Here is a 56619-nt window from a genome sequence, read left to right as displayed (position 1 = left end):
GGGATTTCAATCTGCTGCCGCTGGGCCAATTCCTGCGCCTGGATGCGCAAAAACGCGGCCAGTATTCGCCGGACAGTGAGTTGCACCTGTTGTGGGACAAATACCCGATGATCCCGAGCAACAGTGAATCCAGCGGCATCGACCGCAAGAAATGGCTGACGCACTTTCCCAATGACCCAAGCCTTGAGGGGCCGGATCGGACGCTCGACTACCTGTTCTACAGCGCGCGGATCAAGCGGGTCGAGGCCAAGGTCAGGCAGGAAGACACCTTGCGCATCTCCAACCATTTGCCGGTCATCGCCCGCTTCCTGCTGCCTGCCGCGCAATAAAATGTGGGAGGGGGCAAGCCCCCTCCCACAGGTAATGCCGTTCAGTTAAGCGTATATCGTGCTCTGTAGGAGCGAGCTTGCTCGCGAAAAGCGTCAACGATAACGCGTGCTTCCTGAATGAACGCGGCGCCTGTGAGTTTTTCGCGAGCAAGCTCGCTCCTACAAAATGCCTTAACTGAACGGCATTACCCCCCACAGGGGATTTCCATTGTGGCTACTTTCGGGGTTTGATCCTGGCGGTCGCTTCGGCCACCAGGGGGTCGTCCGGCCAGTAATGCTTGGGGTAACGCCCCTTCAAATCCTTCTTCACCTCCGCGTAGGTACTGCGCCAGAAGTTGGCCAGGTCCTGCGTGACCTGCACCGGCCGCCGCGCCGGCGACAGCAGGTGCAGCTTGACCACTTGGCGCCCACCGGCAATGCGTGGTGTATCCGCCAGCCCGAACAGCTCCTGCAAGCGCACCGCCAGGATCGGCGGCTGTTCGCTGTAGTCAAGGCGCACCGACGAGCCCGACGGCACTTTCACATGCTGCGGCGCGAGTTCATCCAGGCGCTGGGGCAGTGGCCAGGGCAGCAGGTTGTGCAGGTAGCTGGAAATATCCAGGTTGGCGAAATGGCTCAGGCGCGAGACTTTGCCCAGGTAGGGCATCAGCCAGTGCTCCAGGCTGGCGAGCAGGGCCTTGTCGCTGATATCGGGCCATTCGCTGGTGTGGCCGGCGTCCAGTTGGCGCAGCAGCATCACACGGGCCTGCCATTGGCGCAGTTCCGGGGTCCAGGGCAGCAGCTCCATCCCTTTGCGGCGTACCAGATTGACCAGCGCCTGGCTGCGGGCGGACTCGTCGAGGCCGGTCAGGGGTTCTCGGCTGAGCACCAGCTCACCGACCTTGCGCTGGCGTTCGGCGCGCAGCACGCCTTCGCGTTCATCCCAATCCAGCTGGTCGACATTGCGCACTTGCTCGGCCAGCACTGTGTCCAACAGCGCCGGATCAAAATCCGCCGCCAGGTAGATGCGCTCTTCGCGCTGGCCCTGGCGGCTACCCAGGTCAGCAATCACCAGCCAGGGTTGTTTCATCAGGCTGTCGGCCTCGGCGAACAGCGCCGCGCGGCCGTTGGCCAAACGGTATTCGGCGCCCCCGGGGCGACGCTGTTGAGCGACGCGGTCCGGATAGGCCAGCGCCAGCAGGGCGCCGAGCCAGCGCGGGTGGTCGGGGTCGGCCACCGGTTGGCTGGCCTTGCCTCGTAAATAACCGCGATACTGGCGCGCCAATTGCCTGGCCCGTTGCACCCCGCCCTGGGTACCACGGGCGCGCTCTTCGCCGGACATCAGCGCCAGGCGACTGTGCAAGTCCGCACCACCACCGCGCAAGATATCGCGTTCGCCCAACAGCGCCGCCACGTCGCAGGCCATCGCCGCCAGCCCGAGGTCCTGCCCGCGCAACAACAGATGGGCGATACGCGGGTGGGCGGGCAACTCGGCCATCTTCTGGCCATGGGCGGTGAGGGTTTCTTCGTTCAATGCGCCGAGGCGTTGCAGCAGCTCCTGGGCCTGGGCATACGCGGCGGCGGGCGGCACATCCAGCCACACCAACTGGCTGGGCGTCACGCCCCAACGGGCCAGTTGCAAGGCCAGCCCGGCCAGGTCGGCGGCGAGTATTTCCGCGCTGCCATACGCGGCCAGACCGTCATGCTGGTCTTCGGACCACAACCGATAACACACGCCTGGCTCCAACCGCCCTGCCCGACCGGCGCGCTGGGTGGCGCTGGCGCGGGAGATGCGCTGGGTGTCGAGGCGGGTCATGCCGCTGCCCGGGTCGAAACGCGGCACCCGCGCCAACCCGGCGTCGATGACAACGCGCACGCCGTTGATGGTCAGGCTGGTCTCGGCGATGTTGGTGGCCAGCACCACTTTGCGCTTGCCGGCCGGCGCCGGGTCGATGGCGGCGCGCTGGGCGTTGAGGTCCAACTCGCCATGCAGGGGGCATAACAACACATCAGGGCGATCCCCCAGGGCGTCGGCCAGTTGCTGGTTGACCCGGCGAATCTCCGCCTGCCCCGGCAAAAACACCAGGACGCTGCCGGTCTCGTCATGCAGGGCTTCGAGAATAGTCTGCACCACCCGTGGCTCGATAAATTCCCCGGACTGGTAGGGCCGGCCCCAGCGCATCTGCACCGGGAACATGCGCCCTTCGCTGCGCAGGATCGGTGCGTCATCCAGCAGGCTGGCGAGGCGCTCGCCTTCGAGGGTGGCGGACATCAGCAGGATTTTCAGCGGCTGCTCATCACGAAACAGCTCGCGGCCATTGAGGCTCAGGGCCAGCGCCAGGTCGGCGTCGAGGCTGCGCTCGTGAAATTCGTCGAAGATCAACAGGCCCACGCCGTCCAGCGCCGGGTCGTCCTGCAGGCGACGGGTGAGGATGCCTTCGGTGACCACTTCGATACGCGTGTTGGGGCCGACTTTGCTGTCGAGGCGGATGCGGTAGCCAACGGTCTCACCGACCTTTTCACCCAGCTCGCTGGCCAGCCGCTCGGCGGCGGCCCGCGCAGCCAGGCGCCGGGGTTCGAGCATCAGGATGGTTTGCCCGGCGAGCCAGGGCTCGTTTAATAATGCCAGGGGCACGCGGGTGGTTTTACCAGCGCCGGGGGGCGCTTCCAGCACGGCTTCGTGGCGAATCGCCAAGGCGTCACGCAGGGCGGGTAAAACATCATCAATCGGCAACGAATTCATACTGGCTCCAAAGCAGAGCGGCGAGTATAACGGCGAACGGCCGGAGGCTGACGCGGGTCTCAAAAACACCTATGCAATCGAGTGTGGGAGCATCGGCGTCTGGCACATCTGGCTTATAGTCACCCTTAATATATTCAGGAGACTTTTTCATGCGTATCGCTTCCCGTGTCATCGGCGGTGTCTTGGCCGTCACCCTGCTGAGCCAACTCACCGCCTGCGGTTCGATTTTCTACCCCGACCGGCGCGGTCAGATCAACGGCAAGATCGACCCGGCCATCGCCGTGCTCGATGCGGTCGGCTTGCTGTTCTACGTGATCCCCGGCCTGATCGCGTTCGGCGTCGACTTCGCCACGGGCGCGATCTATTTCGAACCGGGCAAGACCGCCCAGGTTGCGCCGGAAAAACTGCACGAAGCCATCGGCGCCGACGGCAAGGTCGATAACGCCAAGCTGCAAAGCATCATCCAGACGGAAACCGGCCGCACCTTGCCGCTGGACGACCCGCGCCTGATCCAGTTCAAGGGCAGCGTGCACCAATTGGCGTCCCTGGGCCTGCAGCCCGCCGCATAAGGACAGCCCATGACCAGCAGTCCCGAACACGCCAGGCTTCTGCGCCTGGCCACCCGCGCCTCGGTGGGCGTGGCCTGTGTGCTGATTGTCACCAAGGCCATCGCCTGGTGGTTCAGTGGCTCGGTGGCCATGCTCGCCGGGTTGACCGATTCGCTGCTCGATGGCGTGACCTCGCTGCTCAATCTGCTGGCGGTGCACTACGCCCTGCGCCCCGCCGATGATGACCACCGTTACGGTCATGGCAAGGCGGAGTCGCTGTCGGGGATGGCCCAGGCACTGTTTATCGGTGGCAGCGCGGTGTTGATCGCCTTGCAGGCCTATCAACGCCTGCAGCATCCGGAACCGGTGGGCGCGCCCTGGCTGAGCATCGGCGTGATCGTGTTCTCACTGGTGCTGACCGTGGCGTTGTTGATGCTGCAACATCGGGTGATCCGCGAAACCGGCTCCAACGCGGTACGCGCCGACTCGCTGCATTATCGCTCCGACCTGATGCTCAACGGCAGCATCCTGGTGGCCTTGGTGCTCGCCGGTTTTGGCTTTAATCAGGTGGACGCCTGGTTCGGCCTGGGCATTGCCGCCTACATCCTGTGGAGTGCGATCCAGATTGCCCGGGAAAGCTTTGCCGTGTTGATGGATGAAGAGTTACCGCCGGACGTCAGCCAGCACATGCTTGAACTGGCCCGTAGCGTACCCGGGGTACTGGGCGCCCACGACTTGCGCACACGTATTTCGGGCAGCCACTGGTTTGTGCAGTTGCACCTGGAGTTGCCGGGGGAATTGACCTTGTCGGTGGCCCACAGCATCAGCGACCAGGCCGCCGACGCCATTCACCAGGCTTACCCACGCGCCGAAGTGCTGGTGCACGCCGACCCGCGGGAAGTGGTCACCGGCAATAAAACCTAGTACTGCACCTGATAGCCGCGACTGCTCAGGCAGTTGCCCTGGGCCTGGCGGTAGGTTTGCACCACCGCCGGGTCGGGGGCGTAGGTAGCCGCCTGCGGATCGAAACCGCTTTGCTGCGCCGCCCAGCGATAACAGTCGTAACCGTCCTGCTGCACCTGGGCCGGTGACTGGCCGTTGGCAGGGTAGGCAACCACATCATAGCCGTTGCCTTGCGGTGCCGGCGGGGGCGACGGCACTTGCGCCGGCGGTTGCACCACCACGTATTGTTGGGTGCTCTGTTCGTAGGCGTAGTAGGCGCCGGCAGCAAGGAACAGCAGCGAGCCCCCTACCCACACTTCACGCGCGTAATCCGGCAAGTAATGCACGCGGATACCATAGGGCGGCGCCACTACGACGTAGCGCGGCCCCTGCGGGCGGTACCAGTAGCCACCGGAAAAGAAGTAGTCCTGGCCGCGATACGGCACGCGGTAGTTGCGGTCGGGGAAGCGGTCGACAACGTAACCGGGGCGATATTGCGGGCCCGGGCCCCAGCCATTGCCATGACCGTCGGGGCGACCTGGCCAGCGATGGTCATCCGGACGCGGGCCGGGCCGCGAGCCAGGGCCGCCCGCCTCCCAATGCCGGTTGTCATCATTGCGCCGGGGAATGTCGCGGTAGTAACCCTGGCGCGGTTCCTGGGTCTGGCGCACGGTATCGGGCCGGCCCTGGATCGGCAGGTTATTGGACGGCTGCGGCTGCGGTCGCCCCGGTTCATTGACCGGCGGGCGCCCTTGCCATTGGCCGCCGCCATTGTGGCCGCCGCGATCAACCGGCGGGGCCTGCGGGCGCGGCGGGTTATTGTCCGGGCGACCTGCGCCTTCCGGCCCCCGCTCGTGATGGCCACCGCCCTGTGGGCGCGGCCCCTGGTCCGGTGAGTTATCGCGCTCGTCGGCGATTACCTGCGTGCCGACGCTGACCACCAGCAAACCAACACCTGCCATACGCCAGATGCGCTTCATGCTTTTCCTCACTGCGGGTTAGGGCTTGTTCATGAGACTGGGAAAGCCTCGCCCGGTTCTGAGACAGGTTATCAGTCACCAGCACTATTTTCTTGAACGCAAAAGAAAAGGGGTGACCCGTCGGCCACCCCTTGAGAATTTCGTCCTGGCTCAACGCTTTTGACGTTGGCTCACCTCACGCCGTCTGGTGGACAGTGTGCAGCCTGGAGGCCGGCTCAACCCTGCTGGGGTGGCGGCCGCAGCGGGCCTGATTGGGCGCGCTGCAGTGGACTGTTGTCCAGGCGGTGATTCTGTTGATAAAGATACAGGCCTGCGCCCGACGGATGATTGCGAAGATTGCGTCAATAAACAGTGCTTGCGCAATTTTTAACCCTTCATGGATAATTAACCGCAATAGTTACGACAAAGGCCAACCCAATGAGCAAGCTTGACCGATACGACCTGAGTATTCTGGCGGAATTGCAGCGCGACGCGAGGATCTCCAACCAGGAGCTGGCTGAGCGTATCGGCCTGTCGCCTTCGCCCTGCTCGCGCCGGGTCAAGCAATTGGAAGACGACGGCTACATCGCCCGCCAGGTGGCGTTGCTCGACCGCAAGATGCTCGGCCTGAGCCTGACGGCCTATGTGCTGATCGGCATGGACCGGCATACGCCGGAACGTTTCGAGAACTTCGAAGCGGCCATCCGTACCTTGCCCCAGGTACTGGAATGCAGCCTGGTGACCGGGATGGACGCCGACTATCAGTTGAAGGTGGTGGTGCCGGACATGGACCATTATCAAAAGCTGCTGCTGGGGCACCTGACCCGGATTGAAGGCGTGACCAGCGTGCGCTCCAGCTTTGTGCTGAACCAGGTGCTCAACAGCACCGAACTGCCATTGACCCACTTGCGCACCTGAGAACAACGAAGTTCGAGGGGCTTGCTTGTTGTAGGAGCGAGCTTGCTCGCGAAAAACTCACAGGCACCGCGCTCATTCAGAAAGCACGCGGTATCGTTGACGTTTTTCGCGAGCAAGCTCGCTCCCACATTTGGATTGTGTTTCGACCCAGGTCAATGTTGCGCCTGTGACGCTGCCGTATACTTCCCGCCTGCCTTAGTAGGAAGCCCCATGAACAACATCGACCCCGCCCTGTTCGAAGAATGGATGATGACCGGCCTGGTCACTGTCCTGATTATTTTCATGGGCTTTATCGTCTGGGACCTGGCGAAGAAATCCAAGGCCGGGCGCTTTGGCTCGTTCATTCTGTTTTTTGTGCTGGGCCTGGGCGTGGCCGCGTTCATCATCAAGAGCGTGGTGATCGGGCTGATCGAGTCCGGCGCCTTATAAACGTGCCGGCACGGCCTTCCATTGGCCCTGATCGAGGCCGTCGATAGACCAGTCACCAATCCGCACGCGCACCAGGCGCAACGTCGGCAAGCCCACCGCCGCGGTCATGCGCCGCACCTGGCGATTGCGCCCTTCACGTATGACCAATTCCAACCAATGAGTCGGCACACTTTTGCGAAAACGCACGGGCGGGTTGCGCGGCCATAACGCGGGCTCTTCCAACTGCCGTGCCTCGGCGGGCAAGGTCATGCCGTCGTTGAGCTCCACGCCGTCGCGCAGGCGTTGCAGTTGTGCTTCGGTCGGTTCGCCTTCGACTTGCACCCAGTAGGTTTTTGCCAGTTTGTGTTTGGGATCGGCAATGCGCGCTTGCAACTGGCCATCATTGGTCAGCAACAACAGGCCTTCGCTGTCACGGTCCAGGCGGCCGGCCGGGTAGATGCCGGGGATATCGATAAAGTCCTTGAGGGTCGCGCGCCCGCCCTCGTCACTGAACTGGGTCAGCACATCGAAAGGCTTGTTGAACAGGATCAGCTTTGGCTCGGCCGGCGGCGCCTTGGCGACACGGCGCGGGCCTGCATGCGGGGGTTTCACGCCGGGGCGGCGCGCATCGGGACGGGTGGGACGGGACATGGCAAGGGAACATCTAACGGTCAGGACCCACAATGCTAGTGGCCTGACCGCTAAATGACCATCCCCACCGCTTAGCGGAACGGCGGCTCGTCGAAGCTGCGCAGTTTGCGCGAGTGCAGCGAGTTGAGTTCGGTACGCAGCAGGTCGACGGCTTCGATGCCGATCTTCAAGTGCTGGCTGACGGCGCGCTCGTAGAACGCGTTGGCCGAACCCGGCAACTTGATCTCGCTGTGCAGCGGCTTGTCCGACACACACAACAACGTGCCGTACGGCACCCGCAAACGGTAGCCCTGGGCGGCGATGGTGCCGCTTTCCATGTCCACCGCCACGGCGCGGGACAGGTTGATCAGCGGTCGCTCCTGGGCCCAGCGCAGTTCCCAGTTGCGGTCGTCGTAGGTCAATACGGTGCCGGTGCGCAGGCGTTTTTTCAGCTCTTCGCCTTTTTCGCCGGTGACGTTCGCCGCCGCTTGCTGAAGCGCCAGTTGCACCTCGGCCAGGGCCGGGATCGGAATGTTCGGCGGAACCACGCGGTCGAGAATCCCGTCGCGACGCATATAGGCGTGGGCCAGGACGTAGTCGCCGATGGTCTGGGATTGGCGCAGGCCGCCGCAGTGCCCGATCATCAGCCAGCAATGCGGGCGCAGCACGGCCAGGTGGTCGGTGATGTTCTTGGCGTTGGACGGGCCCACGCCGATATTCACCAGGGTCACGCCATGGCCATCAGTGGCCTGCAGGTGATAGGCCGGCATCTGGTAGCGGTGCCAGACCACGCCCGCAGCAATCGCCGACGCTTCGCCATGGTCCATGCTCTTGTCGATCACCACGTTGCCCGGCAGCACCATGCGGATGAAGCGTGGGTCGCTGCGCAGTTGCTCCAGGCCATGCAGGATGAACTGGTCAACGTAGCGATGGTAGTTGGTCAACAGAATCCACGGTTGCACATGGCGCCAGTCGCTGCCGGTGTAGTGCACCAGGCGGCGCAGGGAGAAGTCCACACGCGCCGCGTCGAACAGGGCCAGGGGCAGCGGGTCGGTGTTTTCCCAGTCATAGAGACCGTCGGCGATGCCATCGGTGGCGGCGGACAAGTCGGTGCTGGGGAACACGCGGGCCAGGGTCGCGGCGGTCACGCCGGAACCGGCCAGTTCGTCGCCCTGCTCCACCACGTACGGGTACGGAATGTTCTGCTGGCTGACGCCCACTTCCACCGTCACGGTGAAGTCGTGCATCAGCGGCACCAGTTGCTCCAGCAGGTACTTACGGAACGCCGCCGGATGGGTGACGGTAACGCTGTAGGTACCCGGCAATTGCACCTTGGCATAGGCCCGGGTGGTCTGTGGGACTTCGCCATGGCAGTGGTAGGTCAGGCGCAGTTCCGGGTAGCGAAACTGCGCGCGCTGTTCGGCGTCGGGTTCGACGCGATCCTTGAGGTATTGCTTGAGGGCTTGATTGAGCGCGCCAGTCGCACGCTCATGCAGGGCCGCCAGCCGATCCACGGCCTCTTCAGCGGTTTGAACGACAACAAAAGCTTCGGTCACGGTAAGCATCCTGTGTTCTGGACTTGCAGGCCTTTATCTTGCCTGTATCCAGGCTCCACTGAAACAGTCGGATTGGAATGCTCTTTAAAATGTGGGAGGGGGCTTGCCCCCGATAGCTGAGTATCAGCCACCAGATGTAGTGGCTGATACACCCCTATCGGGGGCAAGCCCCCTCCCACACTTGACCGCGTTTATTCAAGGAGATGGCGGGGTTGAACGGGCGACCAGCGCTTCCACATCCACCCCACGCGGCAAGGCGCCGTAAACCCGGCCCGACGACTCACCCAACCGACTGACCACAAACCCATCGCTGACCGCCGCATTACCGGCCTCCAGCAGCAGCTTGGCCTGCAACGCCAGGGCGATGTCCTCGGTGAGCTGACGGGCGCGGTATTGGATATCCTGGGTGTCCATAAACGCTGACTTCAACCGCTCTATGTGTCGCGCCAATTGCCGGTCGCCATGTCCGTCGCCCAGCTCGACGAACAACGCCTCCAGCACACCGGGTTCCTTGGACAATGCCCGCAGCACGTCCAGGCATTGCACGTTGCCGGAACCTTCCCACGTCGAATTCACCGGTGCCTCACGGTACAGACGCGGCAGGATGCTGTCCTCGACATAGCCGGCGCCGCCCATGCATTCAGCGGCCTCATTGATCATGGCCGGCGCCCGTTTGCAGATCCAATACTTGCCCACCGCCGTCACCAGCCGGGCGAATTTGGCCTCCTGTTCATTGCCCAGGTGATCCAGCGCCCGCCCCATGCGCAGGCTCAAGGCCAGGGCCGCTTCGCTTTCCAGGGCCAGGTCGGCGAGCACGTTCTGCATCAGTGGTTGTTCGCTCAGCACGCGGCCACCGACCGAACGATGGGCGCAGTGATGGCTGGCCTGGGTCAATGCCTGGCGCATCAGCGCGCTGGAGCCGACCATGCAATCGAAGCGGGTCATGGCGACCATCTCGATAATGGTCGGCACGCCGCGTCCCTCTTCACCGATCATCCAGGCCAGGGCGCCACGGAACTCCACTTCACTGGAGGCGTTGGAGCAGTTGCCGAGTTTGTTTTTCAAACGCTGGATGTAGAACTCGTTGCGTGTGTCATCCGGGCGATGCCGGGGCAGCAGGAAACAGGTCAGGCCCTTGTCGGTCTGGGCCAGGGTGAGGAAGGCGTCACACATCGGCGCCGAGCAGAACCATTTGTGGCCGACCAGTTCATAGGCCTGCCCCGGACCGCCCGCGCCCACCGGATAGGCGCGGGTGGTGTTGGCGCGCACATCGGTGCCGCCCTGTTTTTCGGTCATGGCCATGCCGATTGTGGCACCGCCTTTATGGGCAATGCCGATGTTGCGCGGGTCGTAGTGGGTCGAGAGTATCTTCGGCAGCCACAGCTCAGCCAGGTCTGGCTGCAACTGCAGGGCCGGGACGCAGGCGAAGGTCATGGTCAGCGGGCAGCCGCTGCCGGCTTCGGCCTGGGTGTGCAAGTAGGTCATGGCGGCGCGGGCCACGTGGGCGCCGGATTGCGGATCGGTCCACGGCAGCGACGGCAGCCCATGTTCGACGGCGGTGCGCATCAGTTCGTGGTAGGCGGGGTGAAACTCCACCAGGTCAATCCGGTGACCATAACGGTCATGGCTGCTGAACACCGGCTTGTTCTGATTGGCCAGGAAGCCGGCCTCCATCAACGGCCCGCCGGCCAACGCACCATAGGCATCGATACGCGACTCGGCCCAGCCGGCGCCAAAGCGACGCGCCCACTCCTGCAGGGGCAGGTCGATGCGATACAGGTTGGTGCCGTCCAGGGACGGTGGCTGGTTGGTGACGTCGTGGGTTTCGGCAAACCGGTGCGGATTCATGACGGGCCTCCTGGAAAAAGGCCACGTGATATCGAGGCCTGATTTTCAGTTAAGCACCGTCACTCAGGTTAAAAAAGTGGCATACGCGCCGAATGCACGGCGCTTTCACCCTCTTGCGGACACAGTACGAGACGCTCCAGCGCGGCCTGCAAGGCCTCGAACCGTACCGGCTTGGCCAGGTGCTCGCTCATGCCGATGCCATGGCAGCGCTCGCGATCTGTGACATTAAGTGCAGTGCTCATGCCGATCACCGGTAATTCACCGCAGCCCGGCAAGGCACGAATCTGACAGCACAACGAGAACCCGCCTTCAGGCACATCCAGCACCACCGCATCAAACCTGCTCTCCTGCAGCGCCGTCAGTGCTGCCGGCCCCCCATCCACGGCTTTGACCCGATACCCCAGTTTGAGCAGCATGCCGCGCACCGCCAGTTGCACCACGCTGTTGTCGTCCACCAGCAGCACCGTGCAATCCTGCGGCGCGCGTTGTGCAGGCAGCGATTGCGCGGCCGGCTTGGGCTCCGGCGGCATTGGCTTGACGTCCACTTCCAGTTGGAAGCGACTGCCCTTGCGTGGCTCCGAATGATGGGTGAGGCGCCCGCCCACCAGCTCGATCAACTGCCGGCAAATCGCCAGGCCAATGCCCAGCCCGCCATATTCGCGGGTCATCGACCCATCGAGCTGGAAGAAGCGCTGGTACAGCGTGGCTTCGTCAAGGAAGGCGAAGCCGATCCCGGTGTCGGTCACGATAAAGCTCAGGTGCAAGCTGCCATCGGCTTGGGGCAGGCCTACCACGCGCAGGCGCACCGCACCGTGGTGGGTGAATTTGAAGGCGTTGTCCAGCAGGCAGTCCAGGCACTGGATCAGTTTGTCGGCGTCGCCGATCACGCGGTCCGGCACGGCATCGGCGACGTCAATGGAAAACTCCAGGCCCTTGGCCTGGGCGCTGGGGGTGAACTGTTGGCGCAAGGTTTCCAGCGCGCCGCGCAGGCCGAACACCTGGGGCCGGGCAACCAGGCGGCCGGCCTGCAACTCGGTCAGGGTGAGAATGCCGTTGACCATGCGCATCATGTCCCGCGCCGAACCGGCGGCGGCTTGCTGGTACTGCGCCAGGTCGTCGCCCAGGGGTTCGGTCTGCATCAGTTCAAGGGAGCCGATAACGCCGTTCATCGGCGTGCGTAACTCATGGGTCAAGGTGGCGAGGAATTCATCCTTGAGCCGATTGCTGCGGGCCAGTTGCTGGTTGAGCACTTCGAGCTTCTGGCTGGCGTCGAACAGGATCTGCGCCTGCTGCTCGCGCATGCCGTTGATGCGGTCGGCCAGGGCCAGGGACAGCAGCGCCACTTCGATGGCCGAGCCGATCTGGCTGGCATACATCGTGAGGAAGACGTTGGGCAAGTAGCCCAGCACCATCAGCGTATTGATCACCCCGCCGAGTAAAAACGCCGACCAGGCAATGATGAAATAACGCGCCATGCGCTGGCCGCAATACCAGGCCTTGATCGCGGTCACGAAGATGGTCACGGTAAACACCAATGCCAGGCCGGTGGCCAGGCGCAGGGCGACCGCGTAGCTGGTCAGCAGCGCCAGCGCCATGACCACCCCACCACAGGCCGCCAGCGCCAGCAGGATGCGGTCGAGCCAGCGGCTGTGCTGCGCGGTGTGCAGGAAACTGCGCGCGAACAGGCTGCCGAACAAGGCGGCCGCGCCGATCAGAAACGGCACCGCCGCATTCGCCCACCACGGATTGTTCGGCCAGAAGTATTCCACCGCCACGCCATTGACCGACAGTTGGTACAGGCCAAACGAAGCGATGTAGAGGATGTAATAGAGGTAGCTGGTGTCGCGCACGCTCAAATAAATGAACAGGTTGTAAATCAGCATGCCCAGCAACACGCCGTAGATAGCACCCAGCACATACAAGCGCAGCGGCTGCTCTTCCAGATAGGCGGTGCCGGACCAGAGGGTCAACGGCGCCTGGATCGAGCCCTGGCTTTGCAGGCGCAGGTAGACCGTCTGCCGCTGGTCAGGCACGAAGTTGAGCTTGAACAGGTAGTTGCTCTGGCGCACCTCGCGGCTGGAAAACGGTAACGCGCTGCCGGTGCGGGTGGTGAGACGATAATTGCCGGTGCCATCGTTCTGGTACAGATCCAGGCGATTGAGCGGCGGGTAAGCCAGTTCCAGAAACCAGGTACGCGGGGAGCGCGGGTCAACGGCGGTGTAATGCAGGTTGACCTTCAGCCAGAACACCGAGTGCGAATAACCGGCATTGAGGGTGGGTTTGTCATGGGTCCTGAATTGGGCGGCGTAGGCAGGCGAGCTGACGTCAGCAATGGTGAGGGCGCCGGTTGGGTCTTCGAGCACTTGCATGACCCGGCCCAATGGCAGGCTTCGTGTGCTCTGATTGAACTCGACGGCGCCCGCCAACAGCGGCAACCCGCACAATAATAAAATCAGCAAATAGCGCATAGAGCCCCAGCGTGGCCTGGCCGGTTAAGGCAAAAAGCTCCTCCATTCCTTTTGAGAAGACGTACACCGGCAATACAGAAAGTTGTTTGAATGAACTCTAGCATAGCCGGTAAAGGCCATTAGACACCATTGGAAGTATTTTCGGACGGCCCTGGGACGTGGCTTTCAGCGCATTTGATGACAATTGTCAGCCGCCCGAAACGTCTTGGCGCAGGGCAACATTCAGCTATCGCCGGACGGCCACGCAAAAAGCGTTTGGTGGTAAGCTCGCGCACCATGAATATCTACAGCTCTCGCCCCGTTGTTCTCTGTCTCTCCGGCCATGATCCCAGTGGTGGCGCCGGCTTGCAGGCCGATATCGAAGCCCTGCTCGCCCAGGGCTGCCACGCTGCTACGGCCGTCACCGCGCTGACCGTGCAGAACACCGTCAATGTCAGTGACTTTCGTGTGCTCGACCGCGAGTGGGTGCTGGCCCAGGCCAATGCCGTGCTCGGCGACTCCGAAGTCGCTGCGGTCAAGCTGGGCATGCTGGGATCTACCGCCATGGTCGACACCGTGATCGAACTGCTGCAGGCGCACCCGCACCTGCCGGTGGTATGCGACCCGGTGCTGCGTGCCGGCGGCGGCGGCAGCCTGGGCAAGGATGAAGTGGGCTATGCGATGCGCGAGCGACTGTTGCCCCTGGCGCTGATCGCCACGCCCAACCTGCCTGAAGCGCGCATTCTCGCCGAACTGCCCGACGGCAGCGCCGACGCATGCGCCGAGAAGCTGTTGCCCTACGTCAAGCACCTGCTGATCACCGGCGGCCACGGCGATGAGCAGCAAGTGCACAATCGCCTGTACAGCCGCGACGGCAGCCGCCATACCTTTACGTGCCAGCGCTTGCCCGGCAGCTATCACGGCTCGGGGTGCACGCTGGCCAGCACCCTTGCCGGGCGAATCGCCCAGGGCGAAGGGTTGGTGAGCGCCGTGCAGTCGGCGCTCGACTACACCTGGCGCACCCTGCGTGACGCCGAACGACTCGGCCAGGGCCAGTTCGTGCCTCGCCGTCTGCCGCTGGATTTCTGCTCTTAATACCGAGAGGCCTGCCCGATGAAACTACGTGGCCTTTACGCCATCACCGACAGCCAACTGTTGGCCGGCAAATTTCTCGCCTACGTCGAAGCGGCGCTGGACGGTGGCGTGACGTTGTTGCAGTACCGCGACAAAAGCAGCGACGAAGCGCGCCGCCTGCGAGAGGCCGAAAAGCTGCGGGAACTGTGCTCGCGCTACACGACCCAATTGATCATCAACGATGACGCCGAACTGGCCGCGCGCCTGGGCGTGGGCGTGCACCTGGGGCAGACCGACGGCCCGCTGACCCCGGCCCGGGCGCTGCTCGGCTCCAGGGCGATCATCGGCGCCACCTGCCATAGCCAGATCGAACTGGCCGAACAGGCCGCGAAGGAAGGCGCCAGTTACGTCGCCTTCGGGCGCTTCTTCAATTCCACGACCAAACCCGGCGCCCCGGCCGCCACCGTTGACATGCTGGCCGAGGCGCGCACACGCCTGCACCTACCGATCTGCGTGATCGGCGGCGTCACCCTGGAAAACGCCGAACCGCTGGTGGCCCACGGGGCCGACCTGCTCGCCGTGGTGCACGGCCTGTTCGGCGCCGACAGCACCCAGGAAGTCACGCGCCGCGCCCGTGCTTTCAACGCCCTTCTTAAGATTTGATTTCAGAGAGACTTCCATCATGTCCCGTTCCGAAACCCTGTTTGCCAATGCCCAGAAACACATCCCCGGCGGTGTGAACTCCCCCGTGCGTGCGTTCAAGAGCGTGGGCGGCACGCCATTGTTCTTCAAGCATGCCGAAGGCGCCTATGTCACCGACGAAGATGACAAGCGCTATGTCGACTACGTCGGCTCCTGGGGCCCGATGATCCTCGGTCACAGCCATCCGGAGGTGCTGGACGCCGTTCGCCAGCAACTGCAGCACGGTTTGTCCTACGGTGCTCCGACCGCGATGGAAACCGAGATGGCCGACCTGGTCTGCTCGATCGTGCCGTCGATGGAAATGGTGCGCATGGTCAGCTCCGGCACCGAAGCCACCATGAGCGCGATCCGCCTGGCCCGTGGTTTCACCGGCCGCGACAGCATCATCAAGTTCGAAGGTTGCTACCACGGCCACTCCGACAGCCTGTTGGTAAAAGCCGGTTCCGGCGCCCTGACCCAGGGCGTACCGAGTTCGGCCGGCGTGCCGGCGGCGTTCGCCAAACACACCCTGACCCTGCCATTCAACGACATTGACGCCGTCGCGCAGATGCTCGCTGACGTCGGTCAGGAGGTGGCCTGCATCATCGTCGAGCCGGTCGCCGGCAACATGAATTGCGTCCCGCCGGCCCCGGGTTTCCTTGAAGGTCTGCGCGAGCAGTGCGACAAACACGGCGTGGTGCTGATTTTCGATGAAGTGATGACCGGTTTCCGCGTGGCCCTCGGTGGCGCCCAGGCGCACTACGGCGTCACGCCGGACCTGAGCACCTTCGGCAAGATCATCGGCGGCGGCATGCCGGTGGGCTGCTTCGGCGGCAAGCGCGAGATCATGCAGCACATCGCCCCGCTGGGCCCGGTGTACCAGGCCGGCACGCTGTCCGGTAACCCGCTGGCGATGGCGGCCGGCCTGACCACCCTGCGCCTGATCAGCCGTCCGGGCTTCCATGCCGAGCTGACCGACTACACCACCCGCCTGCTGGACGGCCTGCAAGTGCGTGCCGACGCCGCCGGTATCCCGTTCGTCACCACCCAGGCCGGCGGCATGTTTGGCCTGTACTTTAGCGGTGCCGACGACATCGTCACCTTCGATGACGTGATGGGCAGCGATGCCGACCTGTTCAAGCGCTTCTTCCACCTGATGCTCGAAGGCGGCGTGTACCTGGCGCCGAGTGCCTTTGAGGCCGGCTTCACGTCGATCGCCCATGGCGAAGCCGAGCTGAAGCTGACCCTGGACGCTGCCGAGCGCGCCTTCGCGGCCCTGAAATAAGTGACGGCAACCCTCTGACGCTGCCCGTGGCGGCGTCAGATTTGCTACTTTGCCTACAGAGATTTCCCGGTTTTTTCGAGAATTGCCCTGCAATCCGGCAGATAACTTGCCCAAGCAGCAGAAAAACGAGTAAAGACTTTGTAAGCAGAGGCCTGCTTATTTCATAATGCGCGCTTATTGGACTCCCCGAGGGTCCGCGCGCCCCGTCAGAGGTAAGTCGATTCCCATGAAACGCACCGGCCGCACCCTGGTTCTGGGCTGCCTGTTGCTCCTTCAGCCGCTGCTGGCGCATGCACAAGCAGGCGGCAACTCGTTGTTAATTCCAGCGATGGGTCGTTGCACCCTTAATACCCAGCCCGACACCCAGGCCGAAGCCCTGAGCGCGTGCCAGAAACAGGCTGACGAAGGGGATGCGCAAGCGCAATACGAGTTGGGCGAATACTTCCACGACAGTAAGAACCCGGCCGTCGATCTCAACAAAGCGTTGAGCTACTTCGAAAAAGCTTCGCTGCAAGGCCATGCACAGGCGCAATTCCAGCTCGGCAACATGTTCTTCCGTGGCGAAGGTGTGCCGGCCAATAACGTCCAGGCCTACATCGTGCTGAAAATGGCGGCCGTCAACGGCGCCGAAGACGCTTTGGACACCGCCGACGAAGTCGCCGAGCACATGCAGCGCGATGAACTGGAAGTGGCCACCCAGGTGCTGGGGCAGATTTTCCGCAATTACCTGCAGGAACTGCAGAGTGCCGATGGGCGCTCACCCTTCTCCCCCCTGCCCTGATCACGGCGATAACAGATAGCCCTGCCGATACGCCGCAGGCCCCGCCACATGGGCGATGGTCATACCGGCGCTCGCCATTCGGCGCACTGAGTGCACATATAACAGCCCTTCACGTGCACACGCCACCGGGGTTACGCGATCAGTGACTGGATCGATGATGTGCGCCAGCGTCTGTCCTGCTTTCAGGTAGTCGCCGACCTGAGCGGCAAATACAATCAAGCCTCCCACCGGACTCACCACCGGCTCAACCCCGGCCAAGGGTGTGGGCGGGTTCAACAACGGCGGCGGCAGTGGCGCCTGGCCATCGATGGCGCCGCGCAGCGTCAGGTAGTTGATCAATGCCTGGCAATCCTGGCGAGCCAGCCCATCCTCCACATCGGCCACACCGCGCAGCTCCACGGTCGCGGCAAATCCCGGCGCGGCCAATCGCCCCGGGAAACACGCCTGCATCTGCGCCCAGAACAGGGTGTAGCAATCGTCGAACGAGTGCCCGCCCGCGTCTTCGCTCATAAAGCAGGCTTGCGCGCCGAGGTACCGCGCCAGCGGCTCCACCTGCGGCCAGGCGTGCGGCGCCAGGTACAGATGCTGGACCGCCTCGAAATCACAGTGCAGGTCCAGCACCACATCGGCATCACACGCCAATGTTTGCAGGATCAAGCGCATTGACTGCAGTTGCGTCGCCGGCACCTGGTCGACAAGGGTTTGCCGCAGGGTCGAACGGATCAGTTGCAGATTATGCGCAGGGTCTGCGGTCAGCGCGTCCTGCACCTGATCCGCGACCTGCCGGCTGACATCGATAAAGAAGCGATTGAAGTTCTCTCGACTGTCGTTATCGAAGCGTCCCTGCGGCACGTCCATCAACACCTGTTCCAGCCCCAGCGGATTGGCCACCGGCACCAGCACCACCTCCCAGCGCAGCATCCCGGCCGCATCCAGATGCGCCAGCCGCTGTTTCAGATGCCAGCACACCAGCATCCCCGGCAGTTCATCGGCATGCAGGGACGCCTGGATATACACCTTGCCCGGCGCATCGGCCGGGCCGTAATGAAAACTATGGATCTGCCGTGCCGTGCCGGGTACAGCGCTCAACAACCTGTGATTTTGAGTGTGCATGACGCCCCCTATCGGCCCGCATCGAGAAAACTTAGCCAACGCCGTTCAGCCAGGCGAAACAGGCCGACCAGGGCAAACGTAATGCTCAGATAAAGGACGGCGGCCAGGCCGAAGGATTGGAAGGTAAGAAAGGTGGCGGCATTGGCATCCCGCGCGACTTTGAGGATGTCCGGCACCGTGGCCGTGAACGCCAGGGTGGTGGAATGCAGCATGAAAATCACTTCATTGCTGTAGTACGGCAATGATCGGCGCAGGGCCGAAGGCATGATCAGGTGCACGTACAGTTTCCACCCGTCAAAACCCAGGGACCGCGCGGCCTCGATTTCCCCGCGAGGCATTGCGCGAATGGCGCCCGCCAGAATCTCTGTGGTGTAGGCGGCGGTATTCAGCGCGAATGCGAGCAGGGTGCAGTTGAGGGCTTCGCGGAAAAACGCATCGAGCAACGGCTGTTCGCGCACGGCGGCCAGGCTGTAGATGCCGGTGTAGAAGATCAGCAACTGGATATACAGCGGCGTGCCACGAAACAGGTAGGTATAGCCTTGCACCGGCCAGCGCAGCCAGCGCCGGGCAGATGTCCTGGCGATGGACAACGGCAACGCCAGCAGCAGGCCCAGGCCTAACGACGCGCTGGTCAGCCACAAGGTCATGGCCAGGCCGGTGATCTGGTAACCGTCGTAATAAATCAACGGTCGCCAGTACTCCTGGATGAGTTCCATCATCGTGACGGCTCCTGCACGCCACCGGTGTAACGACGCTCCAGCCAACCCAGTATCAGGTTTGAAGCACTGCTGAGCAGCAGGTACACCAGCGCCGCCAGCAGCAGGAAGGCCAGCAGTTGCTGGCTGCTTTTGCCCGCCACCTGGGCGACTTTTACCAGGTCCGCCAAGCCGATGATCGACACCAGCGCTGTGGCCTTGAGCAGGACCATCCAGTTATTGCCCAACCCCGGCAAGGCGAACCGCATCATTTGCGGGAAGATCACATGCACGAAGCTCTGGCGGAAGGTCAGCCCAAGGGCCTTAGCCGCCTGGAACTGGCCGCGCGGTACAGCCAGCAAGGCGCCGCGAAAGGTTTCGGTGAAATAGGCGCCGTAGATAAACCCCAGTGTCAGCACGCCCGCGCTGAAAGGGTCAATGTCGATGTACGCCCAGCCCAACCCGGCGGTCAGACGACTCAAGCCGGTTTGCAGCCCGTAGAAAATCAACAGCATCAGCAACAGGTCCGGCACACCGCGTATCAACGTGGTGTAGAGCTGCGCGCACAAACGCCACGTGCGCACCCCGGACAGCTTGGCGCCGGCACCGAGCAGGCCGAGGACAAGCCCCAGCAGCAACGACAACAGCGCCAGTTGCAGGGTGATCCACACGCCATGCAGTAACATCGGCGCAAAGGCGCCCAGGGTCGCGACGAATTGGGAGAAGGTCGGTAGCATGTTTTGCCCTCATTGGCCTGGAGGGCGGTTATTGGCCGCTGAACATATTCACGCCGGGAAAATACTGTTCTTGCAGGCGGACGTAGGTGCCATCGGCGTGGAGGTCCGCCAGCGCCTTATCCAGCAGCGCCTTGAGTTCATGGTTGCCCTTGGCGATGCCAATGCCGCTTCTGGACGGCATCAGCTCGCTTTCAATGATCGGTCCCAGCACGAACCCGGCGCCCTGGGGCGAACGCAAGAACCCGCTTTGCGCTTGCTGCGCATCTTGCAGCGAAGCCTGCAAACGGCCTGTCCGCAGGTCGGCATACACCTGTTCCTGATCGGCGTAAGCCACCACCTTGATGCCTTGGCCGGCGAGCACCTTAAGGGCATACACTTCCTGGGTACTGCCCTGCAGATAGCCGACGGCCGTACCTGTGGAAAGCTCGGTACCCGCACGAAACACCATGGCGGTAGGGCTGGAAAAGACTTCCGAGGAAAAATCGATAACCTTTTGCCGCGCCGCAGTGATGGTCATTGAAGCCAGGATTGCGTCGATCTTGCCGGCGTTCAGGCTGGGGATCATTGCGTCGAAGTCGCTTTCAACCCATTGGCAGCGCACATTCAACTGCGCGCAGATAGCATGACCGATATCAATTTCAAAGCCGGTCAACGTTCCCGTACTGTCTTTATAAGCAAAGGGCGCGTAGTTGGGATCGGCAGCAAAACGAATCACTTCATAGTCTTTGGCCAGAAGCGATGTATTGAATAAAAACGTGGTGATTAACAGCAGGAGTATTTTTTTCATTATTGTATTCCTTGTTATAGATGAAACAGCTGAACTTACTGCACCTCAATAAATGGAATTTCTCGCTTAACCACTAACGACCCAGCCGGCGCGTCGAACTCGCGGGCGCTTCGATGCCCTGAATACACCGCTGCTGCAATCGTGCCGGGCGCCACGCAATCACCGACCAGCGCCAGCGTGCCGATACCCGCCGCCTGCAACCGTTCGGGGGTGTTATTCAATGCCTGATACAACGCCTGTTCAGGCGCTCGGGAGGTCACCAGCAGCAGGGATGCGGCGCCGATGAACCGTGTGCGCTCGGTGTAGACACACCCTGCCATCACCCCCTCCGGCATCGCCCGGACCAGCGTATGGGAGGGGATGATCGTGACATTCAACTCCATCAGACGACGCTGGATGCGATGCTGCTCGAGGGTGTTGTGCGTCCAGGCCGCCACATCCGCCGCCGGGGTGACGAAGATCACCTCCACGCCTCGCGCCACCAGGTGCTCGGCCAGCACGCTGCCCATGTAGTAGTGGTCATCATCGAACAGCAGCACCGGCGAAGCCGGCAGCACACCCGCCATCACCTCGTCCGGCGTCAGCACTGGCAGGCACTCAAGGCCCGGTAATGCCTGGCGCAGGGCGCGCCCCAGGCCGTCCCGCCGCCAATGTGAGCCGGTGGCGATAAATACGTGCTCGGCGGCGAAATCCAGCACATCCTCGGCCTGCAGCTGACTTTCCCGATAAATCTCCACCGAGGGCAGGCGGCTCAAGGCGTCCAGTCGATAATCGACGACCCGCGCCCAACTCGCCAAACCAGGCAGCCGGGCCTCCAGCGCTACCCGTCCGCCCAGGCTGCGCAGGCTGTCGACCAGCGCCACGTCCATCCCGCGCGTGCCGAGTATCCGCGCGCACTCAAGCCCTGCGGGCCCGGCGCCGACCACCAGCGCCCTGCCGGGCCGGTGCGCACGCTCGACCGACTCGGGATGCCAGCCACGCCGCCACTCCTCGCCCATGGTCGGGTTCTGCGTGCAGCGCAACGGCGTACTGGTGTGGTCGCCGCTGACGCACACATTGCAGCCGATACATTCGCGAATTTCCTCGGCGCGCCCTGTTTCAATCTTCTTCGGCAGGAACGGATCGGCAATCGAAGGGCGCGCGGCGCCGATCAGGTCGAGCACGCCACGGCGTACCAGGGACACCATGGTGTCCGGCGAAGTAAAGCGCCCGACGCCGACCACCGGCTTGCGGGTCAGCGCCTTGAGCCCCACCAGGAAAGCCTCCTGATAGCCTTCGCCGGCAAAGCGCGCCGTCACGCTGTCGTTCGACCAGTCGGCGACATTGATGTCCCACAGGTCCGGCAGGTCCGCCAACATCGAGAACACCTCGGCGCCTTCGCCCTCGCGACTGAGGCCGCCGGCCATCTGCTCATCCACCGCCAGGCGGACCGCCACGGCACAGCGGTCGCCCACTGCATCGCGGGTGTCCTCGATCAGTTCGCGCAGCAGTCGCACGCGATTTTCCAGCACTCCGCCGTACTCATCCGTGCGCCGGTTGTTACGCGGCGTGAGGAAATGGAACGGGACGCTCAGGTCGTGCCCGGCATACACATAAATGATGTCAAAGCCGGCCTCCCGCGCGCGCAGGGCCGCCGCCCGATGCAAGGCGCGCAACTGCTGGATATCGGCACGACTCATGGCCCGGGCCTGCACCGGGTCATAACTGCGCACTGGCGTATTGGACGGCGCCCAGGGAATTTCGCGGCTGTAGCGGTTAGGCGCGGAGTAACCGTTGAACGCCAGCTCGACGCCGGCCAACGAACCGTGCTGGTGCACTGCCTCACACATTTTCGCCAGGGCCGGGATGTCGCGTTCATCCCATAACCGCGCCTCGATATAAGGCGAGAACTCGCTCAGCGGGCTGATTTCACACTCTTCAGTGCACACCACCCCCCAGCCGCCCTCGGCCTTAATCCCGCGCATGCGAGCCATGGCCGACGGGTGCACATGGCCCATGCCATTGCAGTGGGGAACTTGGTAAAAGCGATTACGGGTGCGAACCGGGCCTATTTGTACCGGCTCAAACAGAATGTCATAGCGAGGATCGCGCACAGGGCTACTCCCGAACAGTAAGGTTCGTTAATGACGGCGTGATAAAACTCGGGGCTATTGAATGGCGTGATTCAAGGGAATTGAAACGGGGAAACTTCGAGGTTTATTTAAAGGTTTTCTTATTATTAATAGATTCATGGCGCCCTCTCCGAATAAACAAAATTTGCTATCTTTCAAACAAAATGTCTATCCACAAGAGGGCAATTTCGGAAACGCCCTACAAATTAATTGAGGGTCACTTCTCCGGCATCGGCATCGGGAACGGCATGACATTGCTCACGCCCCGCGCCTCGCTGATCTTCGGCGTACCCAGGCGCTCGACTTCATCGATGCGCACGATCGAATGCATCGGCACAAAGCTGCGCACCACGCCTTCGAACTGGGCCTTGAGCTTTTCTTCGCCCGGGTCGACGACCAATTGGGTACGCTCGCCAAAGACGAACTCTTCCACCTCCAGGAAGCCCCACAGATCACTTTGATAGATCTGCTTGGCGTACATTTCGAACACCTGGCCCTGGTTGAGGAAAATCACCTTGTAGATTGGAGCTTCACGTTTGGTCATGGCGGGCGAGCAACACATCGCGGATATAAAAGAGGGCGCGAACTATAGCATGGCACCCGATGCACAGCGCTAGGAACCAATGGGCATGCCCCCTATAATGCGCGGTTCTTTACCACCAGTTGACGATCCCCATGGCCAAGAAGCTTTACATCGAAACCCACGGTTGCCAGATGAACGAGTACGACAGCTCGCGCATGGTCGATCTGCTGGGCGAACACCAGGCCCTGGAAGTCACCGCCCGCGCCGAAGATGCCGACGTGATCCTGCTCAATACCTGCTCGATCCGCGAGCGGGCCCAGGACCGTGTGTACTCGCAGCTGGGCCGCTGGCGCGAATTGAAGCTGGCCAACCCGGACATGGTGATCGCCGTCGGCGGTTGCGTGGCCAGCCAGGAAGGCGCCGCGATCCGCGACCGCGCGCCCTATGTCGACGTGGTCTTCGGCCCGCAAACCCTGCACCGCCTGCCGGAAATGATCGACGCCGCGCGCATCACCAAGTTGCCGCAAGTGGACGTGTCGTTCCCTGAAATCGAAAAATTCGACCATTTGCCCGAGCCGCGCATCGACGGGCCAAGTGCCTATGTGTCGGTGATGGAAGGCTGCAGCAAGTACTGCACCTTCTGTGTAGTGCCCTACACCCGTGGCGAAGAAGTCAGCCGGCCGTTTGACGATGTGCTGTCGGAAATCATCCACTTGGCCGAAAACGGCGTGCGTGAAGTCACCCTGCTGGGCCAGAACGTCAACGGTTACCGTGGCCAGACCGACGATGGGCGCCTGGCTGACCTGGCGGAGTTGATCCGCGTAGTCGCCGCCGTCGATGGCATCGAGCGCATCCGCTACACCACGTCGCACCCGCTGGAGTTTTCCGACAGCCTGATCCAGGCCCACGCCGACGTGCCGGAGCTGGTCAAACACCTGCACCTGCCGGTGCAGTCGGGCTCGGACCGCATCCTGTCGGCCATGAAACGCAACCACACGGCCCTGGAGTACAAATCCAAGCTGCGTAAATTGCGCGCCGCAGTGCCGGGCATCTGCATCAGCTCGGACTTTATCGTCGGTTTCCCCGGCGAAACCGAGAAAGACTTCGAGCAGACCATGAAGCTGATCGAGGACGTCGGTTTCGACTTCTCCTACTCGTTCGTCTACAGCCAGCGCCCGGGCACCCCAGCGGCCGACCTGCCGGACGAAACCCCGGAAGCGTTGAAAAAAGAACGCTTGAATGCGCTGCAACATCGCCTGAATCAGCAGGGTTTCGAGATCAGCCGACAAATGGTCGGTTCGATCCAGCGCATCCTGGTGACCGACTACTCGAAGAAGGACCCGGGCGAATTGCAGGGCCGTACCGAGAACAACCGCATCGTCAACTTCCGCTGCGACAACCCGACCCTGATCGGCCAGTTTGCCGACGTACACATCGATGCGGCGCAACCGCACTCGCTACGCGGTTCGTTGATCAACTGACGCCCCCGGCTGCCAAGGCAAGGGCAGAACTAATGTGGGAGGGGGCTTGCCCCCGATTGAGGTGTCTGAGTAGCAAATGTGTCGGCTGACACTCCGCCATCGGGGGCACGCCCCCTCCCACATTGGATCCATGCAACATTCCGATGACGTAAGTGCTTTCGTACCCGCGCCACTGGCGTTATTCTCTGTTTCACCTCAACAGCCAAAGGGCGGCTAAAAGCGACCTTGAACGCACCTACAGTAGAACCCCATCGTTTTCTCCTCGAGCCGTTTGAGGCTCGCCGTTTCGCCAACCTGTGCGGACAGTTCGACGAGCACCTGCGCCTGATCGAACAACGCCTGAGCATCGAGATCCGCAACCGCGGCAATCAGTTCGAGCTTATTGGTGAACCCCAACACACCACGTCTGCGGAAAACCTGCTGCGGCGCCTCTACCGCGAAACCAAGGGCAGTGAGCTGTCGCCGGAAACGGTGCACCTGTACCTGCAGGAATCCGCCGTGGAAGACCTGGCCAACAATCCTGTGGCCGAAGCCAGCGTGGCCCTGCGTACCAAAAAAGGCATGATTCGCCCGCGCGGCTTGAATCAGCAGAAGTACGTCAAGGAAATCCTCGGCAACGACATCAACTTCGGCATCGGCCCGGCCGGTACCGGCAAGACCTACCTGGCCGTGGCCTGTGCGGTGGATGCCCTGGAGCGCGAACAGGTTCGCCGCATCCTGCTGGTGCGCCCGGCGGTCGAGGCGGGTGAAAAACTCGGCTTCCTGCCCGGCGACCTGGCCCAGAAGATCGACCCGTACCTGCGCCCGCTCTACGACGCGCTGTACGAGATGCTCGGTTTTGAATACGTCGCCAAGCTGATCGAGCGCCAGGTGATCGAAATCGCCCCGCTGGCCTACATGCGCGGTCGCACCTTGAACAACAGCTTCATCATTCTCGACGAAAGCCAGAACACCACGGTCGAGCAAATGAAGATGTTCCTCACCCGTATCGGTTTCGGCTCCACGGCCGTGATTACCGGTGACGTCACCCAGGTCGACCTGCCCAAGGGCACCAAGTCCGGGCTGGCGCAGGTAATCGAGGTGCTCAAGGACGTACCGGGTATCAGCTTCACGCACTTCATGCCCAAGGACGTGGTCCGTCACCCGCTGGTGCAGCGCATCGTAGAAGCCTATGAGCGTTTCGACCACAAGGACGACGCACCGGCCCAGGACACGCGCCGCGATGCTTGAGCTTGACCTGCAGCGGGCCACCGAAGCGCCCGCCCCCGGCGAAGCACAGTTTCGTCAATGGTGCGCCCTGGCCCTGCGCCAGCGCACTGCCGACTCGGAACTGACCATTCGTCTGGTGGATGAGCCCGAAGGCCGCGAGCTGAACCACACCTGGCGCCAGAAAGACTACGCGACCAACGTGTTGTCCTTCCCCGCCGACGTACCCGACGAATTACTGGATATCCCGCTGCTGGGCGATCTGGTGATCTGCGTGGAAGTGGTGGAACGCGAAGCGCGCGAACAAGGCAAGGAACTTGAGGCCCACTGGGCCCATCTAGTCATCCACGGCTGCTTGCATCTCTTGGGTTACGACCATATAGACGATGACGAAGCCGAGGAAATGGAAGCACTGGAACGAACGTTGCTTGCTGAATTGGGGCATCGCGACCCCTACGCAGACGACGAAAACTGATCAACACTCAACTGTCATATCAAAGGATTTAGAGTAATCGCTATGAGCGAAGACCGATCGAGCAACGGGCAAAAGTCATGGCTGGGTAAACTGACCCAGGCTTTTGCCCACGAGCCGAAAAACCGCCAGGAGCTGCTGGAGCTGCTGCGCGAGGCCCACCAGAACAAGTTGCTGGACAGCGAAGCGCTGGCCATCGTCGAAGGCGCCATCCAGGTGGCTGACCTGCAAGTACGCGACATCATGGTGCCGCGCTCGCAGATGATCAGCATCAAGGCGACCCAGACCCCACGGGAATTCCTCCCGGCCGTGATCGACTCGGCGCACTCGCGCTACCCGGTGATAGGCGAAAGCCATGACGACGTCATGGGCGTCCTGCTGGCCAAGGACCTGTTGCCGCTGATCCTCAAGGAGAACGGCGACAACTTCAACATCAAGGACCTGCTGCGCCCGGCCACCTTCGTGCCTGAATCCAAGCGCCTGAACGTGCTGCTGCGTGAATTTCGCGCCAACCACAATCACATGGCCATTGTGATCGACGAATACGGCGGCGTGGCTGGCCTGGTGACCATCGAAGACGTACTGGAGCAGATCGTCGGCGACATCGAAGACGAGCACGACGTCGAAGAAGACAGCTACATCAAGCCACTGCCCAGCGGTGACTTCCTGATCAAGGCCTTGACGCCCATCGAGAACTTCAACGAGTTCTTCGACAGCGAGTTTTCCGACGATGAATTCGACACCGTCGGCGGCCTGGTGATGAGTGCATTCGGGCACCTGCCCAAGCGTAACGAAACCACCGAGATCGGCGCGTATCGGTTCCGCATCCTCAACGCGGACAGCCGTCGTATCCACCTGATCCGTTTGACCCCTATCGCCCGTTGAGGGTTAAGGACTGAAATGCGCCGTCTGATCGCACCCGGCTGGCCCGGTAACCTGCTGGCCGTGGTGGCCGGCGCCATCACTACCCTGGCGCTGGCGCCGTTCGATATCTGGCCGCTGGCGCTGGTGGCGGCCGGTCTGTTCTATATCGGCCTGCGTGAACTCACACCCCGCCAGGCCCTGGGCCGCGGCTGGTGTTTCGGTTTCGGCCTGTTTGGCGCCGGCACCAGCTGGATCTACTACAGCATCCACCACTTCGGCGGCGCTTCGGTGCTGCTGGCGGGGTTCCTGATGCTGCTGTTCACCGCCGCCATCGCCTGGTTCTTCGCCCTGCCTGCCTGGCTGTGGGCGCGCTGGCTGCGCCGCAATGAAGCGCCATTGGCCGATGCGCTGACGTTCGCGGCATTGTGGGTCGGCCAGGAAGCTTTTCGCGGCTGGTTCCTCACCGGTTTCCCGTGGCTGTATTCGGGCTACAGTCAACTCGACGGCCCGCTGACCGGCCTCGCGCCCTTAGGCGGCATGTGGCTGATTTCGTTCGCGCTGGCGTTGACCGCCGCCCTGCTGTGCAACCTGCCGCGCCTGCTGGCGAGCCGGCGCAACAGCTTTATCGCGGTCGGCCTGGTGCTGCTCGTCGCACCGTGGGCCATCGGCCTGGCGCTCAAGCATCATGCCTGGACCTCGCCCTCCGGCCCGCCCCTGAGCGTGGCCGCCATCCAGGGCAACGTCGAGCAAAGCATGAAGTGGGACCCCGAGCAGCTCAACGCGCAACTGGCGCTGTACCGCGACATGAGTTTGAGTTCCAAACGCGTCGACCTGCTGGTGTGGCCGGAAACGGCCGTACCGGTACTCAAGGAGTCGGTCGAAGGCTACCTGGGCATGATGGGCAAGTTCGCCGCCGAGCGTAATACCGCACTGATCACCGGGGTACCGATTCGCGAGGAAGTGCGCCACGAGAAGCGCTACTTCAATGGCATCACCGTGGTCGGCGAAGGTGAAGGCACCTACCTCAAGCAGAAGCTGGTGCCGTTCGGTGAGTACGTGCCGCTGCAGGATATGCTGCGCGGGCTGATCGCCTTCTTCGATTTGCCGATGTCGGACTTCGCCCGCGGCCCTTCCGACCAGCCCATGCTCCAGGCCAAGGGTTATCAGATTGCGCCGTTCATCTGTTATGAAGTGGTGTACCCGGAGTTCGCCGCCGGCCTGTCGGCCCAGAGCGACCTGCTGCTGACGATCAGCAACGACACCTGGTTCGGCCGCTCGATCGGCCCGCTGCAGCATCTGCAGATGGCGCAGATGCGTGCGCTTGAAGCCGGACGCTGGATGATTCGCGCCACCAACAACGGCGTGACCGGCCTGATCAACCCCTTTGGGCAGATCACCGCGCAGATCCCGCAGTTCGAGCGCGGCATTCTCTATGGCGACGTGGTGCCGATGCACAACCTGACGCCTTACCTGCAATGGCGCTCGTGGCCTCTGATCATCGTGTGCCTGCTGCTGTTCGGCTGGGCACTGTTGGCTGCTCGGATGGCTAAAACCGTCTGACAGGCAACATCTAACCAATGTGGGAGGGGGCTTGTCCCCGATGGCAGAGTGTCAGTCAGTACATTTGATACTGACACACTGCAATCGGGGGCAAGCCCCCTCCCACATTTGTCCTGCGGTGTTACCTGTAGAACAACCTATACCCCACCTGCCCCACCGCCTCATTGATCAACTGCCCGCTCTGCCACACCGACTTGACCTCCGGCATCCACCCGCCGAGCGGCCGACCGTGATCCACGCCCAGAAACCCCACTGGCCCGGGCACCACAGTGAAGCCGGCCTTCTCAAAACTCCACACCGAACGCGGCATGTGCCAGGCCTGGGTCACCACCACCACGCGCTTGATGCCTTGGGGTAACAGTATCTCGGCGCTCATCTGCGCATTTTCCCAAGTGGTGCGGCTGCGCTCTTCCTTCCAGCGTACCGTGACGCCGAAGTCATCCTGCATCGACACCGCCATCAGCTCTGCCTCGCTGGGCGGCGTGCCGTAGTGCAGGCCGCCGCTGGTCAGCACCGGTAACCCGGACGCCTTGGCCAGACGCGCCGCGTAACGTTCACGCTCCAAACCGATGCCGGTGGGCTGGTCGGAGCGCCACGCAATGTCGCCGCGCTCACGACCGGAGCCCAGCACCACAATCGCGTCGGCACGCTGGGCCAGGTTTGCCCAGTCCTCGCGGGCCAGAGGCGGTGCTGTCTCCAGAGCGCGTGCGCCCCACTGCACCATCACCGGCAGGCTGATCAACCACATCCCGCCCAATCCCAAGGCAAAACAACACCCGGCCAGGCGCGGACGACTGCGGCGAAACCACCAGGCAAGTGCCAGCAACAGCAGGAAAATACCGGGCGGCAACAACAATTGTTTAATGAAATAACGAAAAGGCATCGGGCATCTCCAAAGATGCCCGAAGCCTAGATGCATCGGGGTTCAGCAACAATCCTTACGAGCATATTTTGTAAACATCAACGGATAACGCGGGGTCACTTGCACCGTATCGACCGGACATTTTCCGGGCTGCGACCGGCCGCCAGATCCTTCAGCCACACTACCTTGGCCGAACGAGGCGACTCGGGGACCGGCGGGGATGCCGGCCCATGAGCGGCGCGCTGGTGGTGCAATTCCAGATAGCGCTTGATCAGTTCAAGCTCTGCCTGGCTCAAGCCTCGCAACTCCAGTTCCAGAGGCCGTTCATCACACAATCGGCCTGCGGTTCTTGCGGCATCCAATGCCCGACCCAAACGGTCGATCAGTCCTTCGTATAACTGCGGTTTCGTCAAAGTTCGCTGCGATTCAGCCATCCCCTCACCTCATTGAAGAAATACTTGCTCCCCAATAAACAGCGTAGCCCCCGTGGCTGCACCTGCCCGGTGCCGCGACAGACGGCCTGGCCTGCGCAATCAGGGTTTCCCTCGATAGAGTGGGGTCATGTATGCTACGGCGCTTCCTGTAACTCCACTTCCCGCAGGGTTTGGGCACGGACGCGCCGCTTTCCGGTGTCGATCAACCTGAACGTTGCACCGAAGAGGATTAGGCCACCCCTATCCAGTTCAAAAGTAGCCATGCACGAACAATATCAGCCCCGTGAAATAGAAAATGCCGCACAAACCTTCTGGGACGAGCAAAAGTCCTTTGAAGTCAGCGAACAGCCAGGCAAGGAGACGTTCTATTGCCTATCGATGTTCCCTTACCCCAGCGGCAAGCTACACATGGGGCACGTGCGTAACTACACCATCGGCGACGTGATTTCCCGCTACCAGCGCATGCTCGGCAAGAACGTTCTGCAACCCATGGGTTGGGACGCTTTCGGCATGCCGGCGGAAAACGCCGCGATGAAAAACAACGTGGCGCCCGCCAAGTGGACCTACGAAAACATCGCCTACATGAAGACCCAGCTGCGCAGCCTGGGCCTGGCGGTGGACTGGTCCCGTGAAGTGACCACCTGCAAGCCGGATTACTACCGCTGGGAACAATGGCTGTTCACGCGCCTGTTCGAAAAAGGCGTGATCTACAAAAAAAGCGGCACCGTGAACTGGGATCCGATTGACCAGACGGTACTGGCCAACGAACAGGTGATCGACGGCCGCGGCTGGCGTTCCGGCGCGCTGATCGAAAAACGCGAAATCCCGATGTACTACTTCAAGATCACCGCCTACGCGGACGAACTCTTGTCGAGCCTCGACGATTTGCCGGGCTGGCCTGAACAGGTCAAGACCATGCAGCGCAACTGGATCGGCAAATCCAAGGGCATGGAAGTGCAGTTCCCGTACAACGTCGACTCGATCGGCGAAGCGGGCGCACTCAAAGTCTTCACCACCCGTCCGGACACCCTGATGGGCGCGACCTATGTCGCCGTGGCCGCCGAACACCCGTTGGCCACCCAGGCCGCACAGAACAACCCTGAGCTGCAGGCGTTCATCGCCGAATGCAAGGGCGGCAGCGTGGCCGAAGCCGACGTCGCCACCCAGGAGAAAAAAGGCCTGCCGACCGGGCTGTTCGTCGAGCACCCGTTGACGGGCGAGAAATTGCCGGTCTGGGTCGCCAACTATGTGCTGATGCATTACGGCGATGGCGCTGTGATGGCAGTCCCGGCTCACGACGAGCGCGATTTCGAATTCGCCACCAAGTACGACCTGCCGATCAAGTCGGTGGTGCGCACCAGCGCGGGCGACACCAGCCCGGCCCCGTGGCAGGACGCCTATGGCGAGCACGGCGAGCTGATCAACTCCGGCGAGTTCGACGGCCTGGACTTCCAGGGCGCTTTCGACGCCATCGAAGTTGCCCTGATCAAGAAAAATCTCGGCGCCTCGCGCACCCAGTTCCGCCTGCGCGACTGGGGCATCAGCCGTCAACGCTACTGGGGCTGCCCGATCCCGATCATCCACTGCGAAAGCTGTGGCGACGTGCCGGTACCAGAAGAGCAACTGCCGGTGGTCCTGCCCGAAGACGTCGTACCGGACGGCGCCGGTTCGCCACTGGCGCGCATGCCCGAGTTCTACGAATGCAGCTGCCCCAAATGCGGCCAGCCTGCCAAGCGTGAAACCGACACCATGGACACCTTCGTGGAGTCCTCGTGGTACTACGCCCGCTACGCCTCGCCGCACTATGAAGGTGGCCTGGTAGAAAAATCCGCAGCCGACCACTGGTTGCCGGTGGACCAGTACATCGGCGGTATCGAACACGCCATCCTGCACCTGCTGTACGCGCGCTTCTTCCACAAGCTGATGCGCGACGAAGGCCTGGTCAGCTCCGACGAGCCGTTCAAGAACCTGCTGACCCAAGGCATGGTCATCGCCGAGACCTACTACCGCCGCGAAGCCAATGGCGCCTACACCTGGTTCAACCCGGCGGACGTCGAGCTCGAGCGTGACAGCAAGGCCAAGGTCATCAGCGCCAAGCTCAAATCCGACGGCCTGCCGGTGGAAATCGGCGGCACCGAGAAGATGGCCAAGTCGAAGAACAACGGCGTCGATCCGCAATCGATGATCGATCAGTTCGGCGCCGACACCTGCCGCCTGTTCATGATGTTCGCCTCGCCGCCCGACATGAGCGCCGAATGGTCCGACTCCGGCGTCGAAGGCTCGCACCGCTTCCTCAAGCGCGTCTGGCGCCTGGCCCATGCCCACGTCAGCCAGGGCTTGCCGGGCAAGCTGGACGTCGCGTCCTTGAATGATGAACAGAAAGCCATTCGTCGCAGCACCCACCTGGCTATCCGCCAGGCCAGCCAGGACGTAGGGCAGAACCACAAGTTCAACACCGCCATCGCCCAAGTGATGACGCTGATGAACGTGCTGGAAAAAGCCCCGCAGGCCACGGAACAGGATCGCGCATTGATCCAGGAAGGCCTGGAAACGGTTACCCTGCTGCTGGCGCCGATCACGCCGCACATCAGCCACGAACTGTGGAGCCGCCTGGGCCACAGCGGTGCCGTCATCGACGCCCGCTGGCCGGTGCAGGATGACAGCGCGCTGGTACAGGACACGCTGCAACTGGTGATCCAGGTCAATGGCAAACTGCGCGGCCAGATCGACATGCCGGCCAGCGCCAGCCGTGAAGAAGTCGAAGCGGCTGCACGCTGCAACGAGAACGTGCTGCGCTTTACCGAAGGCCTGACGATCCGCAAAGTGATCGTAGTGCCTGGAAAACTGGTCAATATCGTCGCCAGCTAAATCGGATCGGGCGCAGGGCTCAAGCCCTGCGCCGAACTAAACCTTCAGGGCCTCGATACGGCCCGCCTGGTTTCAAGGGGAGCAACAACATGATCAAACGCAATCTGCTGGTAATGGGCCTGGCCGTTCTTTTGAGCGCTTGCGGCTTCCAGCTGCGCGGCACCGGCACCAATGAATTGTCGCTCAAGGAACTCGACGTCAGCGCACGTAACGCCTACGGCGAAACCGTGACGCAACTGCGCCAGAGCCTGGAAAACAGCGGCGTGCACGTCTATAGCGGCGCCACCTACAAGCTGAACCTGGTCGATGAGCGCGAAACCCAGCGCAACATCAGCTACGCCAGTGCCGGCCGCGCCTCCGACATCGAGTTGGCCACCACCGTCAGCTTCGAAGTACAGGGCCGCGATAACTTGCCGCTGATGGGCGACAAGATCCAGGTCCAGAAAGTCGTGAGCCACGACGGCAACAACCTGGTGGGTTCGGACTCCGAGATCCTTCAGGCGCGCAAGGAAATGCGTCGTGACCTGGTTCAGCGCATGATGACTCGCCTGCAACTGCTCAACCCGGAAAAACTCGCCGAGTTGCAGCAAATCGCCGACAACAAGGCCAAGGCTGACGCCGATGCCCTGAAGGCGGCGCAAGAGTACGAAGACAACACGCCGAAACAGTCGCCTGTTGAAGTCCCTGTCGAGTAAGCCAAACGGGGCGCTCCTGGCGCCCCGTTCGCCCTGCCTATGAAACTTGCCCCCGCCCAACTCGCCAAACACCTGCAAGGTGGCCTCGCGCCTGTCTATATCGTCAGCGGCGATGATCCACTGCTGTGCCAGGAAGCGGCCGACGCCATTCGCTCGGCGGCGCGCCAGCAAGGTTTCGATGAGCGCCAGGTATTCAGTGCCGACGCCAGTTTCGACTGGGGAACATTGCTGCAAGCCGGCGCGAGCATGTCGTTGTTTGCCGAAAAACGTCTTTTGGAACTGCGCCTGCCTTCGGGCAAGCCGGGCGATAAAGGCGCGGCAGCGTTGATCGAGTATTGCTCGAGACCTGCTGAAGACACGGTGTTGCTGATCAGCCTGCCCAAGCTGGATGGCAGTGCGCAGAAAACCAAATGGGGCAAGGCCCTGGTGGAAGGCCCGCAGACCCAGTTCATTCAGATCTGGCCGGTGGACAGCAGCCAGCTGCCGCAGTGGATTCGCCAACGCCTGTCACAGTCGGGGCTGTCGGCCACGCAAGAGGCCGTCGAGCTGATCGCCGCCAGGGTCGAAGGCAACCTGCTTGCCGCCGCCCAGGAAATCGAAAAGCTCAAGCTGATGGCCGAAGAGGGGCAGATCACTGTCGAAACCGTGCAGGGCGCGGTGGCTGACAGTGCGCGCTTTGATGTATTCGGGCTGGTGGACGCGATCCTCAACGGCGAACCCGCTCACGCCCTGCGCATGCTCGAAGGGCTGCGTGGCGAGGGCGTGGAGCCGCCGGTGATTCTCTGGGCCCTGGCCCGGGAGCTGCGGGTACTGGCCAACATTGCCTTGCAGTACAGCCAGGGCATTCCGCTGGACAAATGCTTCAGCCAGGCCAGGCCGCCGGTGTGGGACAAGCGCAAGCCCCTGATGAGCAAGGCCCTGCAACGGCACTCGGCGCAACGCTGGGCGCAACTGCTGCTCGAAGCACAGCGCATCGACGCACAGATCAAGGGCCAGGCGGCCGGTTCGCCGTGGATGAGCCTGAGCCGTTTGTCGCTGTTGATGGCCGGCCAGCGCCTCACCCTGCCAGCCGAATAACCCTGCTTCCAAAAACACCCTGAATCCAATGTAGGAGCGAGCTTGCTCGCGAAAAACGTCAACGATAACGCGTATTTCCTGAATGAACGCGGCGCCTGTGAGTTTTTCGCGAGCAAGCTCGCTCCTACAGGGGTTGTCGCCGGGCTTTACAGCCGGGCCACTTCGGCAGATGATTTGCTCCGCTCCATTCCACACCCAAGCGAGAGAATCCATCATGAGCAAAAAGCCATCCAAGCATGGCCCGAACAAGGCCAAATCCATCATCGCCCAGCCACTGTTCCGCAGCCGTCAGGAACGCGCCGGCAAGGGCAAAGGCAGCTACCGCCGCGAAGCCTTCCAGTCTAACAGCTGGGAGGCTTCTTACTTTCTGGCTGCCTGAAGGCAAGCGCCCCTCTGGCATGATAAGGTCTGCACTTGATTTGTAACCCCCTGGACCTGTGCATGCCCTCTAGTCTTTCCCGTCGCTGGCACCTTCGCCAGTTGATTGCTGCCTCCAGCCTCATTCTGCTTGTCGCCTGCGCGGAAAAACCCACCGCCGCGGACGCTCAACCCCTGCCCCCGCTCAAGACCGCACCGGCCATCGCGCCTGCCGTCGTGGCGCCGTTGGCAGTGGATAACCTGGACATCCAACCGACCCAGACCTTCGCCGAATGGCAGGCCGGGTTCCGTGCACAGGCCCTGCAAGCCGGGATCAGCGCCGAAGTCTTCGATAACGCCTTCGCCGGCGTCAGCCCGGACATGGCCGTGATTCGCGCCGACCGCAGCCAGCCGGAGTTTTCCCGTCCGGTGTGGGAATACATCGATGGCGCGCTGTCGCCGCTGCGCGTGCGCAACGGCCAGGCGTTGCTGGTCAAGTACGCCGATATCCTGCAGCGCATCGAGGAGCGTTACGGCGTTGATCGCCAGGCACTGGTCTCGGTGTGGGGCATGGAAAGCAACTTCGGCCAGTTCCAGGGCAATAACTCGGTGATCCGCTCCCTCGCGACCCTGGCCTATGAAGGCCGCCGCCCGGCGTTTGCCCAGGCACAACTGCTGGCGGCGCTGCAGATCATCCAGCACGGCGATATCCCGGCCGACCAGATGAAAGGCTCCTGGGCCGGCGCGATGGGCCAGACCCAATTCATCCCCACCACCTACAACACCCACGCGGTGGATTTTGACGGTGACGGTCGCCGCGATATCTGGAACAGCCCGGGTGACGCCCTCGCCTCCACTGCCCATTACCTGCAAAGCTCCGGTTGGCAGAAAGGCCAGCCGTGGGGCGTTGAGGTGCAGCAATTGCCATCGGGCTTCGACTATTCCCTGGCCGATGGTGGCATTCGCAAGACCGTCGCCGAATGGCTGAAACTGGGTATCCAACTGCCGCCCGGCGCGAGCCTGCCGGCCAACGTCGAGCAACTGTCCGCCGCCCTGCTGCTGCCGGCCGGCTACCGTGGCCCGGCGTTCCTGGTGCTGGATAACTTCCGTGCGATCCTGAAATACAACAATTCGTCGTCCTATGCACTGGCTGTTGGCCTGCTGTCCGAGCGTTTTGGTGGCGGTGGGGTGATTCGCGGGAGCTGGCCAAAGGATGAGCTGCCCCTGAGCCGCTCGCAGCGTATCGACCTGCAGACGGCGCTCAGCGCCAAAGGTTATGACGCGGGCAACGCCGACGGGATCATCGGCGCCAACACGCGCAAGGCGATTCGGGCGGCGCAGCAAGCACTGGGCTGGCCGGCGGATGGGTATCCGACGGTGAAGTTGCTGGAGGCGCTGCTGGGCCAATAGATTGGCTTATGGCGACTGGTGCCATCGGGGGCAAGCCCCCTCCCACATTTTGAAATGCATTCCAGGTGTGGGAGGGGGCTTGCCCCCGATAGGGTCTGGCAGGCGACCCCTATTTACAGACTACGTCCTGCTCCAGCACCACCCGCTGCTGCCCCGCATCCAACCGCACCAACGCGCCCATCGGCAGCGTCAGGTTCGGATCGCAATGCCCACTGCGCCAGCCAGCCAGCACCGGAATGCACAGCGGTTCGAAGGTCTGTTTCAACAGCCGCTCCAGCGCCCCGTTATCCACACCCGACACATCCCCCACCAACACCCCCGCAACCTGGTCGAGTTTGCCCGCCAGGCGCAGGTGCGTCAGCAAGCGGTCGATGCGATAGAGCGGCTCGTTGACGTCCTCGATAAACAGGATGATGCCTTCAGCGTCAATTTCATAAGCGGTGCCCATCACCGCCGCGATCATCGACAAGTTACCGCCCAGCAAGCGCCCGCAGGCGATGCCTGGCTCGATCGTGGTCAAGGGGTAGGCCACCGGATGCGTGAGCACACTGCCGGCACCCAACTGGCCACGCAACAGGCTGAACAGCGATGACTCGGTAGGTGGTTGCTTGCCGCCGAGCAGGTCGGCATTGAGCATCGGCCCGTGGAAAGTGACGAAGCCGGCGTAGCGGTTGATCGCCAGGTGCAAGGCGGTGATGTCGCTGTAGCCGACGAAGGGCTTGGGGTTGGCGCGCAGCAGGTCGAAGTCCAGCGCGTCGAGCAGACGTGGCGTACCGTAGCCGCCGCGCAGGCAGAAGATGGCATCGATTTCGGGGTCGGCGAAGGCGGCGTGAAGGTCGCGCAGGCGCACTTGATCGCTGCCGGCCAGGTAGCCGTCGCGTTCATACACACCGGGGAAAATCCGCAGTTCATAGCCACGGGTGCGCATCCATTGCCCGGCTTTTTCGACGTCCAGCGCGGCTGGGCCGGCGGGGGCGATCAGGCCGATGGTGCCTTCGAGGCGCAATGCAGGTACGGCGGTAGTCATGCACAATTCTCCCTGATATGACGCATAACGAAATGTGGGAGGGGGCTTGCCCCCGATGGCGGCGTGACAGCCAATACTCAAGGGACTGACACACCGCAATCGGGGGCAAGCCCCCTCCCACATTGGATCTGCGGTGGCGGGCAGATCTCTATTAGCAACTCTTTATTACGAAACTCTTTATCAGGATACCAGGCTCGCCTTGACCAGCTTGGCCTGTTCATCGGCGTGGTACGAAGACCGTACCAGCGGGCCCGATGCGACGTTCTTGAAGCCCATCTTGTAACCTTCCTCGGCGAACCAGGCGAAGGTGTCCGGGTGCACGAAGCGCTGCACCGGCAAGTGGCTGCGGGACGGTTGCAGGTATTGGCCCAGGGTCAGCATGTCGATGTCATGCTCACGCATGCGCTTCATGACTTCGATGACTTCTTCGTCGGTTTCGCCCAGGCCCAGCATAAGGCCGGACTTGGTCGGGATGTGCGGCATCATTTGCTTGAATTTCTGCAGCAGGGTCAGCGACCACTGGTAATCCGACCCCGGACGCGCGGCCTTGTACAGGCGCGGCACGGTTTCCAGGTTGTGGTTGAACACATCCGGCGGCTCGGCGGCGGTGATTTCCAGCGCCACGTCCATGCGCCCACGGTAGTCGGGCACCAGGGTTTCGAGCATTACGTTGGGGGACAGTTTGCGGATTTCACGAATGCAGTCGGCAAAGTGCTGGGCACCGCCGTCACGCAAGTCGTCACGGTCGACCGAGGTGATCACTACGTATTTGAGTTTCAGGTCGGCGATGGCAATGGCCAGGCTTTGCGGCTCGTTGACGTCCAGCGGCTTCGGCCGGCCGTGGCCCACGTCGCAGAACGGGCAACGACGGGTGCAGATGTCGCCCATGATCATGAAGGTGGCGGTGCCGCCGGAGAAGCACTCACCCAGGTTCGGGCAGGACGCTTCTTCGCACACGCTGTGCAGCTTGTGTTTGCGCAGCAGCGCCTTGATACGGTCGACTTCCGGCGAGACCGGGATACGCACGCGAATCCAGTCAGGCTTTTTCGGCAGTTCGGTGGTCGGAATGATCTTCACCGGGATGCGTGCAACCTTCTCGGCGCCGCGCAGCTTGACGCCGGCTTCCACCTTGGCACGTGGGGCCGGGGCTGGACGCTCGGTGATGTCCAGCGTCGGGATCATGGTTTGCACAACATCAGTAGTCATATCAATCGATTCCGCCCGTCAGGGTCGTCTGCTCAGCATAGTCGAGGTGTTTGACGAGCTGCGCGCGCAGCCGGGCACTTACCTCGGCAAATTCTATGGGTGTTGCATGGTCGCTCAACTGGGTCATCGCAAGACCCGCATAACCGCACGGGTTGATCCGCTGGAACGGGGCCAGGTCCATGTCCACATTCAGGGCCAGGCCATGAAAGGAACAACCGTGCCGAATGCGCAGCCCGAGGGAAGCGATTTTCGCGCCCTCCACATACACACCCGGTGCATCGGGCTTGGCCGCGGCGGTCACGCCGTAACTGGCCAGCAGCTCGATCAGGCAAGCCTCCATGCGGCTGACCAGATCACGCACGCCAAAGCCCAGCTTGCGCACATCCAGCAACAGATACGCGACCAGTTGGCCAGGCCCATGGTAAGTCACTTGCCCCCCTCGGTCGACCTGCACCACCGCAATATCACCCGGCAGCAGCAGATGCTCGGCCTTGCCGGCCTGGCCCTGGGTGAATACCGGCGGGTGCTCGACCAGCCAGACTTCATCCGGTGCCGAGGTGCCGCGCTCGTTGGTGAAGCGCTGCATGGCATGCCAGACGGGCTCGTAGTCCATCCGGCCGAGCTCGCGAAAGCCCAGGACGTGCGACATCACAGCACCATGTGCACGAAGCCGGTGGCCCGCAGTTCGCTGTTGATGTTGTAGAGCTGGTCCTGATCCGTCGCAACGATGTGCAACTGGATCGTCGTGTATTTACCCGTGGAGCTGGAACGCTCGTCCACGCGGTTGTCGTTGATGGTCGCGTGTTTGCGCACAATCTCGAGAATCGTGTCTTTGCGACCTACGCCGGTATCGCTGATCACCTTGATGGGGTAATCCGTCACCGGGAATTCGATCTTTGGCGCCTTTACTTCTTTATCGGTCATGGCAGAACGGCCTCGTAAGCGGTAAGCCGTGGCGACGGCAAAGCCCCGCGTCGGATCAACGCGGGGCTTTGCAGGTGCACACAATCAGTTGAACAAGCCGTAGAAGAATAGACGGATGCTATCCCACACGCGGCGGAAGATACCACCTTCGTCGACGGCGTCCAGTGCGATCAGGTCGGCGCTGTGCACCACCTTGTCTTCGAGCTTGACTTCAACCTTGCCGATCACATCACCCTTGGCGATTGGCGCAACCAGTTGCGGGTTCAGGGTCATGCTGGCGGCGAGCTTTTTCAGCTGGCCTTTAGGCATGGTCAGGGTCAGGTCATCGGCCAGGCCGGCCTTGACCTGGGAGGTCGCGCCCTTCCAGACCGGCGCGGTCGCAAGCTCGGTGCCCTTCTGGTAGAAGGTCTGGGTTTCGAAGAAGCGGAAGCCGTAGGTCAGCAGCTTTTGCGTCTCGGCCGCACGGGCCTGCTCGCTGTTGGTGCCGAAGACCACGGCGATCAGGCGCTGGCCATCACGTACGGCGGACGACACCATGCAGTAGCCGGCTTCGTCGGTGTGGCCGGTTTTCAGGCCGTCGACGGTCTTGTCGCGCCACAGCAACAGGTTGCGGTTAGGCTGCTTGATGTTGTTCCAGAAGAATTCCTTCTGGGAGTAGATGGCGTAGTGCACCGGGTCGACACGGATGATCGCGCGGGCCAGGATCGCCATGTCGTGAGCCGACGAATAATGCTCCGGGTTCGGCAGGCCGGTCGGGTTCATGAAGTGGCTGTTGGTCATGCCCAGGTCGCCGGCCGTCTTGTTCATCATGTCGGCGAACGCATCTTCGCTGCCGGCGATGTGTTCGGCCAGGGCCACGCTGGCGTCGTTACCGGACTGGATGATGATGCCGTGCAGCAGGTCGCTGACCGTGACTTGCGAGCCGACTTTGATGAACATCCGCGAACCACCGGTACGCCAGGCGTTTTCGCTGACGGTTACCGGATCGTTCTCGCCGATCTGGCCGCGACGGATTTCCAGGGTCGCGATGTAGGCGGTCATCAGTTTGGTCAGGCTGGCAGGCGGCAGGCGCACGTCACCACCGCTTTCGACCAGCACGTTGCCACTGGCGGCATCCATGAGGACCCAGGCCTTGGCGGCCAGTTGCGGGGAAGCCGGCACCATCTCAACCGCCCAGGCGGCCGGGGTGATGATCAGCGAGATAAGCAGGCACGTACGTTTGGCTAAGGTGGTGATGTTCATCCGTCTCTCGAAATTGCTTATGGAAACTTGCCCTCGCGGGCAAAACTATTCAGACAGCCCGCTTCCAGACTGTCACGTGTTCGGTTGCCCGCTCACCCCTTGCCCCTGGGTTTTATTGTTCAACGAGCCAACAACCAGGGCCCGGGCACGCGCACGCACCTGGACCGTCAATCCTGTATTGCCTTATTCCGCAGTCACTACGCTGGGCTGCCCCAGGTTAGCCAGGCGTACGCTGTTCTGCACTTGCGCAACCTCGCTCGGCGAGCCGATCGGCCCCATACGCACTCGGTGCAGGGTCTGCTGGTTACGCACGATGGAGCTGATGAACACTGGCGCGCTGACCATGCCGCTGAGCTTGGACCTTAACAGTTCTGCCGCATCCGGGTTGGCGAAAGCGCCCACCTGCAGGTACTGCCCGCCCACCTTGGAGGCGCCGGGCGCCGCATGGGGCACGACCACCGTATCCGGAGCATGCTGCGCCGGCGGCGGTGTCCATTGTTCGATCTTGCCGGTCGACGCCGTCACTTGCGGTTGTGGGGTTTGCGGCTCGTTGAGCATCAACGGCGCCGGCTTGCCACGCTGGGCCCAGTACTGCGCCGGGTCGATGCCTTCGACTTTCACCCGCGCGGTACCGATTTCGGCGTAACCGAGTTTCTTCGCAGCAGCATAGGAGAGGTCGATGATCCGGTCCGAATAGAACGGCCCACGGTCGTTGACCCGCAGAATCACGGTGCGGTTGTTGTCCAGGTTGGTCACGCGCACGTAGCTGGGCAGCGGCAGGGTCTTGTGCGCCGCACTCATGCCGTACAGGTCATACACTTCGCCGTTGGCGGTGTTCTGGCCGTGGAACTTGGTGCCGTACCAGGACGCCGTGCCCGACTGCACGTAGGTCTTGGATTCCTGCAGCGGGAAGTAATTCTTGCCCAGCACGGTATAGGGGTTGGCCTTGTAGGGGCCGGAGTGCAGGGTTGGCGTGGCATCCGGGATCTTGGACACATCCACGTCCCACCACGGCGCGCCGTCCTTGTGCGCACGGTTGATGTCCAGGCCCGGCTGGGCGCGAACCACCGCACCGCCGGCCTTCTTGGCCGGCGCTCGATTCGGTGTCGTGGAGCAACTGGCGATCAGCAGGGACAACGCGGCGAACGCCACCAGCTTGAGCGGTTTTTTGAACGGCGATACCCGCATTACTTGTTGCCCCGTGCTTGAACCAGCTCGTCTGACAGCTGATGCACGGCCATGGCGTACATCACACTGCGGTTATAACGCGTGATTGCGTAGAAATTCTTCAGGCCCATCCAGTATTCCGGGCCATTTTCACCTTCAAGGCGGAACGCCGTCACCGGCATATCATCGCGTGGCGCATTCTGACTCGACCAGCCCAGCGCTCGCAACTCCCCGACGGTCTTCACCGGGTCGATTCCCTGGGTCAGGCCTTCATCGGCACGCTCGCCCGTCACATCGGCGCGCACAACCACCGGTTCTCCGCCGACCCAGCCGTGGCGCTTGAAGTAGCTGGCCACGCTGCCGATGGCATCGTCGGGGTTGCTCCAGATATTGATATGCCCGTCGCCGTCGAAATCCACCGCGTAGGCGCGAAAGCTGCTCGGCATGAACTGCGGCAAGCCCATCGCCCCGGCGTACGAGCCCTTGAGGGTCATCGGGTCGACCTGTTCTTCGCGGGCCAGCAACAGGAATTCGCGCAGCTCCTTGCGGAAGAACTCGGCACGCGGCGGGTAATCGAAGCCCAGGGTCGACAACGCGTCGATCACCCGGTAACTGCCGGTGTTGCGCCCGTAAAAGGTTTCAATGCCGATGATCGCGACGATGACCTGGGCCGGCACGCCATATTCCTGCTCGGCGCGCGCCAGTACCGCCTCGTGCTGGCGCCAGAAGTCCACGCCCCGGGCCACACGGGCGTCGGTGAGGAACATCGGACGATATTCCTTCCACTGCTTGACCCGCTCGGCGGGGCGCGAGATGGCGTCGAGGATCGCCTGCTTTTTGCGCGCTTCGCGGAACACGCCCATCAGCTGTTCACCGGCGAAACCGTAGTCGCGGGTCATCTCACCGACGAATTCGGCGACCTGGGGTGAGCCATCGTAGTCACCGGCCTGCACCTCCTGCGTTGCGCCCAGCAGCCCGATCAGGCCCATCCAGGACGCATGCCGAGTGGCCCAGCCGCGCATTACTTGCATTGACATCTTCACCTTATTCAAACCTGAGCGATCCATTTGCGATGCGTATGAATCGACATCAAAACCCCAAACGCTGACAGCAATGTCACCAGCGAAGTTCCGCCGTAGCTAATGAATGGCAACGGCACCCCAACCACCGGCAACAGGCCACTGACCATACCGATGTTGACGAAAACGTAAACAAAAAACGTCATGGTCAGACTGCCGGCCAGCAACTTGCCGAACAGCGTCTGCGCCTGCGCGGTAATCACCAGCCCGCGCCCGATCAACAGCAAATAGATCAGCAGTAGCGCGCAGATGCCTACCAGGCCGAACTCTTCGCCCATCACCGCGATAATGAAGTCGGTGTGGCTTTCGGGCAAAAAGTCCAGGTGCGATTGGGTCCCCAGCAGCCAGCCCTTGCCGAACACGCCGCCGGAACCGATGGCGGCCTTTGACTGGATGATGTTCCAGCCGGTACCCAGCGGGTCGCTTTCGGGGTCGAGGAACGTCAGGATCCGCTGCTTCTGGTAGTCGTGCATAAAGAAGAACCACATGGCCACCGCCACCGGCACGGCAGCGGCCAGCACGCTGAGAATCCAGCGCCAGCGCAGGCCGCCCATGAACAGTACGAACGCGCCCCCCGCCAGGATCAGCAACGAGGTGCCGAGGTCCGGCTGGCGCACGATCAGAATGAACGGCACGCCGATCAGGATCAGGCTGATCCCCACATGCTTGAGCTGGGGCGGCAAGGTGCGCTTGGACAGGTACCAGGCGATGGTGGCCGGCATCAGGATCTTCATGAATTCCGACGGCTGGAAGCGAATCACCCCCGGGATGTTGATCCAGCGGGTCGCGCCCATGGCGTTGTGCCCCATCACGTCCACCACCACCAGCAGCAACACCCCGGCGACATAGCCCAGCGGCACCCAGCGCGCCATGAACCGCGGCTCGAGCTGGGCGATCACCACCATCGACAACAGGCCCAGGCCGAACGACGACGCTTGCTTGATCAGCAGGTCCCAGTTCTTGCCGCTGGCCGAATACAGCACAAACAGGCTGCCGGCCGCCAGTATCAGCAGCAGCACCAGCAACGGGCCGTCAATGTGCATGCGTTGCAGCAACGTCGCACGGCGACGCATCACATCCTCACTGGAGAGGATGCGGTCAAAATTACTCTTCACGGGCCGTAACCTCGGGGCTGGAAGGGGGGCCGCCATATTCGGGCTTGAGCTTGCCGTCGGGGGCCAGCAGCCAGGCGTCCATGATCTGGCGCACCACAGGCGCAGCCACACCGGAACCGGACTCGCCGTTCTCCACCATCACCGCCACCACGATTTTCGGGTCATCGGCAGGGGCAAAGCCGACAAACAAGGCGTGGTCGCGGTGGCGCTCCTGCACCTTGGAGCGGTCATATTTTTCACCCTGCTTGATCGCGACTACCTGGGCGGTACCGCTCTTGCCGGCGATGCGGTATTGCGCGCCGAGCGCCGCCTTGCGTGCGGTGCCGCGAGCGCCGTGCATCACCTGCTGCATGCCATGATTGACCTTGGCCCAGTCGGAAGGGTCGCGCAGCACGATGTCGGGGATCGGGTTCTCATCCACCGGTTTCTCGCCCTCGATGGTCCTGGCCAGGTGCGGCCGGTTCCACACGCCCTTGTTCGCCACCAGCGCAGTTGCCTGGGCCAGTTGCAGCGGGGTGGCCTGCATGTAGCCCTGGCCGATGCCGAGGATCAGGGTTTCGCCGGGGAACCACGCCTGGCGACGCGTCGCCCGCTTCCATTCGCGCGAGGGCATCAGGCCGGGAGACTCTTCGAACATGTCCAGGGAGACCTTCTGGCCGAGGCCGAACTTGCCCATGTAGGCCGCCAGGCGATCAATCCCCAGCTTGTGGGCCAGGTCATAAAAATAGGTGTCGTTGGAACGCATGATGGCGGTGTCCAGGTCGACATAGCCGTCACCGGAGCGGTTCCAGTTACGGTATTTGTGATCGTAGTTGGGCAGCATGTAATAGCCGGGGTCATAGACCCGGCTCGAGGCGGTGACCACCCCCGAATCCAGACCGGCAATCGCCACCGCCGGCTTGATGGTCGACCCCGGCGGATACAGGCCGCGCAGCACCCGGTTGAACAGCGGCCGGTCGATGGAGTCGCGCAATTCGGCGTAGGCCTTGAAGCTGATGCCGGTCACGAACAGGTTGGGGTCGAAACTCGGCTGGCTGACCATGGCCAGGACTTCGCCGGTCTTCGGGTCCAGCGCCACCACCGCACCGCGACGACCGCCCAGCGCCATTTCGGCGGCTTCCTGCAACTTGATGTCCAGGCTCAGCACGATGTCCTTGCCCGGCAAGGGGTCGGTGCGCTTGAGTACGCGCAGCACGCGGCCACGGGCGTTGGTCTCGACTTCTTCGTAACCCACCTGACCGTGCAGTTCGGGCTCGTAGAAACGCTCGATGCCGGTTTTGCCGATGTGATGGGTGCCGCTGTAATTGACCGGATCGAGGCTTTTGAGCTCTTTCTCGTTGATGCGCCCCATATAGCCGACCGAGTGGGCAAAGTGCGGCCCCTGCGGGTAATGCCGCACCAACTGCGCCACCACTTCCACGCCCGGCAGGCGGAACTGGTTCACCGCGATCCGCGCGATCTGTTCTTCGTTCAACTCGAACAGAATCGGCACCGGCTCGAAAGGCCGGCGTCCCTGCTTCATGCGTTTCTCGAAAATGACCCGGTCTTCCGGCGTCAGCTGCAGCACTTCAACAATCACATCGAGCACCTGCTGCCAGTCGCCGGAACGCTCGCGGGTCATGCTCAGGCTGAAACTGGGCCGGTTATCCGCCACTACCACGCCATTGCGGTCGAAAATCAGCCCACGGGTCGGCGGGATCGGCTGCACATGCACCCGATTGTTTTCCGACAAGGTGGAGTGATACTCGTACTGGATCACCTGCAGGTAATACAGACGGGCGATCAGCACACCAATCAATGCCACCACCATGATCGCGCCAAACACCACGCGCGCGCGTACAAGACGTGCGTCCTTCTCGTGGTCCTTGATGCGGATCGGCTGGGTCATCGGCTATGGCGCAGATTATTTGTGATAAGGGTGCCCGGACAGAACTGTCCAGGCGCGATACAGCTGTTCACCGATCAGAATCCTTACCAACGGGTGCGGCAGCGTGAGCGCCGACAGCGACCAGCGCTGATCGGCCCGCGCACAGACTTCCGGCGCCAGCCCTTCGGGGCCGCCGACCATGAAGTTGACGGTGCGCGAGTCCAGGCGCCAGCGGTCCAGTTCCACCGCCAACTGCTCGGTGCTCCAGGGCTTGCCGTGCACTTCGAGGGTGACGATGCGCTCGTTGGGGCCGACCTTGGCCAACATGGCTTCGCCTTCCTGACGGATAAAGCGCGCCACGTCGGCGTTCTTGCCCCGGGTATTGAGCGGTATTCCCACCAGTTCAAGCGACAGCTCGGCAGGCAGACGCTTGGCGTACTCGTGCCAGCCCTCTTCCACCCACTTGGGCATGCGTGAACCGACAGCGATCAGACGCAGGCGCACAGCCGTTCCTTATTCCTGGTCTTTGTTGAGCTTGTCGAAGTGCGCGTGGCCCACTTCCGGGCTGTGGTGCTTGCCATCCGCCGCACGGCTCTGCTCGGCGCCTTTCCACAGACGCTCCAGGTCGTAGAACTGGCGGGCGTTGCTGGTCATCATGTGAACGATCACGTCGTCCATGTCCAGCAGTACCCAGTCGCTGTCGCCCTTGCCTTCTTCACCCAGCGGCTTTACGCCCTGGGCTTTGACGGCTTCACGAACCTTGTCCAGCATCGCGCCGATCTGGCGGTTGGAGGTACCGGTGGCGATGATCATGAAGTCGGTGATGCTCTGCTTGTCGCGTACGTCCAGCACCTGGATGTCCTGGGCTTTGACGTCTTCCAGGGCCGCCACGGCGACTTTTACCAGCTCTTCACCGGCCAGTTCCGGGCCAACGTGGGCTTCTACCGGCAGCGGTGCGCTTTTGAAGGTGCCTTTGCGCTTAACTTTGCTTACGTCTTTGTTCGTCATATAAAACTCGTTTTGCTCGTATGTTCGGGCGCTCGCTGCACGATTTTTCGTGCATTCAAGCGCGCCTTTTCAGTTCGACGCACGGTAAAGCCCGTGCGCATCGATGTAGGCCAGGACCGCGTCAGGCACCAGGAAACGTACCGACTTACCGCTGGCCAGCAGTTGACGGATCTGGGTGGCGGACACCGCAAGCGGGGTCTGCCAGACGAATGCAATATTCCCGTTCGGCCCGGTCAGGGCCAAGGGGTCACTTACCGACCGCGCGGCCAGCAGGTTGCGCAAGGCATCCGGCGGTTCGCTGTCGGCATCCGGGCGTTGCAGAACCAGGATGTGGCAATGCTGGAGGAGTTCCTCCCAGCGGTGCCAAGAGGGCAGGCCGCAAAATGCGTCCCAGCCCAAAAGCAGAAACACCTGGTCATCGGCGGCCAACTCGGCGCGCATCAGTTCCAGGGTGTCGACAGTGTAGGACGGTTTATCGCGCTTGAGCTCGCGATCGTCCATCACCAGCGGTGCTATGCCCTCCACCGCAACGCGCACCATTTCCAGGCGCTGCTGCGCGGACACCTGCGGCGTATCGCGGTGAGGCGGCCGGAAATTGGGCATCAGGCGCACCTCGTCCAACGCCAGGGCATCCGCGACTTCCAGGGCACTGCGCAAATGGCCGATGTGCACGGGGTCGAAAGTACCGCCGAGCAGCCCGATGCGTTTAGCCATCAAGTGCGCACATGACCGTCGCCGAACACCACGTACTTCTCGCTGGTCAGGCCTTCCAGGCCGACCGGGCCGCGTGCGTGGAGCTTGTCGGTGGAAATGCCGATTTCCGCCCCCAGGCCGTACTCGAAACCATCGGCAAAGCGCGTCGAGGCATTGATCATCACCGAAGCGGAATCCACTTCAGTGAGGAAACGCCGGGCATCGCTGAAATGCTCGGAGACGATGGCGTCGGTGTGCTTGGAGCCGTAGGTGTTGATGTGTTCGATGGCCTGGTCCAGGTCGTCGACAATGCGGATCGACAGGATCGGCGCGGTGTATTCGGTGTACCAGTCCTGCTCGGTGGCCTCGATCACGTCCGCGCCCAGCAGCGCACGGGTACGCTCGCAACCGCGCAATTCCACAGCCTTGTCGCGGTAGATGGCCGCCAGCGGCGGCAGCACGCGCTCGGCAATGCCGGCGTGCACCAACAGGGTTTCCATGGTGTTGCACGGCGCGTAGCGATGGGTCTTGGCGTTGTCGGCGATGCGGATCGCCTTGTCGAGGTCGGCGGCGATGTCGATGTATACGTGGCACACGCCGTCCAGGTGCTTGATCACCGGCACCTTGGCATCGCGGCTGACGCGCTCGATCAGGCCCTTGCCACCGCGTGGCACGATCACGTCGACGAATTCCGGCATGGTGATCAGCGCGCCAACGGCGGCGCGGTCGGTGGTTTCCACCACTTGCACCACTTCGGCGGGCAACTCGGCCACGGCCAGGCCTTGCTGGATGCAGGCCGCGATGGCGCGGTTGGAATGGATCGCCTCGGAACCGCCACGCAGGATGGTGGCGTTGCCTGACTTCAGGCACAGGCTCGCGGCGTCGATGGTCACGTTCGGACGCGACTCGTAGATGATGCCGATCACGCCCAGGGGCACGCGCATCTTGCCGACCTGGATGCCGGACGGCAGGTAACGCATATCGCGAATTTCACCGATGGGGTCAGGCAACTTGGCCACCTGACGCAAGCCTTCGATCATGTCGTCGATACGCGCCGGGGTCAGTGCCAGGCGGTCCAGCAGGGCCGGCTCCAGGCCATTGGCGCGGCCGTTGGCCAGGTCCTGTTCGTTGGCGGCGGCCAACTCGGAGCGCGCAGCATCCAGAGCATCGGCGGCGGCCAGCAGGGCACGGTTCTTCTGCGCGGTGCTCGCACGGGCGATCAACCGCGAGGCCTGACGGGCAGCGCGACCCAGGCGGGTCATGTAGTCAAGAACGGACTCAGTCATGGGTCAGGAAGTCTTGGCAAAGAGGAAAGCGGCAGATTATAGCTGTGACGCCGCCTGACTGACAGCGGTGAGGGGCGGATGGTCGAAATGAACTGTAAAAACCTGGGGTTCAGCGGTAATTAAGGTGAGAGTTGTTATGATTCCGTCACATTTAGCCGTAATAACCCTGAACGTTATGTCCACCATCACGCCCGAACGCCCCGCCAGCGCCCTCCCCGACAGCTTCTTCGACCGCGACGCCCAGCTGCTCGCGCAAGAATTGCTCGGCAAAGTCATTCGTCATCGTGTCGGCCAAATCTGGCTTTCAGCGCGGATTATTGAAACCGAAGCCTATTACGTGGCCGAAAAAGGCAGTCACGCCTCACTCGGTTACACAGAAAAACGTAAGGCTTTGTTTCTGGATGGTGGGCATATCTACATGTACTACGCCCGTGGCGGTGATTCGCTGAACTTCAGCGCCCATGGCCCGGGCAATGCCGTGCTGATCAAATCGGCCTATCCCTGGGTCGATGAGAGGTCCGGGCCGGCGAGCCTGGCGCACATGCTGTTGAACAACCCCAACCCCGACGGCAGCCCGCGTCCTTCGCAGAAACTCTGTGCGGGCCAGACGCTGCTGTGCAAGGCGCTCGGCCTGAAAGTACCGATGTGGGATGCCAAGCGCTTCGATCAGGAACGGTTGTATGTCGAGGACGTGGGCCAGGTGCCCACGCAGATTATCCAGACCACACGGCTGGGCATTCCCAGTGGGCGCGATGAGCACTTGATGTACCGCTTCGTCGATGCTGGCTATGCGCCTTATTGCACACGGAACCCGCTGCGGCGCGGGCAGGTCGAAGGCCGCGATTATTTTTTGATTGGATGATGCTTGCAGCACAGCGGCTCCCACCGTTGATCATCAGCGTTTGAGCATATGCATTACAGAGATGGAGTGGATTGTATGGGCCAATGGCTCGATAGCATCACCGGCTGGCTGACCCTTAACCCACAATGGCTGGCAGTGGCGGTGTTTATCGTCGCGTGCGTGGAATGCCTGGCCATCGCCGGGCTGATCGTGCCGGGCACGGTGCTGCTGTTTGCGATTGCCGCGCTGGCCGGCAGCGGCGCGTTGTCGTTGAGTGAGACCCTGTTGCTGGGCTTCCTCGGCGGCTTACTGGGCGACGGGGTGTCCTACTACCTGGGCCGGCATTTCCACCAGAACATCCGGCGCCTGCCCGGCCTGCGCCATCATCCCGAGTGGATGAACGGTGCGGAAACCTACTTCCATAAGTACGGCATCGCCAGCCTGCTGGTAGGGCGTTTCATTGGCCCGTTGCGGCCCATGCTGCCGATGGTCGCCGGCATGTGCGACATGCCGTTCCCGCGCTTCGCGATCGTCAGCGTTATCGCGGCGGCAGGCTGGTCAGTGGCGTATCTGTTGCCGGGCTGGGCTGCCGGTGCGGCGTTCCGCTTGCCCCTGCCCGAAGGTTTCTGGCCGGAAGCGGCGATTGTCGCGGCCTGCCTGGCGGCACTGCTGGGGCTGAGCTTGAACAGCAGCCTGCGCGGCCATCGTCGCGCCACCCTGTGGATCGGCTGCGCCAGCCTGACGTTGCTGGTCGCACTGTTTATCGGCTACCCGCATCTCAACGATTTCGACCACGGCCTGAGCGCACTGGTGCAGGAACATCGCAGCCCGTGGCTCGACGAGGTGATGGTACGGATCACCCAGCTGGGCGAATTCAAGAAAATGTTCGTCGCCAGCGCGGTGTTTACCGGCCTGTTGTTGCTGGCGCGACAGTGGCGTCATGCCATCTTCGTCGGCGCCACGCTGGCGGGCGCCGCCGTGATCAATACTGGCACCAAGCTCTTCTTCGCCCGTGGCCGCCCGGAAATCCTCACCGACCCGCTCACCAGTTTCAGCATGCCCAGCGGCCATGCCTCCGGCGCGTTTGCGTTCTTCCTGGCCCTGGCGGTACTGGCCGGCCGAGGCCAACCCACGCGACTGCGCCTGACCTGGCTGCTGCTGGGCTGCATACCTGCGGCGTTCATAGCGTTGTCGCGGGTGTACCTGGGCGCTCACTGGCCCACGGATATCCTGGCCGGCACGCTCCTGGCGATGAGCGTGTGCGCATTGAGCCTCACCCTCATTCAATACCGCAGCCCGTTGCCGCCGATGACGCAAAAAGCCTGGTGGCTGGTATTGCCGGTGATCGTGGCGGTGCTCGGCTTTATCGCGTTTACCGGCACGTCCCACGCGTTGCTCAGGTACGCCTACTGACCCTTGGCCGGGCCGATCCAGTCCACCGACGCGCTGCGCCGTTCAACACAGCGCTCGCGTCGCTCCAACAGCATTTCATCGGCAAGGTCGGCGGCGCGCTCGGCGATGTATTGCGCGCCGCGCGCGGGATCGTGCTGGAGTAACTGGGTGGTGACGCTGACGAAATACGCGTCCCAGGCCACTTGTTCCGAGGGTGTCAGCTGAATCATGGTGATCTCCGATCATTGGGGTGTGATCGGAAAATAGTGCAGTCCACGTCCCTGAAAACGACGAAACAAAGTCTGATACCCGCGTCAGAGCATTCCGAATCTCAGGGGAACAATTCACCCTGCAATTCATCCAGCAACATCTGGATCGCATCCAGCCGCTGTTGCGGATCGTCGAGTTGCAGCAGGTCGACTTTATCCGCCTCGGTGAACGGCAGCAGATACGCCAGCTGATGACTCAGGGCCTGCTGACCCTCGGCATGGGCGTCCATATCCAGCGACGCGACCATCGGGTGCTCGGCCAACGCCTGCAGCAGCGCCAGCAGGTCGGCGTCCTCTTCTTCCAGCGGCTGGTCCGGCAGTTCCTCCAGCCATTGCACCTGGGCCACCAGCAACTGGTCCTTCTGGACCTCGGCATCGCGCACGCGAAAACGCCGCCCGCCCTCGACGCGAATCCCCAGCAGGCCATTGTCCTGTTGTTTAAAGTCGCGGATCAGCGCTTCACAGCCGATCAGCGCATAGCCATCCGGGGCCAGGCCGACTTCCTTGCCATCGAGGATGCACACCACACCGAAGCTTTCGCCCTTTTTCATGCAGCGACTGATCATGTCCAAGTAACGCGCCTCGAACAGTTGCAAATCGAGGGTGCACCCAGGGAACAGCACGGTGTTGAGGGGAAACAGCGCCAGACTCATAAAGGCTTCCTTAAACCCGGTTTAAACGATCACGGACACGGCCAGCGGCAGGAACACTGCCGTGGCCACGCCCATCAAACTCATGGCCAGCGCCGCAAAGGCGCCGCATTCTTCGCTTTCCTGCAGAGCCACCGAGGTGCCGACCGCGTGGGCGGTCATGCCCAGGGCCATGCCGCGCGCCTCGGGGCTGTAGACACCCAGGCGCGACAGGAACGCCGGGCCGATCATCGCGCCGGCCACCCCGGTGATCAGCACGAACACCGCAGCCAATGCCGCCACCCCGCCGATCTGCTCGGCCACCAACATCGCAATCGGCGACGTCACCGACTTGGGCGCCATGGTCATCAGCACCCTGTGCTCGGCACCGAACCACCAGCCCAACCACACGCACAGGCCGGTGGCCAACACGCCGCCTATCACCAGCGTAGTAAAAATCGGCCAGAACAATTGGCGAATCCGTCGCAGGTTCAAATAAAGCGGCACCGCCAGGGCCACCGTCGCCGGCCCCAGCAGAATGCCCATGATCTCGGTGCTCTTGCGGTATTCGGTGTAGTCCAGGCCGCAGATCAGCAACACGCCAATCACCAGCAACATGGAGACCAGCACCGGCTGCAGGAAGATCCAGCGGGTTTTCTCGAAAGCCGCCAACACCAGTTGATAAGCGCCCAGGGTAATGCCGATGCCGAACAAGGGGTGATGAATGACGGCCGTCCAGGCGCCCTGCCAGTCGAACATCATTGTTCCTTCTCCTTGCGCCGGACCAACCGTTCCATCAGCACGCCGACAACCGCCATCGCGATGACCAGCGACAGCAGCAGCGCGCCGACGATAGCCCAGAAGTCGGCAACGATGTCCCTGGCATACACCATCACGCCCACGGCCGGCGGCACCAGCAGCAACGGCAAATAGCGCAGCAGGCTGCCGGCCGCCAGGCTCAGCGGCTCGCTGACTTCGCCGCGCCAGATCAGGAAGCCGAGCATCAGCAGCAGGCCGATGATCGGCCCCGGCAATACCGGCAACAGCAGATGGTTGAGCGCAGTGCCGATCAATTGAAACAGCACCAGCCAGGTCAGGCCACGTAACAACATCCTCTCTGCCCCCTCAAAGTTCGTGCGCATTATAAGCACGCCCGCCCTATGCTCCGGCATTCGCCAAAAGCATGTTGGGTTGACCGCGTCGATTGCCCATGATGATCTACATTGGTTCTCTGTATCCCATAAAAAACCCCTCGTCAGCGGGGATAAAAATGATGAACCCAGGAGAAACGCAATGCCCTATGTACCCGTAGCGCAGCTCAACGATTATGTCGGCAAGGAACTGGGACGTTCCGAATGGCTCACCATCGACCAGGCGCGCATCAACCTGTTCGCAGAGGCCACCGGCGATCATCAGTTTATCCACGTCGACCCGGCCAAGGCCGCGCAAACCCCGTTCGGCAGCACCATCGCCCATGGGTTCCTGTCGCTGTCGCTGATGCCCAAGCTGATGGAGGACATCCTGATCATGCCCGAGGGCCTGAAGATGGCCATCAACTACGGCCTGGACAGTGTGCGCTTCATACAGCCGGTGAAGGTCGACTCCAGGGTTCGCCTGAATGTCACCCTCACCGACGTCCATGAGAAAAAACCTGGCCAATGGCTATTTAAGGCCACCGCCACCCTGGAAATCGAAGGTCAGGAAAAACCGGCTTACATCGCTGAGTCATTGTCACTCTGCTTCGTGTAGGACGTTGCCTGTGGCGAGGCAACAAACCTTGCCACAGTGTATGTAAATTTATGTATGAAACGCGCAGCTGCGGCATACTCGGCGCTCAATTATCCGGATGCCGCTATGCGCCCACTCGCTCCCCTTGCCCTTGCCCTGTTGCTCACCGCTTGCGGAGATGGCGAATCGCTGTTGCCGCCCGATGCGCGCCTGCCCGATGGCGGCCGCTACCGGGGCGATGTGGTCGACGGCTTGCTGCAAGGCCAGGGGCGCGTCGACTACCCCAACGGCAGTTGGTACGCCGGCGAGTTCCATAAAGGCCAGTGGCATGGTCAGGGCGAATGGCATGGCAGCAACGGCGAAGTCTACAAAGGTCAATTCAAGCAAGGCCTGTTCGATGGCCAGGGCAGCCTGACCACGGCGGGCAGCAGTTACGTGGGCGGGTTCAAGAACGGTCGACGCAACGGCGAAGGCACCCTCAAAGAGGGGCAGATGACCTATCGCGGCGAATTCAAGGACGACCAGTATTCCGGCCTCGGGCGCCTGGAGCTGGCCGACGGCAGCCAATACCAGGGCCAATTCGCCCACGGCAAACCCAATGGCGAAGGCCAGCGCAACGACGACAGCGGCAATCAGTTCAGCGGCCACTTCGTCGATGGCCAGCTGGAAGGCAACGGCACGTTCAACAGCGCGGATGGCGATATCTACGTCGGCCAGTTCCAACAGAACCAGCTCAACGGCAAGGGACGCTATGAAAACGCCGACGGCGACGTCTGGATCGGCCAGTTCAAGGAAGGCGCCCTGAGCGGCAAAGGCGAACTGATCGGCGTCGATGGCAGCCATTACGTCGGCCAGTTCAGCGACTGGCGCTTCAGCGGCGAAGGTCGCTTGAACCTTACCGATGGCAGCTTCTATATCGGCGGCTTTGACAGCGACAGCTACCAGGGTCGCGGCACGCTGGTGCTGACCGACGGTACGGTACAGGCCGGCACCTGGGTCAACGGCATGCGCGTGCGCGACGCCGAGGGCAAGCTGCTGCCAGACCCACTGGAAATCGGCGTCCTGGCCCAGGGCCAACTGCTGGCCGAAGCCCTCGCCGCCGTCCCTGCGTCCACGCCCGCCGTCGAGCTGTACACCCTGGCATTGGCCGGCGACGGCAAGCAAAGCGTGTTCCTGCGCGAAGCCGATTACGTCAGCAACATGCTCGCCACCCGCTTCGGTGCCCATGGGCAGATTCGCCTGGTCAACCACCGCGACCATATCGCCGACCGGCCCATGGCCACCCGCGAGAACCTGCGCCGGGCCGTGCAAACCCTGGCCGAGCGCAGCGGGCCGGAAGACCTGGTGTTCATCTACATGACCAGCCACGGCACCCACGAACACGAACTGGTGCTCGACCAGCCGCGCATGGAACTGGCCGACCTGCCGGCCGATGAGCTGGCGGCGGTGCTCGCGCCATTGAAAAACCGCGACAAGATCATCGTGATTTCCGCCTGCTACTCCGGCGGCTTCATCCCGGCATTGAAAGATGAGCGCACGCTGATCATGACCGCCTCACGCGCGGATCGCGTGTCGTTCGGCTGCTCGGAAGAAGCGGACTTTACCTACTTCGGTGATGCCCTTTTCGCACAGGCTTTCAACCAAACGGACGATTTGCAACAGGCCTTCAAACTGGCACAACTGCACGTGGCCGAACGCGAACAGGCGGACAATTTCGAAGCCTCCGAACCGCAGATCTGGGCCCCCAAGGGCGTGATCGCCCACTGGCAACTATTACGTAAACAGCAGGCACGAAAGGCGCTGGAAAGCGTCTCAATGAATAGCAAGGAAGCCAAAGGCAACTAAGCTGTAACGTGTAACAAGGGGGAAACACCATGTACCTGACACCGCAGCATATCTTACTGGCCGGTGCTTCCGGCCTCACCGGCGAACACTTGCTGGACCGCCTGCTCAACGAACCCACCGTCACCCGCGTCCTGGCACCCAGCCGTAAACCACTGGCTGAACACCCACGCCTGGAAAACCCGGTAGGCGACCCTGCAGTGTTCCTGCCTCAACTGAGCGGCCGGGTGGATATCGCCTTCTGCTGTTTGGGTACCACGATCAAGAAGGCCGGTTCCGAAGCGGCGTTTCGTGCGGTCGACCTGGATATGGTGGTGGCCTTCGCCAAGCGCGCTCGGGAACTGGGCGCACGGCACCTGATCGTGATCAGCGCGATTGGCGCCGACCCGAAATCCTCGGTGTTCTACAACCGGGTCAAAGGCGAAATGGAACAGGCATTGCGAGCCCAGGATTGGCCGCAACTGACCATCGCGCGGCCATCGTTGTTGTTGGGCGAACGACTCGAACCGCGCCTGGCCGAACAACTGGCCGGGCCGTTGTCTCGGTTGATTCCGGGCAAGTACCACGGTATCGAAGTGTGCGAACTGGCCCGCGCGCTGTGGCGCCTGGCGCTGGAAGAGCAGGATGGCGTGCGGGTCGTAGAGTCGGACGAGCTGCGCAAGCTCGGCAAATAGATAACGGCAAACACTGAACCCCATGTGGGAGGGGGCTTGCCCCCGATAGCGGAGTGTCAGTCGCTGAAGATATTGACTGGACTACCGCCATCGGGGCATAGGCATCTACACAACTCAGCAGCGCCAAACGGTAACCACGATGCGAAGCGAGTCGCCCTTGATCTGGCTTTTGATCTTGATCTCAGGCGCCCCGTTAAACCACGCTGGCCGAACGCAGGCTTGAATCCGTGGGTAACCCGGCAGGACGCCG

Annotated in this window: 55 protein-coding genes (1 of these 55 only partly in view); 24 read left to right on the top strand and 31 right to left on the bottom strand. The window is 62.3% G+C overall.

Annotation, left to right across the window (positions count from 1 at the left end; genetic code table 11):
* Positions 1-329 carry the final stretch of an endonuclease/exonuclease/phosphatase family protein gene (locus tag BFP93_RS24065; protein WP_065895192.1) on the top strand. 760 nt of this gene lie to the left of the window's left edge, so only the last 329 of its 1089 coding nucleotides appear in the window; its start codon lies beyond the left edge, outside the window; its stop codon occupies positions 327-329.
* 214 nt (positions 330-543) lie between these two features.
* Here the strand turns inward: BFP93_RS24065 and hrpB are convergent, their stop codons facing one another.
* A complete protein-coding gene (gene hrpB / locus BFP93_RS24060; RefSeq protein ID WP_065895191.1) occupies positions 544-3051 on the bottom strand; it encodes an ATP-dependent helicase HrpB in 2508 nt (835 codons plus the stop codon).
* Positions 3052-3200: 149 nt separating this feature from the next.
* Between hrpB and BFP93_RS24055 the strand changes: the two genes are divergently transcribed.
* Both BFP93_RS24055 and BFP93_RS24050 read left to right on the top strand, forming a co-directional pair.
* Positions 3201-3620 carry a polyribonucleotide nucleotidyltransferase gene (locus tag BFP93_RS24055; protein WP_065886871.1) on the top strand — a complete coding sequence of 140 codons (420 nt, stop codon included), beginning with the start codon at positions 3201-3203 and terminating at the stop codon, positions 3618-3620.
* 9 nt (positions 3621-3629) lie between these two features.
* Positions 3630-4523, top strand: coding sequence for a cation diffusion facilitator family transporter (locus BFP93_RS24050; protein WP_065886870.1), 894 nt, complete (start codon positions 3630-3632; stop codon positions 4521-4523).
* Here the strand turns inward: BFP93_RS24050 and BFP93_RS24045 are convergent.
* Positions 4520-5521, bottom strand: coding sequence for a DUF6515 family protein (locus tag BFP93_RS24045; protein ID WP_065895190.1), 1002 nt, complete (start codon positions 5519-5521; stop codon positions 4520-4522). The genes BFP93_RS24050 and BFP93_RS24045 overlap by 4 nt on opposite strands.
* Before the next feature lie 417 nt (positions 5522-5938).
* Between BFP93_RS24045 and BFP93_RS24040 the strand changes: the two genes are divergently transcribed.
* Together BFP93_RS24040 and BFP93_RS24035 are read left to right on the top strand one after the other, a co-directional pair.
* Positions 5939-6418: an Lrp/AsnC family transcriptional regulator gene (locus BFP93_RS24040; RefSeq protein WP_003194418.1), complete on the top strand. Its 480-nt coding sequence runs from the start codon at positions 5939-5941 to the stop codon at positions 6416-6418.
* Positions 6419-6637: 219 nt separating this feature from the next.
* Positions 6638-6847, top strand: coding sequence for a DUF2788 domain-containing protein (locus BFP93_RS24035; RefSeq protein WP_032884769.1), 210 nt, complete (start codon positions 6638-6640; stop codon positions 6845-6847).
* Here the strand turns inward: BFP93_RS24035 and BFP93_RS24030 are convergent.
* From BFP93_RS24030 to BFP93_RS24015, 4 genes are all read right to left on the bottom strand, one after another.
* Positions 6842-7477, bottom strand: coding sequence for a pseudouridine synthase (locus BFP93_RS24030; protein WP_065895189.1), 636 nt, complete (start codon positions 7475-7477; stop codon positions 6842-6844). The two genes, BFP93_RS24035 and BFP93_RS24030, sit on opposite strands and share 6 nt — an antisense overlap.
* 71 nt (positions 7478-7548) lie before the next feature.
* Positions 7549-9021 (bottom strand): AMP nucleosidase, encoded by a 1473-nt coding sequence (amn, locus tag BFP93_RS24025; RefSeq protein WP_162303223.1) that lies wholly within the window; start codon positions 9019-9021, stop codon positions 7549-7551.
* 186 nt (positions 9022-9207) lie between these two features.
* On the bottom strand, positions 9208-10860 hold the full coding sequence (locus BFP93_RS24020; RefSeq protein WP_065895188.1) for an acyl-CoA dehydrogenase family protein: 1653 nt from the start codon (positions 10858-10860) through the stop codon (positions 9208-9210).
* 68 nt (positions 10861-10928) lie between these two features.
* Complete coding sequence (locus BFP93_RS24015; protein ID WP_065895187.1) at positions 10929-13328, bottom strand: hybrid sensor histidine kinase/response regulator; 2400 nt, start codon at positions 13326-13328, stop codon at positions 10929-10931.
* 276 nt (positions 13329-13604) lie between these two features.
* Between BFP93_RS24015 and BFP93_RS24010 the strand changes: the two genes are divergently transcribed.
* From BFP93_RS24010 to BFP93_RS23995, 4 genes are all read left to right on the top strand, one after another.
* Positions 13605-14402 carry a hydroxymethylpyrimidine/phosphomethylpyrimidine kinase gene (locus tag BFP93_RS24010; protein WP_065895186.1) on the top strand — a complete coding sequence of 266 codons (798 nt, stop codon included), beginning with the start codon at positions 13605-13607 and terminating at the stop codon, positions 14400-14402.
* Positions 14403-14420: 18 nt separating this feature from the next.
* The gene (gene thiE / locus BFP93_RS24005; RefSeq protein ID WP_065895185.1) at positions 14421-15044 is read left to right on the top strand and encodes a thiamine phosphate synthase; all 624 of its coding nucleotides are present in this window, start codon (positions 14421-14423) and stop codon (positions 15042-15044) included.
* Positions 15045-15063: 19 nt separating this feature from the next.
* Positions 15064-16347, top strand: coding sequence for a glutamate-1-semialdehyde 2,1-aminomutase (hemL, locus tag BFP93_RS24000; protein ID WP_065895184.1), 1284 nt, complete (start codon positions 15064-15066; stop codon positions 16345-16347).
* Between the two features lie 226 nt (positions 16348-16573).
* Entirely contained in the window at positions 16574-17128 is a 555-nt protein-coding gene (locus BFP93_RS23995) for a tetratricopeptide repeat protein (protein ID WP_065886862.1), read from the top strand.
* On the opposite strand, the gene BFP93_RS23990 is transcribed toward BFP93_RS23995, so the two are convergent.
* From BFP93_RS23990 to BFP93_RS23965, 6 genes are all read right to left on the bottom strand, one after another.
* The gene (locus BFP93_RS23990; RefSeq protein ID WP_065895183.1) at positions 17129-18241 is read right to left on the bottom strand and encodes a succinylglutamate desuccinylase/aspartoacylase family protein; all 1113 of its coding nucleotides are present in this window, start codon (positions 18239-18241) and stop codon (positions 17129-17131) included.
* Positions 18242-18249: 8 nt separating this feature from the next.
* Positions 18250-18960, bottom strand: coding sequence for a histidine ABC transporter permease HisM (gene hisM, locus BFP93_RS23985; RefSeq protein WP_065895182.1), 711 nt, complete (start codon positions 18958-18960; stop codon positions 18250-18252).
* Positions 18957-19673: an ABC transporter permease gene (locus BFP93_RS23980; protein WP_065895181.1), complete on the bottom strand. Its 717-nt coding sequence runs from the start codon at positions 19671-19673 to the stop codon at positions 18957-18959. Before BFP93_RS23980 ends, hisM begins: the two co-directional genes overlap by 4 nt.
* A gap of 28 nt (positions 19674-19701) precedes the next feature.
* Complete coding sequence (locus BFP93_RS23975; RefSeq protein ID WP_065895180.1) at positions 19702-20460, bottom strand: transporter substrate-binding domain-containing protein; 759 nt, start codon at positions 20458-20460, stop codon at positions 19702-19704.
* 35 nt (positions 20461-20495) lie between these two features.
* Positions 20496-22553 carry an oxidoreductase gene (locus BFP93_RS23970; RefSeq protein WP_065895179.1) on the bottom strand — a complete coding sequence of 686 codons (2058 nt, stop codon included), beginning with the start codon at positions 22551-22553 and terminating at the stop codon, positions 20496-20498.
* A 235-nt stretch (positions 22554-22788) separates the two neighbouring features.
* Entirely contained in the window at positions 22789-23115 is a 327-nt protein-coding gene (locus tag BFP93_RS23965; protein ID WP_003236992.1) for a DUF1820 family protein, read from the bottom strand.
* Between the two features lie 131 nt (positions 23116-23246).
* Between BFP93_RS23965 and miaB the strand changes: the two genes are divergently transcribed.
* From miaB to lnt, 5 genes are all read left to right on the top strand, one after another.
* The gene (gene miaB, locus BFP93_RS23960; protein WP_065886856.1) at positions 23247-24575 is read left to right on the top strand and encodes a tRNA (N6-isopentenyl adenosine(37)-C2)-methylthiotransferase MiaB; all 1329 of its coding nucleotides are present in this window, start codon (positions 23247-23249) and stop codon (positions 24573-24575) included.
* 225 nt (positions 24576-24800) lie between these two features.
* The gene (locus tag BFP93_RS23955; protein WP_065886855.1) at positions 24801-25805 is read left to right on the top strand and encodes a PhoH family protein; all 1005 of its coding nucleotides are present in this window, start codon (positions 24801-24803) and stop codon (positions 25803-25805) included.
* Positions 25798-26256, top strand: coding sequence for an rRNA maturation RNase YbeY (gene ybeY / locus BFP93_RS23950; protein WP_065886854.1), 459 nt, complete (start codon positions 25798-25800; stop codon positions 26254-26256). The genes BFP93_RS23955 and ybeY overlap by 8 nt, the downstream gene beginning before the upstream one ends.
* Positions 26257-26298: 42 nt before the next feature.
* Positions 26299-27138 carry an HlyC/CorC family transporter gene (locus tag BFP93_RS23945; RefSeq protein ID WP_065886853.1) on the top strand — a complete coding sequence of 280 codons (840 nt, stop codon included), beginning with the start codon at positions 26299-26301 and terminating at the stop codon, positions 27136-27138.
* Between the two features lie 15 nt (positions 27139-27153).
* Positions 27154-28677, top strand: a complete 1524-nt coding sequence (lnt, locus tag BFP93_RS23940) for an apolipoprotein N-acyltransferase (RefSeq protein ID WP_065895178.1) — start codon at positions 27154-27156, stop codon at positions 28675-28677.
* A gap of 121 nt (positions 28678-28798) precedes the next feature.
* Here the strand turns inward: lnt and BFP93_RS23935 are convergent, their stop codons facing one another.
* Complete coding sequence (locus BFP93_RS23935) at positions 28799-29560, bottom strand: YdcF family protein (protein WP_065895177.1); 762 nt, start codon at positions 29558-29560, stop codon at positions 28799-28801.
* A 95-nt stretch (positions 29561-29655) separates the two neighbouring features.
* On the bottom strand, positions 29656-29973 hold the full coding sequence (locus tag BFP93_RS27910) for a hypothetical protein (RefSeq protein WP_083203251.1): 318 nt from the start codon (positions 29971-29973) through the stop codon (positions 29656-29658).
* Positions 29974-30234: 261 nt separating this feature from the next.
* Here BFP93_RS27910 and leuS point away from each other — a divergent pair, with 261 nt between their 5' ends.
* From leuS to BFP93_RS23910, 5 genes are all read left to right on the top strand, one after another.
* Positions 30235-32841, top strand: a complete 2607-nt coding sequence (gene leuS, locus BFP93_RS23930; RefSeq protein WP_065895176.1) for a leucine--tRNA ligase — start codon at positions 30235-30237, stop codon at positions 32839-32841.
* A gap of 89 nt (positions 32842-32930) precedes the next feature.
* On the top strand, positions 32931-33536 hold the full coding sequence (gene lptE / locus BFP93_RS23925) for an LPS-assembly lipoprotein LptE (protein WP_065886849.1): 606 nt from the start codon (positions 32931-32933) through the stop codon (positions 33534-33536).
* Between the two features lie 39 nt (positions 33537-33575).
* Positions 33576-34613 carry a DNA polymerase III subunit delta gene (holA, locus tag BFP93_RS23920; RefSeq protein ID WP_065895175.1) on the top strand — a complete coding sequence of 346 codons (1038 nt, stop codon included), beginning with the start codon at positions 33576-33578 and terminating at the stop codon, positions 34611-34613.
* A 214-nt stretch (positions 34614-34827) separates the two neighbouring features.
* Positions 34828-34992, top strand: a complete 165-nt coding sequence (gene arfA / locus BFP93_RS23915; protein ID WP_003176285.1) for an alternative ribosome rescue factor ArfA — start codon at positions 34828-34830, stop codon at positions 34990-34992.
* A gap of 62 nt (positions 34993-35054) precedes the next feature.
* The gene (locus tag BFP93_RS23910; RefSeq protein ID WP_065895174.1) at positions 35055-36380 is read left to right on the top strand and encodes a lytic murein transglycosylase; all 1326 of its coding nucleotides are present in this window, start codon (positions 35055-35057) and stop codon (positions 36378-36380) included.
* A 109-nt stretch (positions 36381-36489) separates the two neighbouring features.
* Here the strand turns inward: BFP93_RS23910 and BFP93_RS23905 are convergent, their stop codons facing one another.
* From BFP93_RS23905 to BFP93_RS23845, 13 genes are all read right to left on the bottom strand, one after another.
* Positions 36490-37407, bottom strand: coding sequence for a S66 peptidase family protein (locus tag BFP93_RS23905; RefSeq protein WP_065895173.1), 918 nt, complete (start codon positions 37405-37407; stop codon positions 36490-36492).
* Between the two features lie 180 nt (positions 37408-37587).
* Positions 37588-38589 carry a lipoyl synthase gene (gene lipA, locus BFP93_RS23900; protein ID WP_162276339.1) on the bottom strand — a complete coding sequence of 334 codons (1002 nt, stop codon included), beginning with the start codon at positions 38587-38589 and terminating at the stop codon, positions 37588-37590.
* A gap of 25 nt (positions 38590-38614) precedes the next feature.
* Positions 38615-39262 carry a lipoyl(octanoyl) transferase LipB gene (gene lipB / locus BFP93_RS23895; protein ID WP_065895171.1) on the bottom strand — a complete coding sequence of 216 codons (648 nt, stop codon included), beginning with the start codon at positions 39260-39262 and terminating at the stop codon, positions 38615-38617.
* Positions 39262-39537, bottom strand: coding sequence for a DUF493 domain-containing protein (locus tag BFP93_RS23890; protein ID WP_065886843.1), 276 nt, complete (start codon positions 39535-39537; stop codon positions 39262-39264). The genes lipB and BFP93_RS23890 overlap by 1 nt, the downstream gene beginning before the upstream one ends.
* An 84-nt stretch (positions 39538-39621) precedes the next feature.
* Positions 39622-40779 carry a D-alanyl-D-alanine carboxypeptidase family protein gene (locus BFP93_RS23885; RefSeq protein WP_065895170.1) on the bottom strand — a complete coding sequence of 386 codons (1158 nt, stop codon included), beginning with the start codon at positions 40777-40779 and terminating at the stop codon, positions 39622-39624.
* 183 nt (positions 40780-40962) lie between these two features.
* The gene (locus tag BFP93_RS23880) at positions 40963-41967 is read right to left on the bottom strand and encodes a septal ring lytic transglycosylase RlpA family protein (RefSeq protein ID WP_065895169.1); all 1005 of its coding nucleotides are present in this window, start codon (positions 41965-41967) and stop codon (positions 40963-40965) included.
* Positions 41967-42977: a lytic murein transglycosylase B gene (gene mltB, locus BFP93_RS23875; RefSeq protein ID WP_065895168.1), complete on the bottom strand. Its 1011-nt coding sequence runs from the start codon at positions 42975-42977 to the stop codon at positions 41967-41969. Before mltB ends, BFP93_RS23880 begins: the two co-directional genes overlap by 1 nt.
* 17 nt (positions 42978-42994) lie before the next feature.
* Positions 42995-44098 (bottom strand): rod shape-determining protein RodA, encoded by a 1104-nt coding sequence (gene rodA, locus BFP93_RS23870; RefSeq protein WP_057724897.1) that lies wholly within the window; start codon positions 44096-44098, stop codon positions 42995-42997.
* A gap of 31 nt (positions 44099-44129) precedes the next feature.
* Complete coding sequence (gene mrdA / locus BFP93_RS23865) at positions 44130-46028, bottom strand: penicillin-binding protein 2 (protein WP_065886839.1); 1899 nt, start codon at positions 46026-46028, stop codon at positions 44130-44132.
* 15 nt (positions 46029-46043) lie between these two features.
* The gene (rlmH, locus tag BFP93_RS23860; RefSeq protein ID WP_065895167.1) at positions 46044-46511 is read right to left on the bottom strand and encodes a 23S rRNA (pseudouridine(1915)-N(3))-methyltransferase RlmH; all 468 of its coding nucleotides are present in this window, start codon (positions 46509-46511) and stop codon (positions 46044-46046) included.
* Positions 46512-46520: 9 nt separating this feature from the next.
* Positions 46521-47015 carry a ribosome silencing factor gene (gene rsfS, locus BFP93_RS23855; RefSeq protein WP_003176298.1) on the bottom strand — a complete coding sequence of 165 codons (495 nt, stop codon included), beginning with the start codon at positions 47013-47015 and terminating at the stop codon, positions 46521-46523.
* Between the two features lie 69 nt (positions 47016-47084).
* A complete protein-coding gene (nadD, locus tag BFP93_RS23850) occupies positions 47085-47729 on the bottom strand; it encodes a nicotinate-nucleotide adenylyltransferase (RefSeq protein ID WP_065886838.1) in 645 nt (214 codons plus the stop codon).
* The gene (locus tag BFP93_RS23845; RefSeq protein ID WP_065895166.1) at positions 47729-48994 is read right to left on the bottom strand and encodes a glutamate-5-semialdehyde dehydrogenase; all 1266 of its coding nucleotides are present in this window, start codon (positions 48992-48994) and stop codon (positions 47729-47731) included. The genes nadD and BFP93_RS23845 overlap by 1 nt, the downstream gene beginning before the upstream one ends.
* Positions 48995-49169: 175 nt before the next feature.
* Here BFP93_RS23845 and BFP93_RS23840 point away from each other — a divergent pair, with 175 nt between their 5' ends.
* Positions 49170-49856 (top strand): DNA-3-methyladenine glycosylase, encoded by a 687-nt coding sequence (locus BFP93_RS23840; RefSeq protein ID WP_065895165.1) that lies wholly within the window; start codon positions 49170-49172, stop codon positions 49854-49856.
* Between the two features lie 75 nt (positions 49857-49931).
* Positions 49932-51248 carry a bifunctional DedA family/phosphatase PAP2 family protein gene (locus tag BFP93_RS23835; RefSeq protein WP_065895164.1) on the top strand — a complete coding sequence of 439 codons (1317 nt, stop codon included), beginning with the start codon at positions 49932-49934 and terminating at the stop codon, positions 51246-51248.
* On the opposite strand, the gene BFP93_RS23830 is transcribed toward BFP93_RS23835, so the two are convergent.
* From BFP93_RS23830 to BFP93_RS23815, 4 genes are all read right to left on the bottom strand, one after another.
* The gene (locus BFP93_RS23830; protein ID WP_065895163.1) at positions 51242-51457 is read right to left on the bottom strand and encodes a hypothetical protein; all 216 of its coding nucleotides are present in this window, start codon (positions 51455-51457) and stop codon (positions 51242-51244) included. The two genes, BFP93_RS23835 and BFP93_RS23830, sit on opposite strands and share 7 nt — an antisense overlap.
* Before the next feature lie 101 nt (positions 51458-51558).
* Positions 51559-52149 carry an LON peptidase substrate-binding domain-containing protein gene (locus BFP93_RS23825; RefSeq protein ID WP_065886833.1) on the bottom strand — a complete coding sequence of 197 codons (591 nt, stop codon included), beginning with the start codon at positions 52147-52149 and terminating at the stop codon, positions 51559-51561.
* Positions 52150-52170: 21 nt separating this feature from the next.
* Positions 52171-52887 (bottom strand): LrgB family protein, encoded by a 717-nt coding sequence (locus BFP93_RS23820; protein WP_065895162.1) that lies wholly within the window; start codon positions 52885-52887, stop codon positions 52171-52173.
* Positions 52884-53237, bottom strand: a complete 354-nt coding sequence (locus BFP93_RS23815) for a CidA/LrgA family protein (protein ID WP_065895161.1) — start codon at positions 53235-53237, stop codon at positions 52884-52886. The genes BFP93_RS23820 and BFP93_RS23815 overlap by 4 nt, the downstream gene beginning before the upstream one ends.
* Before the next feature lie 181 nt (positions 53238-53418).
* Here BFP93_RS23815 and BFP93_RS23810 point away from each other — a divergent pair, with 181 nt between their 5' ends.
* The 3 genes from BFP93_RS23810 (at position 53419) to BFP93_RS23800 (ending at position 56369) form a co-directional block, all read left to right on the top strand.
* A complete protein-coding gene (locus BFP93_RS23810) occupies positions 53419-53874 on the top strand; it encodes a MaoC family dehydratase (protein WP_065886830.1) in 456 nt (151 codons plus the stop codon).
* Between the two features lie 105 nt (positions 53875-53979).
* Positions 53980-55698 carry a C13 family peptidase gene (locus BFP93_RS23805; RefSeq protein WP_065895160.1) on the top strand — a complete coding sequence of 573 codons (1719 nt, stop codon included), beginning with the start codon at positions 53980-53982 and terminating at the stop codon, positions 55696-55698.
* Positions 55699-55727: 29 nt separating this feature from the next.
* Positions 55728-56369: an oxidoreductase gene (locus BFP93_RS23800; RefSeq protein WP_065886828.1), complete on the top strand. Its 642-nt coding sequence runs from the start codon at positions 55728-55730 to the stop codon at positions 56367-56369.
* Positions 56370-56619 lie beyond the last annotated feature (250 nt).

Origin of the sequence: Pseudomonas sp. 44 R 15 (assembly GCF_900004965.1) — a bacterium.
Taxonomy (GTDB): domain Bacteria; phylum Pseudomonadota; class Gammaproteobacteria; order Pseudomonadales; family Pseudomonadaceae; genus Aquipseudomonas; species Aquipseudomonas orientalis_A.
This window is presented reverse-complemented; position numbering and strand designations above follow the sequence as displayed.

What these genes read in the sequence shown, in the direction of transcription:
- hrpB (WP_065895191.1), bottom strand. Translation starts at nt 3,051, where the DNA reads ATGAATTCGTTGCCGATTGATGATGTTTTACCCGCCCTGCGTGACGCC.
- BFP93_RS24055 (WP_065886871.1), top strand. Translation starts at nt 3,201, where the DNA reads ATGCGTATCGCTTCCCGTGTCATCGGCGGTGTCTTGGCCGTCACCCTG.
- BFP93_RS24050 (WP_065886870.1), top strand. Translation starts at nt 3,630, where the DNA reads ATGACCAGCAGTCCCGAACACGCCAGGCTTCTGCGCCTGGCCACCCGC.
- BFP93_RS24045 (WP_065895190.1), bottom strand. Translation starts at nt 5,521, where the DNA reads ATGAAGCGCATCTGGCGTATGGCAGGTGTTGGTTTGCTGGTGGTCAGC.
- BFP93_RS24040 (WP_003194418.1), top strand. Translation starts at nt 5,939, where the DNA reads ATGAGCAAGCTTGACCGATACGACCTGAGTATTCTGGCGGAATTGCAG.
- BFP93_RS24030 (WP_065895189.1), bottom strand. Translation starts at nt 7,477, where the DNA reads ATGTCCCGTCCCACCCGTCCCGATGCGCGCCGCCCCGGCGTGAAACCC.
- amn (WP_162303223.1), bottom strand. Translation starts at nt 9,021, where the DNA reads ATGCTTACCGTGACCGAAGCTTTTGTTGTCGTTCAAACCGCTGAAGAG.
- BFP93_RS24020 (WP_065895188.1), bottom strand. Translation starts at nt 10,860, where the DNA reads ATGAATCCGCACCGGTTTGCCGAAACCCACGACGTCACCAACCAGCCA.
- BFP93_RS24015 (WP_065895187.1), bottom strand. Translation starts at nt 13,328, where the DNA reads ATGCGCTATTTGCTGATTTTATTATTGTGCGGGTTGCCGCTGTTGGCG.
- BFP93_RS24010 (WP_065895186.1), top strand. Translation starts at nt 13,605, where the DNA reads ATGAATATCTACAGCTCTCGCCCCGTTGTTCTCTGTCTCTCCGGCCAT.
- thiE (WP_065895185.1), top strand. Translation starts at nt 14,421, where the DNA reads ATGAAACTACGTGGCCTTTACGCCATCACCGACAGCCAACTGTTGGCC.
- hemL (WP_065895184.1), top strand. Translation starts at nt 15,064, where the DNA reads ATGTCCCGTTCCGAAACCCTGTTTGCCAATGCCCAGAAACACATCCCC.
- BFP93_RS23995 (WP_065886862.1), top strand. Translation starts at nt 16,574, where the DNA reads ATGAAACGCACCGGCCGCACCCTGGTTCTGGGCTGCCTGTTGCTCCTT.
- BFP93_RS23990 (WP_065895183.1), bottom strand. Translation starts at nt 18,241, where the DNA reads ATGCACACTCAAAATCACAGGTTGTTGAGCGCTGTACCCGGCACGGCA.
- hisM (WP_065895182.1), bottom strand. Translation starts at nt 18,960, where the DNA reads ATGATGGAACTCATCCAGGAGTACTGGCGACCGTTGATTTATTACGAC.
- BFP93_RS23980 (WP_065895181.1), bottom strand. Translation starts at nt 19,673, where the DNA reads ATGCTACCGACCTTCTCCCAATTCGTCGCGACCCTGGGCGCCTTTGCG.
- BFP93_RS23975 (WP_065895180.1), bottom strand. Translation starts at nt 20,460, where the DNA reads ATGAAAAAAATACTCCTGCTGTTAATCACCACGTTTTTATTCAATACA.
- BFP93_RS23965 (WP_003236992.1), bottom strand. Translation starts at nt 23,115, where the DNA reads ATGACCAAACGTGAAGCTCCAATCTACAAGGTGATTTTCCTCAACCAG.
- miaB (WP_065886856.1), top strand. Translation starts at nt 23,247, where the DNA reads ATGGCCAAGAAGCTTTACATCGAAACCCACGGTTGCCAGATGAACGAG.
- ybeY (WP_065886854.1), top strand. Translation starts at nt 25,798, where the DNA reads ATGCTTGAGCTTGACCTGCAGCGGGCCACCGAAGCGCCCGCCCCCGGC.
- BFP93_RS23945 (WP_065886853.1), top strand. Translation starts at nt 26,299, where the DNA reads ATGAGCGAAGACCGATCGAGCAACGGGCAAAAGTCATGGCTGGGTAAA.
- lnt (WP_065895178.1), top strand. Translation starts at nt 27,154, where the DNA reads ATGCGCCGTCTGATCGCACCCGGCTGGCCCGGTAACCTGCTGGCCGTG.
- BFP93_RS23935 (WP_065895177.1), bottom strand. Translation starts at nt 29,560, where the DNA reads ATGCCTTTTCGTTATTTCATTAAACAATTGTTGTTGCCGCCCGGTATT.
- BFP93_RS27910 (WP_083203251.1), bottom strand. Translation starts at nt 29,973, where the DNA reads ATGGCTGAATCGCAGCGAACTTTGACGAAACCGCAGTTATACGAAGGA.
- leuS (WP_065895176.1), top strand. Translation starts at nt 30,235, where the DNA reads ATGCACGAACAATATCAGCCCCGTGAAATAGAAAATGCCGCACAAACC.
- lptE (WP_065886849.1), top strand. Translation starts at nt 32,931, where the DNA reads ATGATCAAACGCAATCTGCTGGTAATGGGCCTGGCCGTTCTTTTGAGC.
- holA (WP_065895175.1), top strand. Translation starts at nt 33,576, where the DNA reads ATGAAACTTGCCCCCGCCCAACTCGCCAAACACCTGCAAGGTGGCCTC.
- arfA (WP_003176285.1), top strand. Translation starts at nt 34,828, where the DNA reads ATGAGCAAAAAGCCATCCAAGCATGGCCCGAACAAGGCCAAATCCATC.
- BFP93_RS23910 (WP_065895174.1), top strand. Translation starts at nt 35,055, where the DNA reads ATGCCCTCTAGTCTTTCCCGTCGCTGGCACCTTCGCCAGTTGATTGCT.
- BFP93_RS23905 (WP_065895173.1), bottom strand. Translation starts at nt 37,407, where the DNA reads ATGACTACCGCCGTACCTGCATTGCGCCTCGAAGGCACCATCGGCCTG.
- lipA (WP_162276339.1), bottom strand. Translation starts at nt 38,589, where the DNA reads ATGATCCCGACGCTGGACATCACCGAGCGTCCAGCCCCGGCCCCACGT.
- lipB (WP_065895171.1), bottom strand. Translation starts at nt 39,262, where the DNA reads ATGTCGCACGTCCTGGGCTTTCGCGAGCTCGGCCGGATGGACTACGAG.
- BFP93_RS23890 (WP_065886843.1), bottom strand. Translation starts at nt 39,537, where the DNA reads ATGACCGATAAAGAAGTAAAGGCGCCAAAGATCGAATTCCCGGTGACG.
- BFP93_RS23885 (WP_065895170.1), bottom strand. Translation starts at nt 40,779, where the DNA reads ATGAACATCACCACCTTAGCCAAACGTACGTGCCTGCTTATCTCGCTG.
- BFP93_RS23880 (WP_065895169.1), bottom strand. Translation starts at nt 41,967, where the DNA reads ATGCGGGTATCGCCGTTCAAAAAACCGCTCAAGCTGGTGGCGTTCGCC.
- mltB (WP_065895168.1), bottom strand. Translation starts at nt 42,977, where the DNA reads ATGCAAGTAATGCGCGGCTGGGCCACTCGGCATGCGTCCTGGATGGGC.
- rodA (WP_057724897.1), bottom strand. Translation starts at nt 44,098, where the DNA reads ATGCGTCGCCGTGCGACGTTGCTGCAACGCATGCACATTGACGGCCCG.
- mrdA (WP_065886839.1), bottom strand. Translation starts at nt 46,028, where the DNA reads ATGACCCAGCCGATCCGCATCAAGGACCACGAGAAGGACGCACGTCTT.
- rsfS (WP_003176298.1), bottom strand. Translation starts at nt 47,015, where the DNA reads ATGACGAACAAAGACGTAAGCAAAGTTAAGCGCAAAGGCACCTTCAAA.
- nadD (WP_065886838.1), bottom strand. Translation starts at nt 47,729, where the DNA reads ATGGCTAAACGCATCGGGCTGCTCGGCGGTACTTTCGACCCCGTGCAC.
- BFP93_RS23845 (WP_065895166.1), bottom strand. Translation starts at nt 48,994, where the DNA reads ATGACTGAGTCCGTTCTTGACTACATGACCCGCCTGGGTCGCGCTGCC.
- BFP93_RS23840 (WP_065895165.1), top strand. Translation starts at nt 49,170, where the DNA reads ATGTCCACCATCACGCCCGAACGCCCCGCCAGCGCCCTCCCCGACAGC.
- BFP93_RS23835 (WP_065895164.1), top strand. Translation starts at nt 49,932, where the DNA reads ATGGGCCAATGGCTCGATAGCATCACCGGCTGGCTGACCCTTAACCCA.
- BFP93_RS23830 (WP_065895163.1), bottom strand. Translation starts at nt 51,457, where the DNA reads ATGATTCAGCTGACACCCTCGGAACAAGTGGCCTGGGACGCGTATTTC.
- BFP93_RS23825 (WP_065886833.1), bottom strand. Translation starts at nt 52,149, where the DNA reads ATGAGTCTGGCGCTGTTTCCCCTCAACACCGTGCTGTTCCCTGGGTGC.
- BFP93_RS23820 (WP_065895162.1), bottom strand. Translation starts at nt 52,887, where the DNA reads ATGATGTTCGACTGGCAGGGCGCCTGGACGGCCGTCATTCATCACCCC.
- BFP93_RS23815 (WP_065895161.1), bottom strand. Translation starts at nt 53,237, where the DNA reads ATGTTGTTACGTGGCCTGACCTGGCTGGTGCTGTTTCAATTGATCGGC.
- BFP93_RS23810 (WP_065886830.1), top strand. Translation starts at nt 53,419, where the DNA reads ATGCCCTATGTACCCGTAGCGCAGCTCAACGATTATGTCGGCAAGGAA.
- BFP93_RS23805 (WP_065895160.1), top strand. Translation starts at nt 53,980, where the DNA reads ATGCGCCCACTCGCTCCCCTTGCCCTTGCCCTGTTGCTCACCGCTTGC.
- BFP93_RS23800 (WP_065886828.1), top strand. Translation starts at nt 55,728, where the DNA reads ATGTACCTGACACCGCAGCATATCTTACTGGCCGGTGCTTCCGGCCTC.